This is a genomic window from Geodermatophilus sp. SYSU D00697 (genome assembly GCF_054050175.1).
The window spans coordinates 1-49,731 of record NZ_JBJGYV010000035.1 but is presented as its reverse complement, the minus strand read 5'-3'; the positions used below and the strand labels follow the sequence as shown (position 1 = coordinate 49,731).

Annotated in this window: 46 protein-coding genes and 1 tRNA gene; 14 read left to right on the top strand and 33 right to left on the bottom strand. The window is 75.6% G+C overall.

The genetic code is table 11. From position 1 onward, the window contains the following. Window positions 1-91 precede the first annotated feature (91 nt). From ACI79C_RS21965 to ACI79C_RS21940, 6 genes are all read right to left on the bottom strand, one after another. Window positions 92-1,024, bottom strand: coding sequence for an ABC transporter permease (locus ACI79C_RS21965; RefSeq protein ID WP_456947812.1), 933 nt, complete (start codon window positions 1,022-1,024; stop codon window positions 92-94). Next, window positions 1,021-3,954, bottom strand: coding sequence for an alpha/beta fold hydrolase (locus tag ACI79C_RS21960; protein WP_456947811.1), 2,934 nt, complete (start codon window positions 3,952-3,954; stop codon window positions 1,021-1,023). The genes ACI79C_RS21965 and ACI79C_RS21960 overlap by 4 nt, the downstream gene beginning before the upstream one ends. 92 nt (window positions 3,955-4,046) lie before the next feature. After that, on the bottom strand, window positions 4,047-5,162 hold the full coding sequence (locus ACI79C_RS21955; protein ID WP_456947810.1) for a LytR C-terminal domain-containing protein: 1,116 nt from the start codon (window positions 5,160-5,162) through the stop codon (window positions 4,047-4,049). 725 nt (window positions 5,163-5,887) lie between these two features. Beyond that, window positions 5,888-6,250 (bottom strand): DUF3263 domain-containing protein, encoded by a 363-nt coding sequence (locus tag ACI79C_RS21950; RefSeq protein ID WP_456947809.1) that lies wholly within the window; start codon window positions 6,248-6,250, stop codon window positions 5,888-5,890. 89 nt (window positions 6,251-6,339) lie between these two features. Continuing rightward, entirely contained in the window at window positions 6,340-7,257 is a 918-nt protein-coding gene (gene rarD, locus ACI79C_RS21945; protein ID WP_456947808.1) for an EamA family transporter RarD, read from the bottom strand. 66 nt (window positions 7,258-7,323) lie between these two features. Then, a complete protein-coding gene (locus tag ACI79C_RS21940) occupies window positions 7,324-7,755 on the bottom strand; it encodes a CBS domain-containing protein (protein ID WP_456947807.1) in 432 nt (143 codons plus the stop codon). Between the two features lie 85 nt (window positions 7,756-7,840). Between ACI79C_RS21940 and ACI79C_RS21935 the strand changes: the two genes are divergently transcribed. Beyond that, window positions 7,841-8,251, top strand: coding sequence for a DUF5313 family protein (locus ACI79C_RS21935; protein ID WP_456947806.1), 411 nt, complete (start codon window positions 7,841-7,843; stop codon window positions 8,249-8,251). Window positions 8,252-8,257: 6 nt separating this feature from the next. On the opposite strand, the gene ACI79C_RS21930 is transcribed toward ACI79C_RS21935, so the two are convergent. Beyond that, window positions 8,258-8,473: a dodecin gene (locus tag ACI79C_RS21930; RefSeq protein ID WP_456947805.1), complete on the bottom strand. Its 216-nt coding sequence runs from the start codon at window positions 8,471-8,473 to the stop codon at window positions 8,258-8,260. Between the two features lie 200 nt (window positions 8,474-8,673). Here ACI79C_RS21930 and ACI79C_RS21925 point away from each other — a divergent pair, with 200 nt between their 5' ends. Next, on the top strand, window positions 8,674-10,218 hold the full coding sequence (locus tag ACI79C_RS21925) for a M20/M25/M40 family metallo-hydrolase (RefSeq protein ID WP_456947804.1): 1,545 nt from the start codon (window positions 8,674-8,676) through the stop codon (window positions 10,216-10,218). A gap of 48 nt (window positions 10,219-10,266) precedes the next feature. Here the strand turns inward: ACI79C_RS21925 and ACI79C_RS21920 are convergent. Together ACI79C_RS21920 and ACI79C_RS21915 are read right to left on the bottom strand one after the other, a co-directional pair. After that, window positions 10,267-10,339: transfer RNA gene (locus ACI79C_RS21920), tRNA-Thr, on the bottom strand. 145 nt (window positions 10,340-10,484) lie between these two features. Next, window positions 10,485-11,672 (bottom strand): MFS transporter, encoded by a 1,188-nt coding sequence (locus ACI79C_RS21915; RefSeq protein ID WP_456947803.1) that lies wholly within the window; start codon window positions 11,670-11,672, stop codon window positions 10,485-10,487. An 883-nt stretch (window positions 11,673-12,555) separates the two neighbouring features. Here ACI79C_RS21915 and ACI79C_RS21910 point away from each other — a divergent pair. Then, window positions 12,556-14,355: a hypothetical protein gene (locus ACI79C_RS21910; RefSeq protein WP_456947802.1), complete on the top strand. Its 1,800-nt coding sequence runs from the start codon at window positions 12,556-12,558 to the stop codon at window positions 14,353-14,355. 33 nt (window positions 14,356-14,388) lie between these two features. Here ACI79C_RS21910 and ACI79C_RS21905 read toward each other — a convergent pair whose 3' ends face one another. Further along, a complete protein-coding gene (locus tag ACI79C_RS21905; RefSeq protein ID WP_456947801.1) occupies window positions 14,389-15,054 on the bottom strand; it encodes a hypothetical protein in 666 nt (221 codons plus the stop codon). Window positions 15,055-15,230: 176 nt separating this feature from the next. Between ACI79C_RS21905 and ACI79C_RS21900 the strand changes: the two genes are divergently transcribed. From ACI79C_RS21900 to ACI79C_RS21885, 4 genes are all read left to right on the top strand, one after another. Further along, a complete protein-coding gene (locus tag ACI79C_RS21900) occupies window positions 15,231-16,136 on the top strand; it encodes a universal stress protein (RefSeq protein ID WP_456947800.1) in 906 nt (301 codons plus the stop codon). A 37-nt stretch (window positions 16,137-16,173) separates the two neighbouring features. Next, a complete protein-coding gene (locus ACI79C_RS21895) occupies window positions 16,174-16,950 on the top strand; it encodes an ABC transporter permease (protein WP_456947799.1) in 777 nt (258 codons plus the stop codon). A 108-nt stretch (window positions 16,951-17,058) separates the two neighbouring features. Beyond that, window positions 17,059-18,291, top strand: a complete 1,233-nt coding sequence (locus ACI79C_RS21890; protein ID WP_456947798.1) for a S1C family serine protease — start codon at window positions 17,059-17,061, stop codon at window positions 18,289-18,291. Between the two features lie 41 nt (window positions 18,292-18,332). Continuing rightward, window positions 18,333-19,613: a DUF445 domain-containing protein gene (locus ACI79C_RS21885; RefSeq protein ID WP_456947797.1), complete on the top strand. Its 1,281-nt coding sequence runs from the start codon at window positions 18,333-18,335 to the stop codon at window positions 19,611-19,613. A 118-nt stretch (window positions 19,614-19,731) separates the two neighbouring features. Here the strand turns inward: ACI79C_RS21885 and rlmB are convergent, their stop codons facing one another. The 5 genes from rlmB to ACI79C_RS21860 are packed head-to-tail and all read right to left on the bottom strand — an operon-like array spanning window position 19,732 to window position 23,855. Then, window positions 19,732-20,718 carry a 23S rRNA (guanosine(2251)-2'-O)-methyltransferase RlmB gene (rlmB, locus tag ACI79C_RS21880; protein WP_456947796.1) on the bottom strand — a complete coding sequence of 329 codons (987 nt, stop codon included), beginning with the start codon at window positions 20,716-20,718 and terminating at the stop codon, window positions 19,732-19,734. Then, window positions 20,700-22,130 (bottom strand): cysteine--tRNA ligase, encoded by a 1,431-nt coding sequence (gene cysS / locus ACI79C_RS21875; protein WP_456947795.1) that lies wholly within the window; start codon window positions 22,128-22,130, stop codon window positions 20,700-20,702. The genes rlmB and cysS overlap by 19 nt, the downstream gene beginning before the upstream one ends. 25 nt (window positions 22,131-22,155) lie before the next feature. Further along, window positions 22,156-22,665: a 2-C-methyl-D-erythritol 2,4-cyclodiphosphate synthase gene (gene ispF / locus ACI79C_RS21870; RefSeq protein WP_456947794.1), complete on the bottom strand. Its 510-nt coding sequence runs from the start codon at window positions 22,663-22,665 to the stop codon at window positions 22,156-22,158. Continuing rightward, complete coding sequence (ispD, locus tag ACI79C_RS21865) at window positions 22,662-23,324, bottom strand: 2-C-methyl-D-erythritol 4-phosphate cytidylyltransferase (protein ID WP_456947793.1); 663 nt, start codon at window positions 23,322-23,324, stop codon at window positions 22,662-22,664. The genes ispF and ispD overlap by 4 nt, the downstream gene beginning before the upstream one ends. A 48-nt stretch (window positions 23,325-23,372) precedes the next feature. Beyond that, entirely contained in the window at window positions 23,373-23,855 is a 483-nt protein-coding gene (locus tag ACI79C_RS21860; RefSeq protein ID WP_097206868.1) for a CarD family transcriptional regulator, read from the bottom strand. 122 nt (window positions 23,856-23,977) lie between these two features. On the opposite strand from ACI79C_RS21860, the gene ACI79C_RS21855 reads away from it, so the two are divergent. Beyond that, window positions 23,978-24,835: a UbiA family prenyltransferase gene (locus tag ACI79C_RS21855; RefSeq protein ID WP_456947792.1), complete on the top strand. Its 858-nt coding sequence runs from the start codon at window positions 23,978-23,980 to the stop codon at window positions 24,833-24,835. A gap of 21 nt (window positions 24,836-24,856) precedes the next feature. Here the strand turns inward: ACI79C_RS21855 and ACI79C_RS21850 are convergent, their stop codons facing one another. Both ACI79C_RS21850 and ACI79C_RS21845 read right to left on the bottom strand, forming a co-directional pair. Next, the gene (locus ACI79C_RS21850; protein ID WP_456947791.1) at window positions 24,857-25,813 is read right to left on the bottom strand and encodes a hypothetical protein; all 957 of its coding nucleotides are present in this window, start codon (window positions 25,811-25,813) and stop codon (window positions 24,857-24,859) included. Between the two features lie 10 nt (window positions 25,814-25,823). Then, window positions 25,824-26,417, bottom strand: coding sequence for an RNA polymerase sigma factor (locus ACI79C_RS21845; protein ID WP_456947790.1), 594 nt, complete (start codon window positions 26,415-26,417; stop codon window positions 25,824-25,826). Between the two features lie 206 nt (window positions 26,418-26,623). Between ACI79C_RS21845 and ACI79C_RS21840 the strand changes: the two genes are divergently transcribed. From ACI79C_RS21840 to disA, 3 genes are all read left to right on the top strand, one after another. Continuing rightward, window positions 26,624-27,325, top strand: a complete 702-nt coding sequence (locus tag ACI79C_RS21840; protein ID WP_456947789.1) for a hypothetical protein — start codon at window positions 26,624-26,626, stop codon at window positions 27,323-27,325. 68 nt (window positions 27,326-27,393) lie between these two features. After that, window positions 27,394-28,758 carry a DNA repair protein RadA gene (gene radA / locus ACI79C_RS21835; RefSeq protein ID WP_456947788.1) on the top strand — a complete coding sequence of 455 codons (1,365 nt, stop codon included), beginning with the start codon at window positions 27,394-27,396 and terminating at the stop codon, window positions 28,756-28,758. A gap of 122 nt (window positions 28,759-28,880) precedes the next feature. Then, a complete protein-coding gene (disA, locus tag ACI79C_RS21830) occupies window positions 28,881-29,966 on the top strand; it encodes a DNA integrity scanning diadenylate cyclase DisA (protein WP_456947787.1) in 1,086 nt (361 codons plus the stop codon). An 84-nt stretch (window positions 29,967-30,050) separates the two neighbouring features. Here disA and ACI79C_RS21825 read toward each other — a convergent pair whose 3' ends face one another. Continuing rightward, complete coding sequence (locus ACI79C_RS21825) at window positions 30,051-30,737, bottom strand: MucR family transcriptional regulator (protein WP_456947786.1); 687 nt, start codon at window positions 30,735-30,737, stop codon at window positions 30,051-30,053. Between the two features lie 77 nt (window positions 30,738-30,814). Between ACI79C_RS21825 and ACI79C_RS21820 the strand changes: the two genes are divergently transcribed. Further along, window positions 30,815-31,714, top strand: coding sequence for an A/G-specific adenine glycosylase (locus ACI79C_RS21820; RefSeq protein WP_456947785.1), 900 nt, complete (start codon window positions 30,815-30,817; stop codon window positions 31,712-31,714). Between the two features lie 178 nt (window positions 31,715-31,892). On the opposite strand, the gene ACI79C_RS21815 is transcribed toward ACI79C_RS21820, so the two are convergent. The 11 genes from ACI79C_RS21815 to ACI79C_RS21765 form a co-directional block, all read right to left on the bottom strand. Then, window positions 31,893-34,424, bottom strand: a complete 2,532-nt coding sequence (locus ACI79C_RS21815) for an ATP-dependent Clp protease ATP-binding subunit (protein ID WP_456947784.1) — start codon at window positions 34,422-34,424, stop codon at window positions 31,893-31,895. A 233-nt stretch (window positions 34,425-34,657) separates the two neighbouring features. After that, entirely contained in the window at window positions 34,658-34,921 is a 264-nt protein-coding gene (locus ACI79C_RS21810) for a hypothetical protein (protein WP_456947783.1), read from the bottom strand. Further along, window positions 34,918-35,181 (bottom strand): hypothetical protein, encoded by a 264-nt coding sequence (locus tag ACI79C_RS21805; protein ID WP_456947782.1) that lies wholly within the window; start codon window positions 35,179-35,181, stop codon window positions 34,918-34,920. The genes ACI79C_RS21810 and ACI79C_RS21805 overlap by 4 nt, the downstream gene beginning before the upstream one ends. A gap of 285 nt (window positions 35,182-35,466) precedes the next feature. Continuing rightward, window positions 35,467-35,817 (bottom strand): histone-like nucleoid-structuring protein Lsr2, encoded by a 351-nt coding sequence (locus ACI79C_RS21800; protein WP_456947781.1) that lies wholly within the window; start codon window positions 35,815-35,817, stop codon window positions 35,467-35,469. Window positions 35,818-35,963: 146 nt separating this feature from the next. After that, on the bottom strand, window positions 35,964-37,472 hold the full coding sequence (gene lysS, locus ACI79C_RS21795; protein WP_456947780.1) for a lysine--tRNA ligase: 1,509 nt from the start codon (window positions 37,470-37,472) through the stop codon (window positions 35,964-35,966). Window positions 37,473-37,483: 11 nt separating this feature from the next. Continuing rightward, window positions 37,484-38,290, bottom strand: a complete 807-nt coding sequence (locus tag ACI79C_RS21790; protein ID WP_456947779.1) for a type III pantothenate kinase — start codon at window positions 38,288-38,290, stop codon at window positions 37,484-37,486. Between the two features lie 2 nt (window positions 38,291-38,292). Then, the gene (gene nadC / locus ACI79C_RS21785) at window positions 38,293-39,195 is read right to left on the bottom strand and encodes a carboxylating nicotinate-nucleotide diphosphorylase (RefSeq protein ID WP_456947778.1); all 903 of its coding nucleotides are present in this window, start codon (window positions 39,193-39,195) and stop codon (window positions 38,293-38,295) included. Then, window positions 39,192-40,883 carry an L-aspartate oxidase gene (locus ACI79C_RS21780; RefSeq protein WP_456947777.1) on the bottom strand — a complete coding sequence of 564 codons (1,692 nt, stop codon included), beginning with the start codon at window positions 40,881-40,883 and terminating at the stop codon, window positions 39,192-39,194. Before ACI79C_RS21780 ends, nadC begins: the two co-directional genes overlap by 4 nt. Further along, complete coding sequence (panD, locus tag ACI79C_RS21775) at window positions 40,880-41,287, bottom strand: aspartate 1-decarboxylase (RefSeq protein ID WP_456947776.1); 408 nt, start codon at window positions 41,285-41,287, stop codon at window positions 40,880-40,882. The genes ACI79C_RS21780 and panD overlap by 4 nt, the downstream gene beginning before the upstream one ends. Window positions 41,288-41,295: 8 nt before the next feature. Next, window positions 41,296-42,174 carry a pantoate--beta-alanine ligase gene (gene panC / locus ACI79C_RS21770; protein WP_456947775.1) on the bottom strand — a complete coding sequence of 293 codons (879 nt, stop codon included), beginning with the start codon at window positions 42,172-42,174 and terminating at the stop codon, window positions 41,296-41,298. Next, on the bottom strand, window positions 42,171-43,115 hold the full coding sequence (locus ACI79C_RS21765; protein WP_456947774.1) for a Rossmann-like and DUF2520 domain-containing protein: 945 nt from the start codon (window positions 43,113-43,115) through the stop codon (window positions 42,171-42,173). Before ACI79C_RS21765 ends, panC begins: the two co-directional genes overlap by 4 nt. Window positions 43,116-43,378: 263 nt before the next feature. Between ACI79C_RS21765 and ACI79C_RS21760 the strand changes: the two genes are divergently transcribed. Beyond that, the gene (locus ACI79C_RS21760) at window positions 43,379-44,131 is read left to right on the top strand and encodes an SDR family oxidoreductase (protein WP_456947773.1); all 753 of its coding nucleotides are present in this window, start codon (window positions 43,379-43,381) and stop codon (window positions 44,129-44,131) included. 15 nt (window positions 44,132-44,146) lie between these two features. Here ACI79C_RS21760 and ACI79C_RS21755 read toward each other — a convergent pair whose 3' ends face one another. From ACI79C_RS21755 to ACI79C_RS21740, 4 genes are all read right to left on the bottom strand, one after another. Then, a complete protein-coding gene (locus ACI79C_RS21755) occupies window positions 44,147-45,604 on the bottom strand; it encodes a DUF6779 domain-containing protein (RefSeq protein WP_456947772.1) in 1,458 nt (485 codons plus the stop codon). 87 nt (window positions 45,605-45,691) lie between these two features. Next, a complete protein-coding gene (locus tag ACI79C_RS21750) occupies window positions 45,692-46,714 on the bottom strand; it encodes a glycine betaine ABC transporter substrate-binding protein (RefSeq protein WP_456947771.1) in 1,023 nt (340 codons plus the stop codon). 145 nt (window positions 46,715-46,859) lie between these two features. Beyond that, window positions 46,860-47,591, bottom strand: coding sequence for an ABC transporter permease (locus ACI79C_RS21745; RefSeq protein WP_456947770.1), 732 nt, complete (start codon window positions 47,589-47,591; stop codon window positions 46,860-46,862). Continuing rightward, window positions 47,588-48,316, bottom strand: a complete 729-nt coding sequence (locus tag ACI79C_RS21740) for an ABC transporter permease (protein ID WP_456947769.1) — start codon at window positions 48,314-48,316, stop codon at window positions 47,588-47,590. Before ACI79C_RS21740 ends, ACI79C_RS21745 begins: the two co-directional genes overlap by 4 nt. A gap of 3 nt (window positions 48,317-48,319) precedes the next feature. Here ACI79C_RS21740 and ACI79C_RS21735 point away from each other — a divergent pair, with 3 nt between their 5' ends. Beyond that, window positions 48,320-49,498, top strand: coding sequence for an ABC transporter ATP-binding protein (locus ACI79C_RS21735; RefSeq protein WP_456947768.1), 1,179 nt, complete (start codon window positions 48,320-48,322; stop codon window positions 49,496-49,498). Window positions 49,499-49,731 lie beyond the last annotated feature (233 nt).

The window sequence follows — 49,731 nt, the reverse complement described above, 5'->3', positions numbered from 1 at the left end:
CCCCGCTGGGGGGTGGGGGGGCCCCGGCGGGGGCCGCGCGCGGGTGGGCGCGCGGGGGGGGCGGGCCGGGCACCCCCCCCCCACCCCTCCGTCAGGACGTGACGTCGCGGCGGGAGAAGTGGCGGAACGCCAGCGCCGTGAAGACCGCCGCGTAGACCAGCGACTGGACGATGCCGCGGAACAGGTCCCCGGAGTCGACCGGCGTCTGGAGCAGGTCGGTCCAGGCGAACTCCTCCGCCGTCGGGAACCAGTCCCGGATCGACCCGAGCTGCTCGACCTGGTCGAGGATCGCGAAGACGAACATCGTGAAGACCGCGCCGCCGACGGCGGCCAGCGGCGCGTCGGTGATCGTGGAGAACCAGAACGCCAGGGTGCCGACGACGAGCAGGTGGACGGCGAGGTAGCCGACCATCCCGGCCAGCCGGAGCAGGCCCTCACCCTGCGGCAGGGTCACCCCGATCGGCGTCTGGATGGCCTCGAAGCCGAACGCGATGCCTCCGGCGACGATCGCGGTGAGGGTCAGCACGAGCAGCGCACCGACCGAGAGCACCAGCGCGGCGTACCACTTCTGCCGGAGCAGTCGCATCCGCGGCACGGGCGTGGCCAGCGTGTATCGCAGCGACCCCCACTGCGCCTCGGCGGCCACGGTGTCGCCGAAGAACAGCGCGTAGACGACGACCAGGAAGAAGCTCGTCGTCGCGAAGAGCACGAACAGCGTGAAGTTCAGGCCGCTGGAGGTGGCGACGTCGACCAGGTTGAGCCGGCTGTTCTCCGCCGCCTCCTCGCTCGCGCCCAGCTGCAGCGCGGCGATCAGGATCAGCGGCAGGGCCACCATCAGGACGAGGACGCCGATGGTGCGGCGCCGCTTGAACTGCCGGCGCAGCTCGACCGACAGCTTCAGGGTGCGCTCGGGCCGGTAGCCGGCGACCGCCCCGGTCGGCTGCACGTGCGCCACGTCCATGGCTCGGTCCGCTCCCCGGCCGCTCGCGCTCCCCCGGCCGTCGTGCTCGCGGGTCGCGGTCATCGGGTCTCCTCCCCCACCAGCGCCAGGAACGCGTCCTCGAGCCGCCGGCGCGGGGTGAACGCGTCCACCTCGATGCCGGCCTCCACCAGCGCCTGCAGCGCCCGCACACGGGTCGTGCCGTCGAGCTCGGCGACCAGGCCCTCGTCGGTGCGCTCCGCCGTCACGCCGGGCAGCGCCTCGAGGGCGGCGGCCGCCCGGTCGGTGTCGGCGGGGTCGGCCAGGCCGACGAGCACCGCGCCGCCGGTCCCGACGATCTCCTCGACCGTGCCCTGGGCGATCTTCTGCCCCTTGGCCATGACGACGACGTGGCTGCAGGTCTGCTCGATCTCGCTGAGCAGGTGGCTGGAGACGATCACCGTGCGGCCGGTGGCGGCGTAGGAGCGCAGCACCTCGCGCATGGCGTGGATCTGGGGCGGGTCCAGCCCGTTGGTCGGTTCGTCGAGGACCAGCAGGTCGGGCAGGCCGAGCATCGCCTGCGCGATGGCCACCCGCTGCCGCATGCCCTGGCTGTAGCGGCGGACGGGCCGGTCGATGGCGGCACCGAGGCCGGCGACCTCGATCGCCTCCTCCATGTGCGCGTCCTCGGCGGGCCGGCCGGTGGCCGCCCAGTACAGCCGCAGGTTGTCACGGCCGGACAGGTGCGGCTGGAGCCCGGTGCCCTCGACGAAGGAGCCCAGCCGGGACAGCACCGGAGCGCCGGGGCGGGCCTCGTGGCCGAACACGCTGATCCGTCCGGACGTCGGCCGGATCAGCCCCATGAGCATCCGCAGGGACGTCGTCTTACCCGCGCCGTTGGGGCCGAGCAGGCCCAGCACCTGGCCGCGGCGCACCTCGAAGGAGAGGTCCCGCACGGCGACGAAGCCGTCCTTGTACGCCTTGCTGATGCCGGTGAACCGCAGCGGCACGTCCTCGCCGTCGGGCTCCACGGCCGAGACCCGGCGCCGGCGCCGGCGGCCCCACAGGACCGCGACCAGCCAGCCGAGCAGGCCCAGGGCCACGACCACGCCGAGGAGCACCCACCAGCGGGAGGTGCCGTCGGCGGCCTGGGTCCGGCCGTCGACCTCGGGCACGCTGACCGCGGCGCCGTCCCCGTCGGCGAGGGCCACCGAGTAGACCGCTGCCTGTGCCGGCAGGGCGAAGGCCTGGTCGGTCGAGGAGACGACGACCCGCATCGTGTGCCCGGCCTCGAACCGGTGCACGATCCCCGGCAGGGTCACCGACACCTCGGTCGGCGCGGTCGGGTCGGCCGACAGCCCGCTCAGCGCCAGCGGCGCCACCTGGCCGGCGGGCAGGGTCATCGAGCCGTCGGGGCCGACGTCGTAGAGCTTGGCGAACAGCGTCGCCGTTCCGCTGCGCGAGGCGACCGCGAGGTCGACGGTCGAGGCGCCGACGACCTCGACCGCACTGTCGAGCGGTGCGCTGTCGAAGGCCGCGAACTGGCCGGGGATCTCGAGCGTGCCGCCGGACAGCGCCGCCGACAGCGCGCCCACCCCGGGGACGACGGTGATCGCCGCGGGGGTGCCGCCGGCCGGCGTGACGACCGGCTGCACCGACCCGCTGACCGGGATCGACGCCCGGGTCGCCGGCCCGGCGCCGTCCAGGCCGGGGTAGGCCGGCGCGACGACGGTCTGGTTGCCGCCCTGCACGCTGCCGACGCCGGCTCCGACGCCGCTGGGCACCGGGAACTCGAAACCGGTGCCCGGGTCCTCGCCGCGGGCGGGGTCGCCGGGGTCGCGCAGGTACCAGTCGAACCAGCCGGCCACCTGCTCGCGCAGCCGCTCGGTGGTCCGCTCCGAGGCCTGGCTGTCGTGGCCGCCGGTGAACCAGACGACCTTCACCGGGGTGCCGTTGGCGGCGATGCCGCGGGCGTTGGCGTCGGCGTGGCCGAGGCCGAACAGGGAGTCCTGGGTGCCCTGGACCAGCAGCGTGGGCGCCTGGATGCGGTCGAGGACGGTGGCCGGACTGCTGCGGTCGAGCACCGCGGCGACCTCCGGCGTGAGCGTGCCGGTCGCGGCGGCGGCCTGGTAGGCGGCGCAGATGTCGGCCCGGAAGCGGCCGCAGGTCAGGACCTGCTGCACCAGTTGCGGGTCGATCGTCGCCGGGTCGATCGCCGGCAGCCCGCGGCCGGAGCCGCCCCCGGCCGGGGCGGCGCCGTCGGCCCCGCCGTCCCCGTTGCCGCCGTCGCTGCCGTCACCGTCCTCGCCGGCTCCGCCCAGCGCGTCGAGCAGCCCGCCGGAGGGGACCGACCCGACGCCGAAGAACAACCCCGACCACAACCGCTCGTAGACGCCGCCGTCGCCCTGCGGCGTGGCCGCGACGGTGTCCGCGCCCGGGCGGCCGACCTGCGAGGGGAACAGCGCCGCGGTCAGCGAGTTCCAGGTGATCTGCGGGGCGATGGCGTCGACCCGGTCGTCGTACCCGGCGGCCAGCAGCGACAGCGCGCCGCCGTAGGAGCCACCGGCGACGCCCACCCGGGGGTCGCCCGCGCCGTCGAGCAGGACGTCGTCGCGCGCGGCGAGCCGGTCCAGCAGGGTGGAGAGGTCGGCGACCTCGAACCGCGGGTCGTTGAGCCCGATCTGTCCCGTGCTGCGGCCGAAGCCGCGCGCGGAGTACGTGAGGACGACGTAGCCCCGCCCGGCGAGGTCACGGGCGTCGTCGGCGACGGAGTCCTTGCTGCCGCCGAACCCGTGGGCCAGGACGACGGCGGGCGCGGGGTCCTCGGCCGACGCCGACGCGGGGACGAAGAGCGTGGTGTCCAGCTCGACGGCGTCGGCACCCGAACCCGAGGGGACCGTCGCCTCCTCGGTGGCGACGTCCTCGGCCGCGGCGGCCGGTGCGGCCGGTGCGGCGAGCACGAGGACGCCGGAGAGCAGGGGGGTGAGCAGGGCGGCGAGCGTCGCACGGGCGCCGGGGCGCGGGCGGGAACGCACGGGCCCGCGAACGGGACGCACGGAGCGGCCAACGGACGATCGTCCCCCGGTGTTCCGGGACGACGGCGGGTCGGGGGCGGCCCGCCCCGCGGTCAGGGCCGCCACTCCCCGGTCGTGACCACGACGAGCCCCGGGTCGGCCACGTCGGGGACGTCGAAGAAGCGCTCCGCCGGGCCGGTGATCTCCGGGAACTGCTCCATCAGCTGGAGGGCGGCCTGCCGCTGGGTCTCGTCACCCGCGGTGACGTAGACGGTCGTGACCGCGACGTCCCCGCCCTGGTACTGGCCCACGCCCTGCGACTCCCATCCCTGCTCGCCCAGCGCACCGGCGACCTCGGCGGCCAGACCGGTGACCCCGGTGGCGTTGAGCACCGTGACCGGGACCCGCACCGGGGTGCCGGGTGCCTCGTCGGCCGGCGGCAGCGGAGCGACCTCCAGCGGCGGCAGGGCCGAGCTCGGTGCGGCGACGGCGGTGGACGAGGGGCTGGCCGTGGCGGTCCGCGACGTCGCCGCCTCCTGCGCGTCCGACCCGGCGAAGGAGTAGACGCCCAGGACCACGAGGGCGACCACGGCGACGGCGAGCAGCCCCGTCGCGGCCCGGCGGACGGCCGAGGGACGGCGGCTCTCGTCGTCGTCCTCCAGGTAGGGCACCGGGGAGACGCCGTTGCGGCGGGCCTCCTTGCGCCGCTCGGCCTCGGCGGCCTGGCGCTCGGCGCGGAACGCGGCACGGCCGCCGACCACCTCCGTGGAGGGGCCGCTGCCCGGACCGCGCACCGGTTCGGGGACGTCGTCGTCGCGGTACGGGTCCTCGTCGCGGTACGGGTCCTCGTCGCGGTCGTCGGCCCGGCCCCGGACGGGGGTGCGGTCGGGGATCGCCTCGGTCGCCGGCGCGGGCGCCCGGCGGGAGCTCCCGCCGTCCCGGGCCGGGGTGCGGTCCGGGATGGCCTCGGTGGCCGGCGGCGGGGCGTCCTTGGTGCGCGAGGGACTGGTCCAGTCGCGGTAGCCCGGGGCGGCGCCGCCGTGGCCGGCGGAGGGGGCGACGTGGGGACCCCGTACGGGCTCGGCGGCCGGCGCCGGGTCCGCGGGGTAGCCGGTCGGCGCGGCAGCGGACGCGGCCGACCAGCGGTCGGGGCCGGCGTCAGGGGCCGGCTGGTCCGGCCAGCCGGCCGGGGAGGGAGGCTCGTCCGAGCCGGAGCCGGGGGTGGGCACCGCCTGGAAGGGCGCGACCGTCGTCCGCGGCCCCGCCTGCGGGGCGGGGGCCGGCGGGGCCGAGGCTGCGGGCGGGACCGGCAGCCGCAGCCGCGTCTCCGGGACCGGCTCCACGGGACGCGGTCGCGCCGGCGGCGTGGGCCGGCCGCGCAGCCTGGTCGGCACGGGAGGCGCAGGAGCCGAGGGCGAGGCACCCGCGGCGGGAGCCGAGGGCGAGGCACCCGCGGCGGGAGCCGAGGGCGAGGCACCCCCGGCCGGGGTCGCCCGTGACGCACCCCTGGCGGGGGTCGCCCGCGATGAACCCGGGACGGGCGTCACCCGCGGTGCACCGGCGGCGGGAGCCGAGCCCGGCGCACCCGCGGCGGGGGTCGTCCGCGACGCACCCCCGGCGGGCGTGGTGCGGGGCGCGGCGGGGGCGGCGGCACGCGGTGCCCCCGAGGCGGGAGCACGGACCGAGCCGGGCACCCCCGCCCTCGAGGTGGCCGGAGGCACCGGACGGGGCGGCGTGGGACGCCGGCGACCCGGGTCCTCCCCGGCGTCCAGCAGCCCGTCCCGGCGACGGTCGGCGCGGCTGCGGCCGGGCGTCGTCGGGTGGTCGCTCAGGTCCTGCTCGGCAGGGAGACCCGACCGGGGGCCGTCCGTCCGGCGACGACCGTGCGGGACCGGGGTCCCCCGGTCCGATACGTCACTGCCTGACGCGGCATGCCTGCCCACGGTCACCAAATCTAAACGGATCGGCCCCCGTTGCCCAGGATGTGAGACGAGCGACGCGATCCTCGCGCGGCTCGCAGCCGCCGCAGCCTCCTGACCAGCAACGGGTCGGCCTCGAGTGCGGCCGGGCGGTCGAGGAGGGCGTTGAGCACCTGGTAGTAGCGGGTCGGCGCGAGGCCGAAGCGCTCGCGGATCGCCGTCTCCTTCGCGCCGGGCCGCCGCCACCACTGGCGTTCGAAGGAGAGCATCTCGTGCTCGCGGCGGGTGAGCGTGCCGACCGCGGAGCCGGCGTCGGTCGAGGCGGTCGTGTCGGGCGGGGGTGGCGGGGAGACCTCGCCCCCCGGCGGGGAGACCGCGGGAGCAGGTTCGGTAGACATCGACGGTCCTTCTGTGGTGGGAAGGACTCGACCGTAGCCCCGCCCACCGACATCTCGCCCGGTGCGCCTCGCGCCCGTCCGGCGGGAGGTCAGACCGGCGCCGGCGCGGTCTCCTCCGCCCGCCGACGGGCACCGGCGCGGGCCTGGCGGAGGCTGTCGACGGTGAACACGGCGAGCGCGATCCACACGATCACGAACCCGGCCAGCCTCGCCGGCGGCATGGGCTCGTCGTAGACGAACACCCCGATGGCCAGCTGCATGAGCGGGGTGACGTACTGCAGCAGCCCGACCGTGGACAGCGGCACACGCCGGGTGGCGGCGGCGAACAGCAGCAGGGGGATCGCGGTGGCGATGCCCGAGCTCACCAGCAGCAGCAGGTGGCCGACCCCCGCGGCTCCGGCGGTCCCCTCCCCGCGCCCGTGCAGCACGACGAGCACGACGAGCGCGGGCACCACGACCAGCGCCGTCTCCACGAACAGCCCGGGCGCCGCCTCGACCCGCACCAGCTTCTTCATCAGCCCGTACAGGCCGAAGGTGGCCGCCAGCGTGAGCGCGATCCACGGCGGCCGGCCGTAGTCGACGGTGAGCACCCCCACGGCCACCGCCGCGATGCCGACGGCCACCCACTGCAGGACCCGCAGCCGCTCGGCGAACACGACCACCCCGAGCAGCACGCTGACCAGCGGGTTGATGAAGTACCCGAGCGAGGTCTCCACGACGTGCCCGGAGTTGACGGCGAGGACGAAGACCAGCCAGTTGGCGGCGATGAGCACCGCCGCACCGAGGAGCACCAGCACCGTGCGGCGGTCGGTGAACGCGGCCCGCACCAGTGACCAGCGGCGCACCACGGTCAGCAGGACGGCGACGAAGACCAGCGACCAGACCACCCGGTGCGCCACGATCTCGACGCCGCCGGCCGGCTCCAGCAGGGGGAAGTACAGGGGGAACAGGCCCCACACACCGTAGGCGGCCAGCCCGGAGGCGACCCCCGAACGCCGCTCGTCCACGACCCGCACGCTACGCCCGCGGCGCCCGCGCACGGCAGCCGGATCCTGAGCCGTGCTCAGGATCGGTCAGGGGGTCTGGATGTAGTCGACGAGCTTGGCGCGCTCCTCCTCGAGCTCGTCCAGGCGCGCCTTGACGACGTCCCCGATCGAGACGATGCCGACCAGCACGCCACCCTCGACGACCGGTACGTGGCGCACCCGGTGGTCGGTCATCGTGCGCGCGAGCTCCTCGACCCCCGCGGACGGCGGGCAGGTGTGCACCCGGGCGGTCATCACGCTGGACACCGGGTCGGTGAGCAGCCCGGCGCCGCGCTGGTGCAGCGCGCGGACGACGTCCCGCTCGGAGACGATGCCGTCGACCCGGCGGCCGTCGGCGGAGACCACGAGGGCACCGACGCCGCGCTCGGTCAGCATCGCCAGGGCGTCCCGCACGCTGGTCGAGGCCTCCACGGTGGCCACGTCGGACCCCTTGCGGCGGAGCAGCTGCTTGATGTGCACCCAGACCTCCCTCGGGACGACCGGCTCGGGAAGTGTGCTCTCCCTCCCACCCCTCCGGCAACGTCCGGAGGCCTACCGTCGGGGTGTGCAGACCTCCTCCACCGCGCGCCGGCCCACGCCGCTGCAGTGGCTGCGCTACGCCTACGGCGGCGGGCTCCCCCAGGAGCTCGCCCCGTGGGTCCTGGCCGACACGACCGGGCCGGGTTGGGTCCGCCGGCACCTCACCCGGGCCACCGTCCAGCTGCTGCCCCTGATCGTGCTGTGCGTGGCCGTGGTCCCCGTGCCACTGAGCTACCGGCTCTCCGCGGCAGCCGGCGGGCTGCTCCTGGGGCTGTTCTTCTCCCTGGCGTTCATGACCGAGACGACCGAGCACCGGGTGGCCAAGGCCGGGTACCCGGCCGGGACGGCGGCCCGGCTGCGCGAGCAGCGGGCCGAGCGCGCGCGGCTGGAACGCCGCTCCGCGTACCGCCGCGACGGGGCCGGCAGCTTCGACTGAGGGCGTTCAGTCCTCGACCCGGAAGCCGATCGACAGCCGGACCTGGAAGTAGCCCACGTCGCCGTCGACGACCTGGCCGCGGATCTCCTTGGTCTCGAACCACTCGATGTGCCGGACGGTCGCCGCCGCCTTCCGGATCGCCGTGCGGATCGCGTCGTCGATGCTCGTGCTGCTGCTGCCGACGATCTCGCTGAGCCGGTAGACGTGGTCGTTGTCGCTCAAGGCCGCCTCCTGACCTGGGCTGTTCCTGGACGCCGGACCGACGACGGCCGGCGCGACCGAACGCTAGCGGCGTCCGGGGACGGCGACCACGCGAGCGCCGGACCCCGCTTCCGGCGCGCGAGAGCGACGTGGCAGCCGTCACACTGGGTCCCGGTGTCGACACGTCGACGTGCCGACGCGTCCCGGACGGAGGAGCTCCCGTGCACCGACCACTCCGACGCCGCTGGGCGGCACCGGCCCTGCTCGCCCTCGTCTCCTCGGCGCTGGTCGCTCCCCCCGCCGCCGCGGCCGGCACCGACACCGCGGCGCTGCGCGAGGCGGTCACCGTCGACGGGATCAGCGAGCACCTCGCGGCACTGCAGGCGATCGCGGAGGCCCACGGCGGCAACCGGGCGAGTGGCACGCCGGGGTACGACGCGTCCGGGGCCTACGTCGCCGAGCAGCTGGAGGAGGCCGGCTACCAGGTCACGACGCAGGAGTTCACCTTCCCGTACTTCGAGCAGACCGCACCGGCCGCGTTCCGGCGGACGGCGCCGACCGAGCGCGCGTACACCGCCGAGGACTTCGCCGTCGCCGCGTTCTCGGGATCGGGGTCGGTGAGCGCTCCCGTCCAGGCCGTCGCCGACAACGTCGTCCCCCCGACCGGGCCGGCCAACTCCTCGACCGCCGGGTGCCAGCCGGAGGACTACGCGGGCTTCCAGGCCGGGAACGTCGCCCTGGTGCAGCGCGGCACCTGCACGTTCGGGGAGAAGGCGGCCGCCGCGGTGGCCGCCGGCGCGTCCGCCCTGGTGATCTTCAACGAGGGCCAGGAGGGGCGGACCGAGGTCCTGCAGGGGACCCTGGGCGGCCCGATGCCGGAGGACGCGGCCATCCCGGTGCTGGGCACGAGCTACGCCGTGGGCGAGGAGCTGACCGCGCTGCTGGCCGCCGGCGAGGTCCGGGTGGACATCACCACCGCGACGCTCTCGGAGGAACGGACGACGTCCAACGTCCTCGCCGACACCCCGCAGGGCAGCCAGGACCAGGTGGTCGTGGTCGGCGCCCACCTGGACTCGGTGCCCGAGGGCCCGGGCATCAACGACAACGGCAGCGGCTCGGCGACGATCCTGGAGATCGCCGAGCAGCTCGCCGAGCTCGACGTGGCACCGCGCAACGCCGTCCGGTTCGCCTTCTGGGGCGCGGAGGAGTTCGGGCTGCTCGGCGCAACGCACTACGTGGCCACGCTGAGCGGGGCCGACCGGGAGCGGATCGCCCTGAACCTCAACTTCGACATGCTCGGCAGCCCCAACTTCGGCCGGTTCGTCTACGACGGCGACGGCTCGTCGACCCCGCCCGCCGGCCCCGCGGGCAGCGGGGCCATCGAGCAGGTCTTCCTCGACCACTTCGCCGCCCAGGGCCTGGCCGCCGAGGCCACCGCCTTCACCGGCCGGTCGGACTACGGCCCGTTCATCGCCCAGGGCATCCCCGCCGGGGGGCTGTTCTCCGGGGCCGAGGGCGTCAAGACCGAGGCGCAGGTGGCGCTCTACGGCGGCACGGCCGGGGTCGCCTACGACCCCTGCTACCACCAGGCGTGCGACGGGTTCGACAATGTGTCCGCGCAGGCCCTCGACGAGCTCGGGGACGCCGCGGCGCACGCGACGCTGGTCTTCGCCCAGGCCGAGGCGCTGCCCGGGGCCGCGGAGACCGGCACCGGCACCGGAGCCGCCGAGCCCGGTGGCGGGGCGGCCGGGCTCCCCGCGCGCTGAGCGGAGGGGCGGGCGGGGCGGACGCCGTCCCGCCCGCCCACGGCGCCGAGCCGACGGGGGGACTCGAACCCCCAACCGCCCGATTACAAGTCGGGTGCGCTACCAGTTGCGCCACGCCGGCGGGACACGGGACCACGTCCCGGGACGAGTCTAGGGACAACGCAGGGAAGAACTCCGCGGCCACGGCAACGCGGCGTCGGCGTCACGTCCCGGGACGGACCGTCCACCGTGCGATCGGGCGTGGTCGCCGTGCGCCGCGACCGGGCTCACGGCGTCGCCCTGGTCCGGGGACCGTCAGGCAGCCGGCCGAACCGAGGCCGCAGCAGCAGCACAGGGATGACCAGCACCGCGTTGACCGCGAACATGAGGGGCAGCCCGCGAGCCTCGGCGGAGCCGCCGAGCAGGGGGAGCCCGGCGATCGCGCCGAGGGCCAGGGCGCACAGCGCGGCGCTGAAACCGGTGGCTGGCCGTTCCGGGAACACCTCGCCGGACCAGATCACCAGCAGGGCGGAGAGCACCATGAAGCTCGCGCCGAAGAGCACCGCGGAGGTCGCCACCAGCGGCCACGACGGCGGCAGGACCAGCAGAGCGGAGGCCAGACCGAGAGCGATCGAGGCGGCGGCCAGCGTCCTCCGCAGCCCGCCGGCAGCCACCAGGGAGCCGGTGGCGGTGCCCACGATCCCGCTGCCGCCGACGAGCACCCAGAACACCGGTGCCGCGACGTCCGGCAGGTCCGGTGCTCCCGCGACGCGGTCGACGCCATAGGTCCAGTACACGGTGCTGGTGAGACCGAACCCGGCGCTGCCGAGGAGGAGGGGCGTGCTGCCGGCGCGCCGCAGCCAGCGCCACGGTGATGTGCCCGCCGGGGTGTCCGTGCGCTGCGGGTCGGGTCCGCCGGGCAGCAGCAGCGCGTTCCAGACCGTCGAGCCCAGGGCGAGGACGGCGAAGCCGGCCCACGCCAGGCGCCAGGTCGAGCCCTCGCCGGTCAGCCAGGCCGCTGGGGCGGAGACCAGCACGCCGAAGGTGGTCCCGGACGTGATGACCGACAGGGTGCGGTGTCGTCGGTCCGGAGGCACCCGCCTGGCGACGGCGTCGGAGAAGGGCGCCCAGCACCAACCCGGGCTCGTCGCGGCGACGCAGACCCCGATCGCCAGCACCAGCGCGCTCGGCGCCGCGGCGATCATGGCCGTGCCCACGGTCGCCGCCGACGTGCCGATCAGGACGGGCAGGCGCGGCCCTGTCCGGGCGACCAGCACCCCGGTGGCCAGCAACGCCAGCAGATAGCCGGCATACCCGCCGGCGGCGAGCAGTCCCGCGGCCTCGGTGGACAAGCCGAAGGACTCCCGGAACTGCGGCAGGAAGAGCCCGTACCCGTACCGGGCGAAGGCGAAGGACACCGCGATCGCCGTGAGGCCCGCCGCCGCCAGATGACCCGGGGATGCTGCGAACCGCACGTCCGGATGTCCGCTCACCATGCGGTGGCAGTGTCCTCTGCTGGTCCACGGTTCGACGCGTCGCCTGGAGGACCCAGTCCCTCCGACGATCCGGCACGTCCACGGCAAGCGCCCACCCCACCGGAGGCAGTGGACGGTCCTGCCTGACCAGCAGATCACGTGCGGCGTCCGAGAGACCCGGACTCGTATCCCACGATCGGCTGCTGCGCGTCCCCGTACCGAGCACGGCGATCAGCAGTGAGCGCCGAGGAGACGCAGGTCACCGGAGCTGTTCCCACACCCCACGTCGGCGGGACATCGGCCAGGTGGAGGGACAACGGAGGGACGACTCGGCGACGTGTCCGAAGCGGCCGTCGAGCAGCCCCGCGACGCGCGCGATCACGGCCGTGGCCACCCTCGCTGGGGTCCACCTGCGAGCCTCGGTCGGCTCGACGAGCTGCTGAGCCCTCAGCACGGCGGCTCGGCGCAGTCGCTCGTCGTCCATCCGGCGGCCCCCCGTCACCGCCGACTCCACCCGCGCCGCCTCCTGCGGTGTCAGGCCGAACCGATGCATGGCATCGCCCTCGGATCCGGCTCCGCCCCGGGGACGCAGGGGTGGCCGATGCCACCGGTCCCCGACCCCGGCGGGCAGTGGCGGGCCCGGGAGCACCGCCCCACGGCGACGACCGCGCTGGTCATGGACGCGATGTGGGCGTCGCAGCGCTCGCGTCCTGCCCGTGGCACCACATCGCGACGGCGGGGCCCGTGCCCAGCGCCCCGACGGGTGTTGCGCCACGGGGGCCGGTGGGTCCAGCCTTCGTCTGACAGAGGGCCGGGAGACCGGCCCGGAGCCGGACGTGCGACGACGGCCGCAAGCCGTGGTGGTGCTGTGGGCAGGTGAGGCGTGCCTGCGTTCGAGGTCGACGACGCGACGGCGCTGCTGCGGCGGTACGAACCAGTGCTGCGGCTGACCCGCGGGGAGCTGTTCCACCCCAGCTCCGTGGAGGGGTACCTCGCCCGTGCATCGCTGCTCAGCGGGTCCGGCGGTTCGGCACGCGTCCTCGCCGGCCCCGCGACGCTGACCCCCGCCGCGTTGGCCGCGCTGTGTACCGAGCACCGGGGAGAGGCGCTGTCACTGCGCTACGTCCGGCAGCCGATGGATCGTGGGGAGCACCGCCGATGGCGGCGCAGCGCGGCACCGCAGCCGTCGGGCCGGGCCAGCGGCGCGGCCGCCGTCGGGCTGCTGGCCCGGGTGGTCCCTGCGCTGATGCGGCTCTCGCTGCACCTGCGCGGCAAGGTGCCGGGCGGGTGGACCGCGGCGGCCCACGTGCAGACGCGGTCGACCGACGACGCCGACGCCTGCCACTACTACGGGCACGTCCTCCGCGACGGCGGGTACGTCGTGCTGCAGTACTGGTTCTTCTACCCCATGAACGACTGGCGCTCGTCCTTCCGTGGTGTCAACGACCACGAGGCGGACTGGGAGCAGGTCAGCGTCGTGCTCACCGAGGAGGCGTCCGCCCTCACCCCGGCGTGGGTCCTGTTCGCCAGTCACGACGAGACCGGCGCGGACCTGCGACGCCGGTGGGACGACCCGGACCTCGGGTTCGTCGGGGACCACCCGGTCGTCTACGTCGGTGCCGGCTCGCACTCGGCGGCCTGCCTGCCCGGCGACTACCTGGTGACCGTCGCCCCGGAGCTGCCGGCCTGGCTCGATCGGCTGCGCCGCAGGATCGCCCGCGTGCTGCCGTGGTGGGACCCGACGGCAGCGGGGATCGGCCTCCCGTTCATCGACCTCCGCCGCGGCGACGGGGTCTCCGTCGGCCCCGGACAGGACCGCGGATGGCACCGCCACGTGATCGACGACGACACCGGCTGGGTGCGGGACTACCGCGGGCTGTGGGGGCTGGACACCGGGGATCCCTGGGGCGGGGAGCGCGCACCGGCCGGGCCGCGTTACGAGCGCAGCGGGGCCGTGCGGCGGTCCTGGGCGGAACCGCTGGCCTGGGCCGACCTCGACGGAGAGCCGGTGTCGCGCCGGGATGCGGATGCGCGGTGGCAGGCCCGGCGCGGTCAGCTGGTGGCGTCCCTGTCCGGCGTCCGCGCAGAGCTGGAGACGGTGCGCGACGAGCTGCGCAGCGCCACGGTCGCCGACCGCGTCGCCGGCCGGTCGGCGCAGCGTCCGAGCCCGCCACGTGCGGCCCTGCAGGACAGGGTGACCGGACTGCGGGCACGCCAGGCGCAGCTGGCCGCCGAGCTGGACGCCCACGACCAGGTGCGGGACGCCTCGCCTCCCGTGCCGCACCCGCACGACCACCTGAGGCACCGGGCCCTCCCCCTGCACCGGGACACCGGCGCCCGTGCCCGGGCGATGCTGGTCTGGGCGTCGGCCTCCAGCACGATGCTGTTCGCGGCCCTGGGGCTGCTGCTCGTGTTCGGCCAGGCGGGGTTGCTGGTCCCGGCCGCGGCCATCGTGATGGGCGTGGCCGTGGTCGAGGCGACCCTGCGTGGGCACCTGGTCGGCTTCGTGGTCAACGTCGCGCTGGCCGCCGTCATCGCGGTTGCCGCCTGGGCCATCGTCCGGCTGCTCCTCGACAACCTCCGTCTCGGCGTCGGGGTGCTGCTGCTGCTCGCGGCCGCCTACATGGCCGGGCAGACCGTCAGCGACGCCGTCCTCCACCGCCGGCCGGGGCGACGGGACTGACGTCGGGTTCGGGCGGAGGCCCAGCGCGCAGCCTCAGGCGGCCGGGTCGCCGTGCCGGAGGTGACCGGCCGGGTCGCTGCCCGGGAAGGGCCCGGCGGCCAGCCAACGGGCGAAGCCGGCCGGGTCGCGCCGCTCCAACTCGTCGAGCGTCTCCTGCCGGCGGGTGACCAGGGCCTGCCGGGTGCGGGGGTCCAGCCGGCCGCCCAGCGCGGCGGTCGTCCGGACCCACTCCCGACCCAGCTCACCGGTCGACAGGTCCGCCACCGGCCGGACCGGGACGTCGGCCGGACGGGCCGGGACGTCGGCCGGACGGAACGGGTCCGCCATCGGGACGCCCGGACCCGCCAGGGCGGACCGGCCACCCCGCACGGCCCACACCCCCAGCGCGACGGCCCCTCCGCCCGCCGCGACCAGCAGCGTGAGTTGCGCACCGCCGAGGGTCGCGGCACCGGAGAGCACGATCAGCACGGTCACCGTGGCCGCGGCCGTCCGCCAGGCGGCCTCGACGGTCGCGCGGCTGTCCCGCCCGCTGGACTCGCGGGAGACGCCCCAGGCCAGGCCACCGGCGACGACGCCGGCGAGGGCGACGGCGACCAGGCCGCTGGGCGGCAGGGCGAGGCCTCCGACGACCGCGAACGCGGCGCCGGCGACCAGCCCGAGGCCGAGGAGGAGACGGGTGAGGGGGCCGCGGGTGGGCACGGGGCAGCCTCCAGGACGGGGCCGGACGGGACAGGGGCCGCGCGGAGCGGTCCCGCCCGCCCCCTACCCAGACAGCAGGCTCTTGCACTCACCGTGTCGGTCGGGTCTTCCCTGTCGGCGCCCGGGCGAGGACGCTTCGGTCACGCACGGGGGCGTTCACGTCGACGGAGGTGCCCGTGTCCACGACGACCCCCACGCCCGCCGGGACCCTGCCCGAGCCCCGGCCGGAGGACGGCGACCCGCCGCCGCTGCCCGTGGTGGCCGGCGCCGACGGCACCGAGTGCGGGCTGCGCGCCGTCCGGTGGGCCGCCGAGGAGGCCGCGCGCCGCGGGGCGCCGCTGCGGATCGTGTACGCCTCACGCCGTCTCGGGCGCTCGGGGGTCGCCGGCGCGGCACCACCCGAGCTGCCCCGGGCCCGCGGGGTGACCGCCCAGGCCTACACCGTCGCCCGGCACACCGCGCCGTCGGTCTCCACCTCGACCGAGGTCGTCCCGGGCGACGCCGTGACCGCGCTGCTCCGGGCCGCCGAGGACGCCGCACTCGTGGTGCTCGGCATCTCCACCACCGGCGCGGCCGACGAGATGGTGCTCGCCTCGGTCGCCCAGCGCGTGGCGGCCCGCAGCCCGCAGCCGGTCGTCGTCGTGCCCCGGCGCCGCGGCCCGACCGGCGGGACGCGCCCGCACGTGGCGGTGCTCGGCCTCGGTGAACGCGAGGACGACGAGCCGGTCGCCGTCTTCGCCGCCGAGGAGGCGCGGCGGTCGGCGGTGCCGCTGACCGTCCTGCACACGCGTCCGGACGACGCCGACTGGGCCGGGGACGCCGACGCGTGGTTCGAGCGGTTCCCCGGCCTGCGGGTGTCCCACCAGCGGCTCCCCCACCCCACCGGCGGCCGGGTGCTCGCCGCCGCCTGCCCGACCCCGTTGCTCGCGCTCAGCGCCGGCCACGGCGGGTTGCTGCACCGCCCCCTGGACTCGCTGCACCGCTGGTTGCTGCGGCACTGCACCTCCCCGATGGCCTTCGTGCCGCCGGTGCACCGAGTGACCGGCGCGGAGCCGCGCGAGGAGATCATCGCCGTGGGTTGACCCGGCCCCGCCGGGCCGCCCGGCAGGATCGGCGCCCGTGGGTTCCTCCGTCGTCGACCTCGGCCCGCGGCTGGCCGTGGTGCTGGCCGTGCTCACCGCCCTGGCCGCGACCGTCGGCCGCGTCTCGGGCCTGGGCCAGGACCGCCCGGTCGCCGTCGCCGCGCTGCGGGCCACCGTCCAGCTGGGCGTGGTCTCCGCCGTCCTGCTGGCCGTGGTCCGCTCGCTGGCCCTGTCGGCCGCCTTCGTGCTGCTGATGGTCAGCGTCGCGGCGGTCACCGCGGCCGGCCGGGCCACCGGGCTGCCGGTGCGCGCCGCGGGCACGCTGCGCCGGGTGGGCGCCGCGGCGCTGCCGATCGTCGGCGGGGCGGCGCCGGTGGTGGCGCTGGTGCTGGCCAGCGGCACCGTGCCGCTGCGCGGGGAGGCGGTCATCCCGGTGGCGGGGATCCTCGTCGGCGGGGCGATGACGGCCACCTCGCTGGCCGGCCGCCGCCTGCGGGAGGAGCTGGCCGGGCGGCGCGGCGAGGTGGAGGCCGCCCTCGCCCTGGGCTTCCAACGGCGGGACGCCGTCCTCGAGATCGGCCGCTCCGCCGCGGCGACCGCCCTGGTGCCCGGGCTGGACCAGACCCGCACGGTCGGGCTGGTGACGCTCCCCGGCGCCTTCGTCGGCGTGCTGCTGGGCGGGGGCAGCCCCCTGGAGGCCGGTGCGGCGCAACTGCTCGTGCTGATCGGCCTGATGGCCACCCAGGTGGTCGCGGTGTGGGTGGCGACCGAGCTGGTGGCCCGCGGCCGGCTGCTGTCCGGCGTCCCCCACTGACGCGTCCAGGGACCTCACAGCCGACCTCCAGCCCCGCGGCAGCCGGGGAGCCGATCGTGGAGTCCGCGAGGGCGGCGGACCGCCGCCCGATAGGAGGACTCAGGAACCGTGAACCACTACGGCACCCCCAGCGCCGCCCCGTGGACGCCCCCGGCCTGGCAGCAGCCGGCCGCCGTTCCTCCCCCGCCGCCCGGTTCCCAGCCCCCCACCCCGCCGGAGCCCCCGGAGCCGCGCCGGCGGTCGGGGCGGCTGCGGATGGGCGTCGCCGGCCTGCTCGCCGGCGCGCTCATCGGCGGCGGCGCCGGAGCGGGGGTTGTGGCGCTCACCGACGACGGCGGGACGGCCGGCACCGCGACCGCGGCCGCGCAGAACGTCACCATCACCAACCCCGAGACGGCGACCGCCGTGACCGCGGCCGCGGCGAAGGCGGCGCCGAGCGTGGTGACCGTCTACGTCACCGCGCAGTCCGGCTCGGGCAGCGGCTCGGGCGTCGTCCTCACCGACGACGGCTACGTGCTGACCAACAACCACGTGGTGAGCCTGGACGGCAGCGCGGGCTCGGCCACCGTCTCGGTGCGCACCTCCGACGGCACGCTGTACGACGCGACCGTCGTGGGCACCGAGCCGACCTACGACCTCGCCGTGCTGAAGCTGGACGGCGCCACCGACCTGACACCGGCCACCTTCGCCGACTCCGACCAGGTGCAGGTCGGGGACCTCGCGGTCGCCATCGGCGCCCCGCTCGGGCTGTCGGACACCGTGACCGACGGGATCATCAGCGCCACCGGCCGCGCCGTCGCCACCGGCTCCACGCAGGACGACGCGACGGTCATCGACGCGCTGCAGACCGACGCCGCGATCAACCCGGGCAACTCCGGCGGCGCGCTGGTCGACGGCGCCGGCGAGGTCGTCGGGATCAACACCGCCATCGCCACCGTCGCCGCCGGCGCCCCCGGCCAGCAGGCGGAGAGCGGCAACATCGGCGTCGGCTTCGCCATCCCGGGCAACACCGCCCAGCGGATCGCGAAGGAGATCATCGCCTCGGGCTCGGCGCGGACGACGTTCCTCGGCGTCAGCGCCCAGACCGCGGCCGACGACGGCAACCCCGAGATCGGCACCGGCGCGCAGATCGTGCAGGTGCAGCCGAACAGCCCGGCGGCCGACGCCGGACTGCAGGCCGGGGACGTCGTCACCGCCGTCGGCGACCGGGTGGTCACCACCTCCACCGAGCTGACCGCCGCCGTGCGCAGCGCGACCCCGGGCGACGCGGTGACCCTGACCGTCCAGCGCGGCACGGGCACCTCCTCGGTGGAGGTCACCCTCGGCAGCACCTCCGACTGACGCCCAGCGCGGTCCGCGGCGGGGTGCCTAGGCTCGGTCAGGTGCCGGCACCCCGCCCGACCGCTGCCCTGGCCCGCTCCCTCGACGACCCGGAGCGGGCCCGTGACCTCGCCCGCATGAAGCGGCTGGCGACCGGGCTGTTCCTGGCCGCCGCCGCCGTCTTCCTCGTCTGCGTCCTGCTCGGCCCGGAGGCCGGGGCCTGGGTGGGCTACGTGCGGGCGACCGCCGAGGCCTCGATGGTGGGCGCCCTGGCCGACTGGTTCGCCGTCACCGCGCTCTTCCGGCACCCGATGCGGCTGCCGATCCCGCACACCGCGATCATCCCGCGCAAGAAGGACCAGATCGGCGCCAGCCTGGGCACCTTCGTCCAGCAGAACTTCCTCACCCGCGCCGTGGTCGAGGAGAAGCTGACCACGATCGACGTCCCCGGCCGGCTCGGCGCGTTCCTGGCCGCCCAGGGACGGGCCGAGCGGCTCTCCGGTGACGCCGCGGCGGTCCTGCACTCGGTGGCCGACCTGCTCCGGGACGACGACCTCCAGCCGGCCGTCGCCGCGCTCGTCGACCGCAAGCTGCACGCCACGCCCGCCGCCCCGGTGGTCGCTCGTGCGCTGGAGCTGGTCGTGGGCGGTGACCGCCACCAGGAGGTGCTGTCCGCGGCGCTGCGCGGGCTGGCCCGGTTCCTCGAGGACAACCGGGTGGTGTTCCGCGCCCAGCTGGGCGACGCCTCCCCCGCGTGGGTGCCCGACTGGGTCGACGACCGGGTGTTCGACCGGGTCTTCGCCGCCCTGCAGGGGTTCCTGGAGGAGGTCGGCGAGGACCCCAGGCACGAGCTGCGCCGGGTGTACGACGCCCGGCTGCGCGCCTACGTGCACGCGCTGCGCACCGACCCGGCCACCGCGGGGCGGGTCGAGGAGCTGAAGAAGGAGCTCCTCGAGCACCCCGCCGTCCGGACGTGGTCGGGGTCGCTGTGGACCACCGTGAAGAACTCCGTCCTGACCGCCGCCGCGGACCCGGAGTCCGAGCTGCGGGCACGGATGACCGCGATGATCCGCACGCTGGCGGACAAGCTGGAGAACGACCCCACCCTCCGCGAGCTGGTGCAGCGGCACGCGCACACGGCCGCCGGCTACCTCGTGGAGCGGTTCGCCGGCGACGTGGCCGACCTGGTGGGCAGCACCGTCGCCCGATGGGACACCGAGGAGACCAGCCGCCGGATCGAGCTCCAGGTCGGCCGGGACCTGCAGTTCATCCGCATCAACGGCACCGTCGTCGGCGGACTGGCCGGCCTGGTGATCTACACGGTCGCCCAGCTCCTCGGCTGAAGCCGTCGAGGAGGCCCCGCAGGGGTCCGAGACCAGGCGGCACCGGCGCTCGACGCATCAGGGGGACCGCACCTGGCCGCGGTGCGGCCCGGAGGACCGCGACGTCATCGCGCCCCTGCTACTCCGCTCGGCGCCGGGTCATCGCGGCCTGGTACAGCGCGATCCCGGCGGCGACGCTGACGTTGAGCGACTCGGTGTCCCGGGCGATCGGGATGCTGACGACGACGTCGCAGCGCTCCCGCACCAGCCGGGACAGCCCCGCGCCCTCGGCGCCGACGACCAGCGCCACCGGGTCGGTGAAGCCGTCGAAGTCCGACACGTCGACGTCGCCGTCGGCGGCCAGGCCCACCGTCATCAGCCCGGCGTCCTGGTAGGAGGCGAGCGCGCGGGCCAGGTTCACCGCACGCGCGACGGGCAGCCGGGCGGCGGCGCCGGCGCTGGTCCGCCACGCCGAGGCGGTCATGCCCACCGCCCGCCGCTGCGGGACCACGACACCGTGCGCGTCGAAGGCCGCCGCCGAGCGGACGACAGCGCCGAGGTTGCGCGGGTCGGTGACCCCGTCCATCGCGACCACCAGCGGCGGCCGGCCCGAGTCGCGGGCGTGGTCGAGCAGGTCGTCGGGGTGCGCGTACTGGTACGGCGGCACCTGCAGGCCGATGCCCTGGTGCAGGGCGCCCCCGGACATCCGGTCGAACTCGGCCCTGCCGACCTCCAGCAGCGGCAACCCCCGGTCGTTGGCCAGGTGCAGCGCCTCGGTGATCCGCTCGTCGGTCGCCGCCCGGCTGTCCCCGGTGACGACGTACAGCGCGGTCGCTGGGATCTGCGCCCGCAGCGCCTCGACCACCGGGTTGCGCCCCAGGAGCAGCTCGGGGGCCTCCTCGGCGCGCTGCCGGCTGCGGTCGCGGTCGGCCCGGCGCCGGGCATCGGCCTGTGCCCGTCGCTGCGCCGGGTGGCCGGGACGCATCTCGGCCGGTGGCGTCGCTCCGCGGCCGGCCAGTGCCCTGCGGCCCTTGCCGCCGGTGCCGGCGGTGGCGCCCTTCTTGCCGGCGCCGCTGGTGCGGCCCCGGCGCTGGCTGTTGCCGGCCATCAGCGGCTCAGCTCCCATCGGGGTCCCTGCGCGGTGTCCTCGACCTGGACACCGAGCGCGGCCAGCGAGTCGCGGATCGCGTCGGCCGCGGCGTAGTCCTTGCGCGCGCGGGCGGACTGGCGCTGCTCCAGCGCCAGCGACACCAGCCCGTCGGTGACCGCGGTCAGCCGGCCGTCGCCGCCGCCCTCAGCCGCCCAGTGCGGGTCCAGCGGGTCCAGCCCGAGGACGGCGAGCATCGCCCGCACCGACCCCAGCGCCGCCGCGGTGCCCTCGTCGTCCCCGGCGGCCAGCGCGGTGTTGCCCTGCCGCACCGCCTCGTGGACGGCGGCGACCGCGGCCGGGGTGCCGAGGTCGTCATCGAGGGCGGCGACGAACTCCGGCGGCAGGTCGGGCTTCGCCGGGCAATCGCTCACCCGCCCCGCCGCCCCGGACCCCACCCGCTCCGAAGCCCGCTTCACGAACGACTCCAGCCGCCGGTAGGCCGCGGCCGCCTCGGCCAGTGCGGCGTCGGTGAACTCGATCGTCGACCGGTAGTGCGGGGCGATCAGGTAGTAGCGCAGCTCCACCGGCCGCACCCGCTCGACGACCTCGTCGACCAGCGCGGTGTTGCCCAGCGACTTGCTCATCTTCTCGCCGCCGAGGGTGACCCAGCCGTTGTGCAGCCAGTAGCGGGCGAACCCGTCCCCCGCCGCGCGTGACTGGGCCTGCTCGTTCTCGTGGTGCGGGAAGCGCAGGTCCAGCCCGCCGCCGTGGACGTCGAACTCGGGCCCGAGGTAGCGCTCGGCCATCGCCGAGCACTCCAGGTGCCAGCCCGGCCGGCCGCGGCCCCACGGTGTGGCCCAGGACGCGGTCTCCGGCTCACCCTCCTTGGCGGCCTTCCAGAGCGCGAAGTCGCGGGGGTCCCGCTTGCGCTCGTCGGTCTCGGTGTCGGCGGCCGGCTGCAGGTCCTCGAGCCGTTGCCCGGTCAGGGCGCCGTACTCGGGGAAGCTACGGACGTCGAAGTAGACGTCGCCGTCGACGGCGTAGGCGTGGCCGCGCTCGATCAGCCGCTCCATCAGGGCGACCATGTCGGGGATGTGGCCGGTGGCACGCGGCTCGTAGGTCGGCGGCAGCACCCCCAGCACGTCGTAGGCCCGGGTGCAGGCCAGTTCGTTGGCGTACGCCCACGCCCACCACGGCACGCCGTGCTCGCCGGCCTTGGCGAGGATCTTGTCGTCGATGTCGGTGACGTTGCGGACGTAGGTCACCTCGAGCCCGCCGGCGTCCAGCCACCGGCGGAGCACGTCGAAGACGAGTGCGGCCCGCACGTGTCCGACGTGGGGCGGGCCCTGCACGGTGAGCCCGCAGACGTAGACGGAGGCCTGTCCCGCACGCAGGGGCGTGAAGTCGCGGACCGCGCGCGCGGCCGTGTCGTACAGGCGGAGGCTCACCGTGCGGAGTCTACGGAGCGCGGCATCAGCTCTGCTCGGAGTCTCCGGACGCCGACCCGTCGTCGGTCCGGACCACCAGCGCCGTCGCCATCGCCGCCCGTCCCTCGCCCCGGCCGGTCAGGCCGAGGCCGTCGGTCGTGGTGGCGGTGACGCTGACCGGCGCGCCCAGGGCCGCGGAGAGCGTCGCCTCCGCCTCGGCCCTCCGCGGACCGACCTTCGGGGTGTTGCCGACCAACTGGACGGCGGCGTTGCCGACCCGCCAGCCGGCCGCGGCGAGCACCTCCCGGACGTGTCCGAGCACCGCCGCGCCGCGGGCACCGTCCCACCGCGGGTCGTCGGTGCCGAGCAGCCCGCCGATGTCGCCGAGCCCGGCGGCCGACAGCACCGCGTCGGTGAGGGCGTGTGCGACGACGTCCCCGTCGGAGTGCCCCGCGCAGCCGTCGGCGTCGGGCCACCGCAGGCCGGCGAGCCAGCACTCCCGGCCGGCCTCGACAGGATGGACGTCGACCCCGATCCCGACCCTCGGCAGGGTCACCCGTGCACCTGCAGTTCGGCGAGCGCGAGGTCGTGGGCCACGGTCACCTTGGCGGCCCGCTCGTCGCCCGGCACGGTGGCGACGGGGATCCCGGCCGCGCGCACCACGGCGGCGTCGTCGGTGAGGTCGGCGTCGTCGGGCAGCCGCCCGTAGGCGGCGACGAGCGCGTCCCGGGCGAAGCCCTGCGGGGTCTGCACCCGGCGCAGCTCCGTGCGCGGCAGCGTGCCGGTGAGCAGCCCGTCGGGGTCGACGGTGACGGTGGTGTCGACCACCGGCAGCACGGGGACGACGGCGGGGGCGCCGGCGGCCACCGCGGCCAGCACCCGGGCCACGACCTCGGGCGGGGTCAGCGGGCGGGCGGCGTCGTGGACGAGGACGGCGTCGGCCGGGCCTCCGGCGGCCTCGAGCGCGGCCCGGACCGAGGCGGTGCGGGTGTGGCCGCCGGCGACGAGCCGGACGTCCATCGGCAGCACGGTCGCGAACGCGGAGAACTCGGCGGCCGGGATCGCCACCACGACCTCGGCCACCCCGCCGTCACGCAGCGCGTCGACGGCCCAGCAGACCAGCGCCCGGCCGCCGAGCGGCACCAGCGCCTTCGGCCGGTCCGCCCCCAGACGCAGACCACTCCCGGCCGCTGCGACGATGCCGACAGCGTGCACGGGAGTGGTCTGGACGTGCGTGAGTGCGACGAGCCGGGCGGACCGAGCTCAGCTGGCGAGGACCTCGTCGAGGAGCACCTCGGCCTTGTCCTCGTTGGTGCCCTCGGCCAGCGCGAGCTCGCTCACCAGGATCTGGCGGGCCTTGGAGAGCATGCGCTTCTCGCCGGCCGAGAGGCCACGGTCCTTGTCGCGGCGCCACAGGTCGCGGACGACCTCGGCGACCTTGTTGACGTCACCGGAGGCAAGCTTCTCCAGGTTGGCCTTGTAGCGGCGCGACCAGTTGGTCGGCTCCTCGGTGTGGGGGGCGCGCAGGACCTCGAAGACCCGGTTCAGCCCCTCCTGACCGACGACGTCACGGACGCCGACGATCTCTGCGTTGTCGGCCGGCACGCGCACGGTGAGGTCGCCCTGGGCGACCTTCAGCACGAGGTAGGCCTTCTCTTCACCCTTGATGACCCGCTTCTCGATCGCCTCGATGAGCGCGGCACCGTGGTGCGGGTAGACAACGGTCTCGCCGACAGTGAAGCCCATGTGTGTGTGACCCCTTTCGCTGTCCACAGATTACCACGCGAAACTGACGAACGGGACGACCCAGATTCGTAAACCCGCAGGTCAGCGGCGGGATCAACTTGGTGAGAGGGGTTGACAGCGGCGTGGTGGATGTGCCTGCGCACCCCTCCCGGCCGGCCGCGACGGCCCGGGCACTGGCGCTGGCCACCCACCCGGGTCCGGCGGTCGCCGTGACGGTCGTGGCGACCCTCCTGGCGGTGGCCGCGGGGGTGCCGGTCGGGCGGGTGGTCCTGGTCGGGCTCGCCGTCCTCGCAGGTCAGGCATCCATCGGGTGGAGCAACGACTGGCTCGACGCCGACCGGGACCGCGCCGTGGCGCGGCCCGACAAGCCGGTCGTGCAGGGGACCGTCGCCCCCACACTGCTGCGCTCGCTGGCGCTCGCGTCGGCTGCCGCGGCCGTCGTCCTGTCCCTGCTCCTCGGCGTCGTGCCGGGACTGCTGCTGCTGGCCCTCGTCGCCAGCGGCTGGGCCTACAACGCCGGGCTCAAGCGCACCGCCGCCTCGCTGCTGCCCTACGTCACCGGGTTCGGCGCGCTCCCCGCCGGGGTGGTGGCGGCGGCTCCCGGAGCGCCGGTCGCGCCCTGGTGGCTGGTGGCGGCCGGGGGCGCGCTGGGCGCGGCGGCCCACCTGGCCAACGTCGCGCCGGACCTCGAGGACGACCTGGCGACCGGCGTCCGCGGGCTGCCGCACCGGCTGGGGGCCCGGACCTCGGCGGTCTCCGGCGCGGCGTTGCTGGGAGGCGCCTCGCTGGTGCTGGTGCTGGGACCGGAGGGCCCCCCGACGGCGGCCGGGTGGACCGGTCTCGCGCTGGCCGTGCCCGCCGTCGCCGTCGCCGCCCTGGCCGGCACCGCGCGCTTCCGCCGGCTGGCCTTCCCGGCGGTCATGCTCCTGACCGTCCTGGACGTCGTGCTGATGCTGGCGGGTGGGGCCGCGGTCACCTGACTGCGGCCCCACCCGGCGGTGTCAGTTCTTGCCGTTGCCGTTGCCGTGGCCGCGCCCGTTGCCCGACTGCCCGGCGTTGCCGCGGGGCTCCGCCGCAGGCGCGGGGACCGCCTCGGCCGTCTCCTCCTCGGCCTCCTCGACCTCCGGGGCCTCGTCCTCGACCTCGGGCGCCTCGTTCCGAGCGGCCTCCCGGGCCTTCTTGCGCGCCTCGTTCCGGGCGTGCGCCTCCGCGCTGATCTGCGAGCCGTCGACGCCACCGTCGCGCGCGTCGGCGCTCACCCGCGCGCCGAAGTTCTCCGGGTGCGCGGGCTCGGTGTCCTCCTGCACCGGCTGGGGCTGCTCGTCGGCCGGGGCGTCGTCACCCGCGCCGTCGTCCCCGGCGGCGTCGTCCCCGGCGGCGTCGTCCCCGGTCGTGTCGTCCCCGGTCGTGTCGTCCCCGGTCGTGTCGTCCCCGGTCGTGTCGTCCCCGGTGTCCGGAGTGTCCTCGGACGGGGCGTTCTCAACGGCGTCGTCGGCCGGGACGTCGGGGTCCTCCCCGACGGCCTCGTCGGTCCCGGCGGTCCCGGCGGGCACGGCCGTCTCGACGACGGGGCTGGGCCCCTCCGGCGAGGTGAGCGCACCGGCGGTGGTGGCGCCGGCGAGCGCGACCACGACGGCGCCGGTCCCGGCGGCGGCCTTGGCGACCGCGCCGGCGGAGGCGATCTTGGCGATCAGAGCGGTGAACAGCATGCGGGGCCTCTTCCGTGAGGTCCGGGCGGGGTGCCCGGCCGTCCCGGGGGACGGTTCCTGGTGGGTGGTGAGCAGACCGGTCGCCAACAGCTCGGCCAGGGCCGCGGTGGGCCTCCCGGGCGCCGCGGCGTCCGCCCGGACCGCGTCGGTGAACGCGACCAGGGAGCACGCGCCGTCGGGCACGGGGCGGCCGGTGAGGGCGGCCTCGAAGGCCTCCTCGACGGCGCGGTCGTCAGCTGGCGTGGTCATCTCGTCCTCGTCATCGCCGCAGGGCCGCAGAAGGGTGCGCGCCGGTCCCCACCCCTTCGGGGGACCTCGTCTCGAGGGCGCTGCGCAGGGTGCGCAGCCCGCGCCGCTGGAGCGCCTTGACCGAGGCGGTGGACCGCCCGAGCACGCGGGCCACCTGCTCGACGGTGAGGTCACCGAGGATCCGCAGCAGGAGCACCGCCCGCTGGTCGGTGGGCAGCGTCGCGCAGAGCCGGTGCACGTCCGCGGCGCCGATCCGCACCAGCGCGTCGTCCTCGGCGTCGCCACCGCCGAGCTCGCCCAGCAGCGCGTCGTCGTCGGTCACCTGCGGACGGCGCCCCCGGCGACGCCAGTCGTCGACCAGCCGCCGGTGGGCGATGGTGAACACCCAGGCGCGCAGGGCGTCCTCGTCCCCGTGGAAGCCGGCCAGCCCGGTGAGGACGCCGATGAACGTCTCGCTGGCCAGGTCGTCGGGCTCGGCGGCGCCGTGCAGTCGCAGGTAGCCGGTCACGGCCGGCGAGAGGTCCCGGTAGAGGACCTCGAACGCCCAGGCGGCCCCGGCCTGCGCCGCGGCCAGGACGTCGTCGAACGGCAGTCCCGTGCGCATCCTGCCCCCCGTCGCCGATCCCGCCGTCCTCCCGTGCATCGGCAGGTGGCCGCGCCGACTGCACCGGCGTCACCCGGACGGGTGCCGGCGGACGCGGCGCGGCGGACCCCGTCCCTCCGGGCGGGCCGCCGGGGGCGGGCGTTAGGCTCGGCGCGACCCAGGCCATCGACGTGCGGTGGCCTGCACGTCCCTGGAGGTCGACGGCTGTGAACCGCGCACTGCGCGCCGCCACGATGGGTGTGCTGCTCCTCAGCCCGGTCGCGCTGAGCGCGTGCAGCGCCGGGCAGGTCTCGCAGACCGCGACCCAGAACCGGGACAAGGTCGGCCCCGAGGCCCAGTCCGGCGACATCACCCTGCGCCAGGTCCTCCTCGGCTACCCCACCGAGGGCCGCTACTCGGCCGGCGACGACGCACCGCTGTCCCTGGCGATCGTCAACGGCAGCAACGAGGCCGACACCCTCGTCGGCATCGAGGGCGACGCGTTCAGCGGGGTGGTCGTGAGCGGGCAGACGACGCCCTCCCCGGCCGTCCCGGGCTCCCCGTCGGCCGCGCCGACCACCGGTGGCACCCCGGCCGCCCCGTCGGACCCGGCGGCCGCCCCGACGTCGGCCGCCCCCACGTCGGCCGCTCCGTCGGCCAGCACGCGGGTGGACATCCCGATCCCCGCCCGCTCCACCGTCTTCGTGGGCGAGGACGGCGGGCTCACCGTCGACCTCGCCGACCTGTCGGAGGAGCTGACGGCCGGCCAGAGCATCGAGCTCACGCTGACCTTCCAGAACGCCGGGGAGATCCCCGTCCAGGCGTCGGTCGCCACCCCCGACCGGGCGCTGCCCCGCGAGGAGGGCTTCGACTTCCACGACGGGGCGGCGGAGGGCCGCGACGCGGAGCAGGACACCGAGTCCGAGTGATCGAGGGCCCCCGCACGGGGGCCGCGTTCTTCCCTGGAACTGTCGTACCCGGCGGTTAGCGTCGCCGGGTGCCCACCGCAGGAGTGAAGTCCCGCCCCGCCCACCGCTGCACCGAGTGCGGGTACGGCGCGGCCAAGTGGGTCGGCCGCTGTCCGGAGTGCCAGGCCTGGGGCACGCTGCAGGAGGTCGGCGCCCCCGCGTCGCCCCTGCGGTCGGTCGCCGCCGGGCCGGTCACCGCCCCCGCGGTCCCCATCGCCCAGGTGGAGCTGGCCTCCGCCCGCGCCGTCCCCACCGGCATCGACGAGCTCGACCGGGTCCTCGGCGGCGGCCTGGTGCCCGGCGCGGTGCTGCTGGTCGCCGGCGAGCCCGGGGTCGGCAAGTCCACCCTGCTGCTCGAGGTCGCCCACCGGGTGGCCGCGGCGAACGGCCCGGCCCTCGTGGTGTCGGGCGAGGAGTCGGCGGCCCAGGTGCGGCTGCGGGCCGAGCGGATCGGCGCCCTGCACGAGGACCTCTACCTCGCCGCGGAGACCGAGCTGTCCGCCGTCCTCGCCCACGTCGAGCAGGTCAACCCCTCGCTCCTGGTCCTCGACAGCGTCCAGACCGTGCGCTCCCCCGCCGTCGAGGGCACCGACGGCGGATCCACCCAGGTGCGGGCGGTCGCCAGCGCGCTGACCGGTGTCGCCAAGAGCCGCGGGATGACGGCGATCCTCGTCGGCCACGTCACCAAGGACGGCGCCATCGCCGGTCCCCGCACCCTGGAGCACCTGGTCGACGTCGTCGTCTCCTTCGACGGGGAGCGGCACTCCACCCTGCGGCTGATCCGGGCCACCAAGAACCGGTTCGGGCCGGCCGACGAGATCGGGTGCTTCGAGATCGGCGACCGCGGGGTCGTGGGTGTCCCCGACGCCTCGCACCTGTTCGTCTCCCGGCGCACCGCCCCGGTCCCCGGCAGTTGCGTCACAGTGACGCTGGAGGGCAGCCGCCCGCTGCTGGCCGAGGTCCAGGCGCTGGTGGCGGCCAACAGCGGCGGCGGGTCGCCGCGGCGCGCGGTCAGCGGGCTGGACTCCCAGCGGGTGGCGATGGTCAACGCCGTCGTCGAGCGGCGCGGCAGGGTGCGGCTGGCCGACGCCGACGTCTTCGCCGCGTCCGTGGGCGGCGTCCGCATCACCGAGCCCGCGGCCGACCTGGCGCTGGCCCTGGCGATCGCCTCCGCGGCCAAGGACGTCCCGCTCCCCCAGGGCCTGGTCGCCCTCGGCGAGGTCGGGCTCTCCGGGGAGATCCGCCGCGTGGGGGGCACCGGTCGCCGGCTGGCCGAGGCGGCCCGCCAGGGCTACCGGGTCGCCCTGGTCCCCGAGGACGCCGGCAGCGCGCCGAAGGGCATGCGGCTGATCGAGGTCCCCGACCTCGGCGCCGCGTTCGCCCGTCTCTTCTGACGCTGCGTCACCGCCCGCGCCGGGCCCCTCGCCGGATCCGGTGAGGTGGCTCACGGGGGCCGACCAGTAGCGTCGGGGCGACGTAGACTCAGCCGCCAACACACCGAACGTCAGGAGCGCTCGTGCCGCCCGCTGTGGATCCCGAGGTCGCGCTCCGCGAACTGCTCGGCCGCATCGCACCGGGGACCGCACTGCGCGACGGCCTGGAGCGGATCCTCGCCGGCCGCACCGGTGCGTTGATCGTCCTCGGCTACGACCGCGTGGTGGAGTCCATCTGCACCGGCGGTTTCGCCCTCGACGTCGCCCTGTCGGCCACCCGGCTGCGCGAGCTGGCCAAGATGGACGGCGCGGTGATCGTCTCCTACGACGGCGCCCGCATCGTCCGGGCCGGCGTCCACCTGATGCCCGACCCGACGGTCCCGACCGAGGAGTCCGGCACCCGGCACCGCACCGCTGAGCGGGTCGCCATCCAGACCGGCTTCCCGGTGATCTCGGTCAGCCAGTCGATGCACATCATCAGCGTGTACGTCGCGGGCCGGCGGTACACCCTCGAGCACCCGACGACGATCCTGGCCCGGGCGAACCAGGCCCTGGCCGCCCTCGAGCGGTACAAGCTGCGGCTCGACGAGGTGGCCAGCACCCTGTCGGCGCTGGAGATCGAGGACCTCGTCACCGTCCGCGACGCGATGAGCGTCAGCCAGCGGCTGGAGATGGTCCGGCGGATCGCCGACGAGATCGAGGGGTTCGTCGTCGAGCTCGGCACCGACGGCCGGCTGCTGGCCCTCCAGCTCGACGAGATGCTCGCCGGCGTGGAGGAGGATCGCGGCCTCCTGGTGCGCGACTACCTCCCCGGCGGCGCCCGGCGGCCGAGGACCATCGAGCAGGTGCTGACCGACCTGCGGGCGCTGTCGGCCACGGAGCTGCTCGACCTGTCGGCGGTGGCCCGCTGCTACGGCCTGCCGACGTCGGCCGACGCGCTGGACTCCCCGGTGAGCCCGCGCGGGTACCGCCTGCTGGCGAGGGTCCCGCGGCTGCCCGCCGGCATCATCGACCGACTGGTCGACCACTTCGGCGGGCTGCAGAAGCTGCTGGCCGCCACCATCGAGGACCTGCTCTCCGTCGAGGGCGTCGGCGAGGCGCGGGCCCGCGGCATCCGCGAGGGCCTGTCGCGGCTGGCCGAGACCTCGATCCTCGACCGCTACAGCTGACGGCCCCGTCCCGAGGCGCGTCCCGAGCGTGCGAGGGATGAGGAGGACGGGGTCCTCGCACGCTCGCGGGACCCCGCAGGGGCCTCAGCCGATCGAGAAGGGCGCGTCCGGGCTGGTCTTGGTGTCCAGCCGCCCGCGCAGCAGGTACTGACCCGGCCCGAGCGCCGTACGCTGCGCGCCGCACCCCGGCTGGCTGGTGAGGCCGCTCCAGACCAGCGGGAAGGACACCGCCTCCCCCGGCGCGAGCGTGCGGGTGTCGCTGCTGGCCTCCGGGACGCAGTCGTTGCTGCCCCACAGCCGGTTGCCCGACGCGTCGAGCAGGACGATCTCCTGCAGCCCCTTGTCCAGGGTCCGCACGCAGGGCACGGACGAGGCGTTGGTGACGACCAGCTCGAAGGTCGGCTTGCCCCCGGCCGGCGCGCTGCCCGGCGTGCGCACCTCCAGGCCGATCATGTCGTCGCTGCACGGGCCACCGGGCTGCGGGGTGGGCTCCGGAGCCGGCTCCGGGGCCTCGGTCGTCTCGGGCGCGGGGGTCGGGGTCTGCACGCTGGCCAGCGAGGGCACGACCCGCTCCAGGGCGGGCGGCTCGCCCGGCTCGCTCGTGGCGGTGGTGGTGGCCGCCGCCGCGGCCGACGTGCTGCCGCCGCCGTCCCCCAGGGTGGCGGCCAGCAGCCAGCCCCCGCCGCCGAGCAGCGCCACGAGCAGGACCAGGACCAGCAGGCGTCGCCGCCAGTAGAGCGCCGCGGGGAGGGGGCCGACCGGGTGCAGCACGCCGAGAACCGTAGTGCGCCACGCTGGGCGTTCCCGCCTCGGCACGCCGTCCCCCGTGGGCGGCAGACTGGACCCCCGTGGACAGCACCGCCCGCCCCCTCCCCGTGACCGGCCCGGAGCTCGGCGAGGCCCTGGTCGACTGGTACGAGACCGCCGCCCGCGACCTCCCCTGGCGGCGCCCGGACGTCGACCCGTGGGCGGTGCTGGTCAGCGAGGTGATGCTGCAGCAGACCCCGGTCGCCCGCGTGGAGCCGGTGTGGCGGGAGTGGATGGCCCGCTGGCCCACCCCGGCGGCGCTGGCCGCGGCCTCCCCGGCCGAGGTGATCCGGGCCTGGGGCAAGCTCGGCTACCCGCGGCGGGCGCTGCGCCTGCGGGAGACCGCCGTCGCCCTCACCGAGCGGCACGGCGGCGCCGTCCCCGCCGACGTGGCGGCCCTGGAGGCGCTGCCCGGCATCGGCACCTACACCGCCCGGGCCGTCGCCTGCTTCGGCCACGGGCAGCCACAGCCGGTCGTGGACACCAACGTGCGGCGGGTGGTGGCCCGGCTCGTGCACGGCCGGGCGGAGGCGGGCACCGCTCGGGCGGCCGACCTCGCCGACGTCGCCGGACTGGCTCCCGCCCACCCGGCGCGAGCGGTGCGCTTCTCCGTGGCGGCCATGGAGCTCGGCGCCCTCGTCTGCGTGGCGCGGACGCCGCGGTGCGGGGCGTGCCCGGTCCGGGACAGCTGCGCCTGGCGGCGGGCGGGGTGCCCGACCTCCGACGGGCCGGCCCGCAGGGTGCAGCGGTTCGCCGGGACCGATCGCCAGGTCCGGGGGCGGCTGCTGGACGTCCTGCGGGCCGCCGAGGGGCCCGTGCCGGCGGTCCTGCTCGACGGTGCGTGGGACGACGCCGTCCAGCGCTCGCGGTGCCTGGACTCGCTGCTCGTCGACGGGCTGGTCGAGCAGACGCCGGACGGCCGGTTCCGCCTCCCCGCCTGACCGCGCACCCTCGTTGGGCCGCAGCGACGATCAGGGGCCCTGGTCATGGAGCGTCCTCCCTCACGTTCCGCGGTGAGGGAGGACGCCCGATGACCAGGTCACCTGATCATCGCCCGCACACGACGCAGGGGCCGCCTCCCTGATCGGGAGACGGCCCCTGCATGGACCTACCGGAGGATCACTCGGTCGCGGCCGCGGGACCCTCCTCGTCGCCGCCGGCGGACAGCGCCACCGGCGGGGTGTCGGGGAGGTCGACCGGCTTGGCCTCGCCGCGGAAGACGAACTTCTGCTCGGCGCCCTCGCCCTCGACGTCCACCACGACGATCTGACCAGCGGTCAGCTCCCCGTAGAGGATCTTCTCCGACAGCGTGTCCTCGATCTCCCGCTGGATCGTCCGGCGCAGCGGCCGGGCGCCCAGCACCGGGTCGAACCCGCGGTGGGCCAGGAGCTTCTTGGCCTCCTGGGTGATCTCCAGCGACATGTCCTTGTTCGCGAGCTGGCCCTCCACGCGGGCGACCATGAGGTCGACGATCTGGATGATCTCGTCCTCGGTCAGCTGGTGGAACACCACGATGTCGTCGATGCGGTTGAGGAACTCAGGCCGGAAGTGCTGCTTGAGCTCGTCGTGCACCCGCGACTTCATGCGCTCGTAGTTGGACTGGGTGTCGTTCCCGGCCTGGAAGCCGAGTCCGACCGCCTTGGAGATGTCCCGCGTCCCGAGGTTGGTCGTGAGGATCAGGATCGTGTTCTTGAAGTCCACGATCCGGCCCTGACCGTCGGTGAGCCGGCCGTCCTCGAGCACCTGCAGGAGCGTGTTGAACACGTCCGCGTGCGCCTTCTCGATCTCGTCGAAGAGGACCACCGAGAACGGCTTGCGCCGCACCTTCTCGGTCAGCTGGCCGCCCTCGTCGTAGCCGACGTAGCCGGGAGGGGCACCGACGAGACGGGACACCGTGAAGCGGTCGTGGAACTCGCCCATGTCGATCTGGATGAGCGCGTCGTCCTCACCGAAGAGGAAGTTGGCCAGCGCCTTGGCCAGCTCGGTCTTACCGACACCCGAGGGGCCGGCGAAGATGAACGAGCCACCGGGACGGCGCGGGTCCTTGAGGCCCGCCCGCGTCCGCCGGATCGCCTGGCTGACGCTCTTGATGGCCTCTTCCTGGCCGATGATCCGCTTGTGGAGCTCGTCCTCCATGCGCAGGAGCCGGGTGGTCTCCTCCTCCGTCAGCTTGAAGACGGGGATACCGGTCCAGTTGGCCAGCACCTCGGCGATCTGCTCGTCGTCGACCTCGGCGACGACGTCCATGTCACCGGCCTTCCACTGCTTCTCGCGCTCGGCCTTCTCGCCCAGGAGCTGCTTCTCCTTGTCGCGCAGCGACGCGGCCTTCTCGAAGTCCTGCGCGTCGATGGCCGACTCCTTCTCGCGGCGGATGCCGGCGATCCGGTCGTCGAACTCGCGCAGGTCCGGCGGGGCGGTCATCCGCTTGATCCGCATCCGGGCACCGGCCTCGTCGATCAGGTCGATCGCCTTGTCGGGCAGGAAGCGGTCGGAGATGTACCGGTCGGCCAGCGTCGCGGCGGCGACGAGCGCGCCGTCGGTGATGCTGATCCGGTGGTGCGCCTCGTACCGGTCGCGCAGCCCCTTGAGGATCTCGATCGTGTGGGTGAGCGTCGGCTCGCCCACCTGGATCGGCTGGAAGCGGCGCTCGAGGGCGGCGTCCTTCTCCAGGTGCTTGCGGTACTCGTCGAGCGTGGTGGCGCCGATGGTCTGCAGCTCGCCACGGGCCAGCATCGGCTTGAGGATGCTGGCGGCGTCGATCGCGCCCTCCGCGGCACCGGCCCCGACGAGGGTGTGGATCTCGTCGATGAACAGGATGATGTCGCCGCGGGTGCGGATCTCCTTGAGGACCTTCTTCAGCCGCTCCTCGAAGTCACCGCGGTAGCGGGAACCGGCGACGAGCGCGCCGAGGTCCAGCGTGTAGAGCTGCTTGTCCTTCAGGGTCTCGGGGACCTCGCCCTTGACGATCGCCTGGGCCAGGCCCTCGACGACGGCGGTCTTGCCGACGCCGGGCTCGCCGATGAGGACGGGGTTGTTCTTGGTCCGCCGCGAGAGGACCTGCATGACCCGCTCGATCTCCTTGGCCCGCCCGATGACCGGGTCGAGCTTGGAGTCGCGCGCGGCCTGGGTCAGGTTGCGGCCGAACTGGTCCAGGACCAGCGAGGTCGACGGCGTGCCCTCCGACGGGCCGCCGGCCGCGGCCGGCTCCTTGCCCTGGTAGCCGGACAGCAGCTGGATGACCTGCTGGCGGACGCGGTTGAGGTCGGCGCCCAGCTTCACGAGGACCTGGGCGGCGACGCCCTCACCCTCGCGGATCAGGCCGAGCAGGATGTGCTCGGTGCCGATGTAGTTGTGGCCGAGCTGCAGCGCCTCACGCAGGGACAGCTCGAGGACCTTCTTGGCGCGCGGGGTGAAGGGGATGTGCCCGGAGGGGGCCTGCTGGCCCTGCCCGATGATCTCCTCCACCTGCTGCCGGACACCCTCCAGCGAGATGCCCAGGGACTCGAGCGCCTTGGCAGCGACGCCCTCACCCTCGTGGATCAGGCCCAGGAGGATGTGCTCGGTGCCGATGTAGTTGTGGTTGAGCATCCGGGCCTCTTCCTGGGCCAGGACGACCACGCGGCGGGCTCGGTCGGTGAACCGTTCGAACATCTGCTGCTTCTCCTCTGACCGGCTGGTCCGGCACTGCCCTCCCCGTGATGGAGAGGAGCACCCGACGTCCGTCGGCGCGCGGGGCACCGGTCTTTCCACTGTAGTCGCGGACTCCGCCCCTCCGTCGGCACGCGTGGCCGGGCGGAGGACAGGAGCTGTCCGGTCCAACCGATGGTGGCCGAGCGGTGTTCCGGGCGGGTTACGCCGTCAGCGGACGGCGCGACCCGGCGCGGTCAGCAGGTGAGGGCGAGGCAGACCCAGCACAGCGGCCACTCCTCGTCCCCGTCGTCCGGCCAGGTCCACAGGGCCGGGTCGAGGAGGGTGACCGGCGCCAGGCAGAGCGCGCGGCCGGTGACCAGCCCGTCGGCGCCGACGGCGTGCAGTCGGGTGACCGGCTCCTCGTCCGAGGCCTGGCGGCGGGGGACGGCGTCCGCCCCGACCGTCCAGCCCCCGCCGTGCTCGAGGGACCCGCGCCCCTGACTCGTGCCGGCGGTCACTGCACCACCACCTGGACGCCGACCCTCGCGAGCCGGCAGGCCAGGTCGTCGAACAGCTCGCGCGCGCCGTCCTCCACGGTGGCCTCCAGCCGGACGGTGATCCGGCGGTGCCCGTGCCGCTGCAGGGCCACCACGGTCCCGCAGAGCAGGTCCGCCCCGACCTCGTCGAGGTGGCCCCGGGCGCGGACGACGCCGCGGGCCTGGTCGATGGTGGCGGTGAACGAGGGAGCCAGGGGACGGGTGTCCGTGACCGCCCGCACGGGGCCGGGTTCGGGGACACCTGCCGGGGTCGCCTCAGCCGTGTCTTGGCTCATGACACATACCGTTACCGATCCGTCCGCATCGGTGACAGGGCCCTAGTGCCCTGACCTGCGACGGAACGTGAACAGTCGGTGTCCGGACGGCGACGGCCCGGCCCTCCGAGGGGGGCCGGGTCGTCACCAGGCCCCGTCCCGAGTCTCACCCCGAGCGCGCCAGGGGTGAGGAGGGTGGGGTCCTCCCGGTACTGGGAGGACCCCCTCGCCGGGGGGCGAGGGGGTCCTCTCTCAGTGCGCGGCCTCGTAGGCCTCGACGACGCTGGCCGGGATGCGCCCGCGGTCGCTCACCTGGTGGCCGTTCTTGCGGGCCCAGTCACGGATCGCGCCGGCCTGCTCCCGGTCCATGCGGCCACCGCCGGTCGGGCGGGACCGCCCGCCACCGGAGGCGCGGCCCGAGCCGCGGCCCACCTTCCGGGCGGCCTGCACGTAGCGGGAGAGGGCGTTGCGCATCTCCTCGGCGTTCTTCTCGGACAGGTCGATCTCGTAGTTCGTCCCGTCGAGGGAGAAACTCACGGTCTCGTCGGCCGGAAGATCCTCGTCGAGGTCGTCACTGAGGATCACCTGGACCTTGCGAGCCATTCCACTTCCCCACTTCTCGATGCGGCCCCCTTCGGGGCGGTTCGCCACCCGAGGCAGGGCGGCTGCATTGACACCCCGGACCATAGACCATTCGGCTCGGAGTTCGGAATGAAATACCGGATGGGGTGAGAAACGGACGGGACCGTTCAGGGTGAAAGCGGCCGGACGAGCGGGAAGAGGATGGTCTCGCGGATTCCCAGACCGGTGAGGGTCATCATCAGCCGGTCCATGCCCATCCCCATGCCGCCGGTCGGGGGCATCCCGTACTCGAGCGCCTCGAGGAAGTCCTCGTCCAGCGCCATGGCCTCGGGGTCGCCGGCCGCCGCCAGGGCCGCCTGCGCGGTGAACCGCTCGCGCTGCACCACGGGGTCGACCAGCTCGGAGTAGGCGGTCGCGCGCTCGACACCGGCGATGTAGAGGTCCCACTTCTCGGCCAGGCCCGGCGTCGACCGGTGCGCGCGGGTCAGCGGCGAGGTGTCCAGCGGGTAGTCGACGACGAAGGTCGGCGACTGCAGCGTGTCCTGGACCAGTGCCTCGAACAGTTCCTCGACGACCTTCCCGGCGACCCACTTCGGGTCCACGCCGACACCGACCCGCTCGGCGATCGACCGCAACTGCGCGAGCGGTGTCTCGGGGCCGATCTCCTCCCCCACCGCCTCCGAGACCGCCGCGTGCAGCGGGATCTGGGGCCAATCCCCCGACAGGTCGATCTCGGTGCCGTCGTGGTGCCGGGCGACGTGGTCACCGAACAGCGCCGCGCAGCATTCCTGGGTCAGTTCCCGGGTGAGCGTGGCCATCACCTGGTAGTCGGCATAGGCCTGATAGGCCTCCAGCATCGCGAACTCCGGCGAGTGCGTGCTGTCGGCACCCTCGTTGCGGAAGTTGCGGTTGATCTCGAAGACCCGGTCGAGTCCGCCGACGATGCACCGCTTCAGGAACAGTTCCGGCGCGATGCGCAGGTACAGGTCGAGGTCGAAGGCGTTCATGTGGGTGCGGAACGGACGCGCCGCGGCGCCGCCGTGCACCGTCTGGAGCATCGGCGTCTCGACCTCGAGGTAGCCGCGCGACCCCAGCCCGGCGCGCAGCGTCGACATCACCGTGGCCCGCTGGCGCACCGTGCGCCGGGCCTCGTCGCGCACGATCAGGTCCACGTACCGGCGGCGGACCCGCAGCTCCTCGCTCATCGGCTTGTGCGCCACCGGCAGCGGGCGCAGGGCCTTGGCGGTCAGCTGCCAGGCGTCGGCGAACACCGAGAGCTCCCCGCGGCGCGACGTCCCGACCTCGCCGCGGACGAAGACGTGGTCACCGAGGTCGACGTCGGCCTTCCAGGCGTCCAGCGCCTCCGCGCCGACCCGGTCGCGGGAGAGCATGACCTGCAGCTCGGCGTCCCCCTCGCGCAGCGTCGCGAAGCACAGCTTCCCGGTGTTCCGGCTGAAGATGACCCGGCCGGTGACCCCCACCTCCTCGCCGGTCATGGTGTCCGGCGGCAGGTCGGGGTGAGCGGCGCGGACGCCGGCCAGCGTCGTGGTGCGGGCGACGGCGACCGGGTACGGGTCGACGCCGGCCTCGCGCAGCCTGTCGAGCTTCGCCCGGCGGACCCGGAGCTGTTCGGGGAGTTCGTCGACGTCGTCGGCCACGGGAGGTGCCTCGCTCACGGGCGCCGAGCCTACGGGGACGCCGGACGGCGCCCCGCGCCCTGCTGCCGTTCGAAGGCCAGCCGCAGCCCGTGGACGGTGAGGTCGGGCTCGTGCGCGCCGATGGAGCGGCAGCTGTCGGAGACGAGCGGGGCCAGCCCGCCGGTGGCCACGACGACCGGCGGCACCCCGAACGCGTCGACCAGCTCGGCGGCGATCCGGGCCACCAGCCCGTCCACCAGCCCGGCGAAGCCGAGCACCAGACCCGACTGCAGCGCCGCCACGGTGTTCTTGCCGATCGCGTGCGGCGGCACGGTGAGCTCCACCGAGCGCAGCTGCGCGGCGCGGCTGGCCAGCGCCTCGAGGCTGACCTCCACCCCGGGGGCCAGCGCCCCGCCGAGGAACTGCCCCGCCGGGCCGACGGCGTCGACGTTGGTCGAGGTGCCGAAGTCGACGACCACCACGGGCCGGGCGCCGCCGTGGGGCCCGCGGCCGTACAGCTCGTGCGCGGCCAGCGCGGTCACCACCCGGTCCGCGCCGACCTCCCGCGGGTTGTCCACGTGCAGCGGGACGCCGGTCCGGACGCCGGGGCCGATGAGGACGACCGGCACGTCGAGGGAGTCCAAGAGCTGGCGCAGCGCCGGCAGCAGCGCCGGGACCGTGGAGCAGGCGCTGACGCCGGTGACCACCGTGTCGCGCAGCAGCCCGCGCCAGAGCAGCCGCAGCTCGTCGGCGGTGGCCCGGGGCGCGGTCGTCACCCGCCAGCAGCCCACCCGGCGCACGCCGTCGAAGGTGGCCAGCACGGTCTGGCTGTTGCCGACGTCGACGGTGAGCAGCACGGTCAGGCCCGCAGGTCCAGGGCGAGGTCCAGGATCGGCGCGGAGTGCGTGAGCGCCCCCACCGAGAGGTAGTCGACGCCGGTCTCGGCCACCTCCCGGGCGAGGTCCAGGGTGAGCCCGCCGGTGGCCTCCAGCTCGGCCTTCCCCGCCACCAGGGCCACGACCTCGCGGAGCGCGGCCGGCGCCATGTTGTCGCAGAGCAGGAAGTCCGCACCGGCCGCCAGGGCCTCGACGGCCTGGGCGGGCTCGTCCACCTCGACCTGCACGGTCACCCCCGGCGCGCGCTCGCGGACGGCGGCCACGGCGGCGGCCACCGACCCGGCGGCGGCGACGTGGTTGTCCTTGACCATCGCCACGTCGTAGAGGCCCATCCGCTTGTTCGCCCCACCGCCGCAGCGGACGGCGTACTTCTCCAGCGGCCGCAGCCCCGGCGTGGTCTTGCGGGTGTCCAGGACGACGGCGCCGGTGCCCTCCACGGCGTCGACCCACCGGCGGGTGAGCGTGGCGATGCCGCTGGCCCGGCTGGCGATGTTGAGCGCGCTGCGCTCGGCGGCCAGCAGGGCTCGCACCGGCCCGCGGACGGTGAGCAGCACGTCGCCGCGCGCCACGCGATCGCCGTCGGCGGCGCCCGCGGTGAGGGTCGCGCCGGGGGCCAGCCGGGTGAAGACCCGCGCGGCGACCGGCAGGCCGGCGACCACACCGTCGGCCCGGGCCACCAGGTCGGCGGTCCCCAGCTGGCCGGCGGGGACGGTCGCGGCGCTGGTCACGTCGTGGGTCACCGCCAGGTCCGGGGCGGCCGGCAGCGGCGCGCCGCCGGTGAGGTCCTCGGCGAGGGTGCGCTCCACCAGCTCGGTGACCCACGCCCCGGTCAGCCCGGTGCCGGTGAGGTCCCGCGGGTCGCTCACCACGGCCGCACCACCGGGGTGCCGACCGGGCGGCGGGTCACCGCCAACCGGCCCCCCTCGTCGAGACGGACGTCCAGGTGCACGCGCCACTCCTCCTCCGTGTCGGGGTGGTCCTCCCGCCAGTGACACCCGCGGGTCTCCTCGCGGGTCGCGGCCGCGGCGGTGAGGGCGCTGGCGACGGTCAGCAGGTCGGTCGCCTCCCAGCTGTCCACGTGTGTCCTCACCCGGCCCACCCCGTGCGCCCCGCCCAGCCCGGCGGCCAGGGCGGCGAGCCGGTCGGTGGCCTCGGCCAGGCCCGCACCCGTGCGCAGCGCGCCGACGCGGGCCGACATCGTGTCGGTCAGTGCCCGCCGCCCGGCCGGGTCCAGCAGCCCGGACGGCGCGGCGCCGGGCGGGCGGACCGGCGCGGGCGGAGGCAGCCGCTCGGCGAGCTCGGCGCCGATCCGGGCGGCGAAGACCAGGCCCTCCAGCAGCGAGTTCGACGCCAGCCGGTTCGCGCCGTGCACGCCGGTGCAGGCCGCCTCACCGCAGGCGTAGAGGCCGGGGACCGTCGTCCGGCCCGCGAGGTCGGTGACCAGGCCGCCGGAGGCGTAGTGCGCCGCGGGGGTCACCGGGACGAGGTCGGTGACCGGGTCGACGCCCGCGGCCCGGCAGCTGGCGGTGATGGTCGGGAAGCGCGTGGCGACGTCGGGGACCTGGCGGGCATCCAGCCACACGTGCGGGACGCCGTCGCGCAGCTGGACCCCGGTGATCGCCTTGGCGACGACGTCCCGCGGCGCGAGCTCGGCCAGCGGGTGGACGCCGAGCATGAACCGCTCCCCCGCCTGGTCGCGCAGGACCGCTCCCTCGCCGCGCAGCGCCTCGCTGACCAGCGGCTGCTGGCCGCGGGCGCCGGGCCCCAGGTAGAGCGAGGTCGGGTGGAACTGGACGAACTCCAGGTCGGTCGCGACCGCGCCGGCCCGCAGGCCCAGGGCCACGCCGTCGCCGGTGGACACCGACGGGTTGGTCGTCGCGGCGTAGACCTGCCCCATCCCGCCGGTGGCCAGCACGACCGCGCGGGCGCGGACCGCGCCGACGCCGTCCGCGCTGCCCTCGCCGAGCACGTGCAGGGTGACCCCGGCCGCCCGCCCCCGGGCGTCGGTCAGCAGGTCGAGCACCATGGCGTGCTCGACCAGCGTGACACCGGGATCTGCCCGGACGGCGTCCTGGAGCGCGCGCTGCACCTCGGAGCCGGTCGCGTCGCCGCCGGCGTGCACGATCCGGTTGGCCGAGTGCCCACCCTCGCGGGTCAGCAGCAGCCGGCCCTCGGGGTCGCGGTCGAAGGCAGCGCCCCAGGCCATCAGCTGGCGCAGCCGCTCCGGGCCCTCGTGGACCAGGGCCGAGACCGCGTCGGGCTCGCACAGCCCGACCCCGGCCACCTCCGTGTCGCGGGCGTGCGCCTCGGGGGTGTCGGCGGGGTCGAGCACGGCGGCGATGCCGCCCTGCGCCCAGCGCGTCGACCCGGCGTCCACCCGGACCTTGGTGACGACGGCGACCGACAGCCCCGCCGCGCGCGCGTGCAGCGCGACGCACAGGCCCGCCACCCCCGAGCCGACGACGCACACGTCGGCTGTCAGCTCCCAGCCGGGCGCCGGCGCCGACAGGCGCAGCGGGAGCCCGGTGACGCGGTCGGCCGCGACGACGCTCACCGAGCGATCGTGTCCCCGCGGACCTGGCCGAGCACCCCGGGGGCCGGCGCGGCCGGGTCGCCGCCGAGCTCGACGATGCGGTTGGCCGCGTCGACGTGGACGACCTTCGGGATGTGGGACTTCGCCTCGGTCTCGTCCATCACGCCGTAGCTGATCATGATGACGAGGTCGCCGGGGTGGACCAGGTGCGCGGCGGCGCCGTTGATCCCGATCACGCCGCTGCCCCGCTCGCCGGGGATCACGTAGGTCTCCAGGCGGGCACCGTTGGTGACGTCGACGATCGCCACCTGCTCGCCGGGCAGCAGGTCGGCCGCGTCGAGGAGGTCCTCGTCGATGGTCACCGAGCCCACGTAGTGCAGGTCGGCCTGGGTGACCGTCGCCCGGTGGATCTTGGACTTGAGCATCGTGCGCATCATCGGGAGGCTCCCGGGGGCTGGAGGGTGGGCGAGCTGAGGTGCACGGGGGTGTTGTCGATCAGGCGGGTGCTGCCGGCGCGGGCGGCGACCAGCAGCCGGGCGGGACCGGCGGCGGGCGCCGGGCCGAGGTCGGGGTCGGTGAGCTCGAGGTAGTCGAGGACCAGCTCGGGTGCGGTGGCGAGGACCTCCCGCGCGGCGGCGAGGACGGCCTCGGCGCCCCGAGGGCCGGCCGCGGCGCCGGTCCGGAGCGCCCGCGACAACGCCGCGGCGGTGGCCCGCTGTCCCGGGGACAGGTACCGGTTGCGGGAGGACAGCGCCATGCCGTCGTCCTCGCGGACGGTCGGGACGCCGACGACCTCGGGGCCGAGGGCGAGCTCGCGGGCCATGGCGCGGATGAGCACCAGCTGCTGGTAGTCCTTCTCACCGAAGAGGGCCACGTCGGGGCGGACCAGGCCGAACAGCTTGGCCACGACGGTGAGGACGCCTCCGAAGTGGCCGGGCCGGACGGCCCCCTCGAGCACGTCGCCCAGCGGCCCCGGCTGCACGGTCACCCCCAGCGAGCCGGGCGGGTAGACCTCCTCCACCGGCGGGTGGAAGACGAGGTCGGCCCCCTCCTCGGCCAGGGCGGCGAGGTCGTCGTCCCAGGTGCGCGGATAGCGGTCGAAGTCCTCGCCGGGGCCGAACTGGGTCGGGTTGACGAAGACGGAGACGACGACGCTGCCGGCGCGCTCACGGGCGGCGCGGACCAGGGTGCGGTGACCCTCGTGCAGCGCGCCCATCGTGGGGACGAGGGCGACCGGGCCGGGCAGGTGGGACCGGAGCCGGGTCAGGTCCGCAGTGGTCTCCGCGATGGCCGGGGTCGTGGGAGCGCTCACCGCGAGCCCGCCGTGTCGGCGGCCTCGTACAGCAGGTCGAGCAGCGGCGCGCCCTCGTGCCGCTTGAGCCGGCCCGCGGCCAGGGCCCGCTCGGTCGTGCGCTGCGCCATCGCGACGTAGGCCGCGACCGACTCCGGAGCGCGCTCGGTGAGCGTCTCGAGGTGGTCGCCGACGGTGCCCACGTCGCCACGGCTGACCGGGCCGGTGAGCCCCTTGTCGCCGCGTCGCAGTCCGTTGTCCAGCGCCGCGGTGAGCAGCGGGGCGAGCACCCGCGCCGGCTCGCCGACCCCGGCCGAGCGCAGCAGGTCCGCGGCCTCGGCCACCAGCGTGACCAGGTGGTTGGCCCCCGTCACGAGGGCGGCGTGGTAGAGCCGCCGGTCGGCCTCGGCGACGAAGAAGGGCTCGCCGCCCATCTCCAGCACCAGCGTCTCGGCCACCGGCCGGTGCTCCGGGGCGCTGGTCACCGCGAACGGGGCGCCGGCCAGCCGGTCGGCGTCCTCGGCCGCGCCGGTGAAGGTCATCGCCGGGTGCAGCGCCAGCGGCAGGACGCCGGCCCGCGCGGCCGGCGCGAGCACCGCGAGGCCGTGCGCCCCGGAGGTGTGGAAGGTCAGCTGGCCGGGGCGCCATCCCCCGGTCTCCGCCAGCCCGGACACCAGACCGGCCAGGGTGTCGTCGGGAACGGCGAGGACGACGAGGTCGGCGGCGGCCACCACCTCGTGGGTCGGGAGCAGCGGCGTGCCCGGCAGCAGGCGCTCGGCGCGCTCGGCGGAGGCGGTGGAGAGGCCGGCGGCGGCGACCACGTCGTGGCCGGCGGCGGCGAGGGCGGCGCCCAGGACGGCGCCGACGCGTCCGGCGCCGACGATGCCGACGCGGAGGCGGGCGGGCGCGGTGTCGGCCGGGAGCAGGCCGGCGGCGCGCGGGATCCTGCGGGCAGCAGGCATCGGTGCACCTCTCGTTCCAGTCCCTCGCGGGTACCGGACTCGGGTTTCGCGGACTCCGCCGTTGGAGCCCGTCGGGGACTGCGGTCCTGCGGTGGTGCCGGCTACGGCCCCGCTGCGACCGGAGGTGTCCCGCGGGTGTCGTGCCGAAGGCGAGTGTGTGACCGGTTCGGGGCGCGTGCAACGCCTCGCCCCTGTGGGGTGGGTCACGCCGCTGGGCCACCTACGGTGAGCGCCGGCAGGGGGACGACGGCAGGAGGACGCGGGTGGGCAACCTGGATGGACGGACGGCGCTGGTGACCGGCGCGAGCCGGGGCATCGGGCTGGCGATCGCGAGGAGCCTGGTCGCCCGGGGCGCCCGCGTCGTCGTGACCGCCCGCAAGGCCGGGGCGCTGGCCGAGGCGGTGACCGCGCTGGGCGGCCCCGAGGTCGCCGTCGCCGTCCCCGGCAACGCGGGCGACGCCGACCACCGGGCCGAGGCGGTGCGGACCGCCGTCGACACCTTCGGCAGCCTGGACATGCTGGTCGGCAACGTCGGGATCAACCCGCTGTACGGCCCGCTGGTCGACCTGCCGCTCGACGGCTTCCGGAAGATCCTCGACACCAACGTCGTCGCCACGCTCGGCCTGGTGCAGGAGGCCTGGCGGGCGTGGATGGCCGAGCACGGCGGCTCGGTGCTGGTCGTGGCGTCCGTGGCCGGCCTGAAGGCCTCCCCCATGATCGGCGGCTACGGCGTCAGCAAGGCCGCGCTGGTCAACCTGGTCACCCAGTTGGCCGTCGAGCTCGGTCCGAGGGTCCGGGTCAACGCGGTGGCGCCCGCGGTGGTCCGGACCCGCTTCGCCGGCGCCCTCTACGAGGGCCGGGAGGCGGAGGCGGCCGCGCAGTACCCGGTCGGCCGGCTCGGTGAGCCCGAGGACGTCGGGGAGGCCGCGGCCTACCTGCTCGGGGACGGCGCCGGCTGGGTCACCGGCCAGACGCTGGTGCTCGACGGCGGCGCGCTGTCCCGCGGCCCTGCGTGAAGCGGGCCGGCCGCCTCAGTGGTGGGGGCCGAGCACCCGGGACAGGACGTCGTCGGCCTCGTCGTCGTCCCGGTGGCGGCGCCGCCGGCGGCCGCCGGGCGAGGGGGTGACCCCGTTCTGGGCGAGGATCTCGGCCAGCCGCGAGGACCCCGGCTCGGCCTCGTCCGGCGCGGGGGCGGCCGGCGCGACCGCTGAGGCCGGCGCGACCGGTGTCGCCGGCCGGGCGGGGCCGGGCACGGACGGCCGCTCCCACCCGGCGACGGGACGCTGCTCGGTCGGCTGCTCGGCCGGCGCGGCCGGACGGTGCGCCTCGTCGGTGCGGCGGCGCCCCGGCTCGGTCTCGGCCGACGCGGCGGGCTCGGCCGACGCGGCGGGCCCGGCCGACGCGGCGGGCCCGGCCGACGCGGCGGGCCCGGCCGACGCGGCGGGCCCGGCCGACGCGGCGGGCCCGGCCGGCGGCCAGGTAGCGGGCCGCTCCCAGGCGGCCCCCGGCGGCTCCCCGGGCGCGCCGTGCCGCGAGCGACGCGCCGTGGCCGCCTCCTCGGGCTCGACCAGCGACCGATCGGCCAGCCAGTCCAGCGGCGGCGGCGGCGGGGTGACCGACGGCGCGGGAGCCGGGCGGTCGGGCGCCGTCGTCTCGACCCGCACGGCGGCGAACTGCCGCGTCGCGCCGCGGGTGAGGTCCTGGAGCCCGATCGCCGGCCGGGCGGCGGTCAGCTCGGGCGCCGGCTCGCCCCGGCCGGCGGCGTCGACGGTGCGGGGAACGGGTGTCTCGGCCGTCGCCGGAGCGGTCCGGACGGACTGGGTGCGCAGCAGGACGCGCTCGACGAGCATCTCGCCGGACAGCTGCTCGGTCAGCTCCGCGCGCAACCGGCCCACGTCGGCGCGCAGCTCGGCGAGGTGCCCCAGCTCCGGCCGCAGGTCGGCGAGCTGGGTCAGACCGGTCCGCAGCTCGGCGAGCTGGGCGATGTCGCGGCGCAGGTCGGCCACCCCGGCCACGTCGCGGCGCAGCTCCCCCAACCCGGCCAGCTCACCGCGGAGGGCCTCGAGCTCGGCGCGCACCGCCTGCTCGGTCTCGCGCCGCAGGTCGTTCTCGACGCGGAGCTCGTGCTCCCGCCGGGCCGCCGCCACCCGCTCCAGCTCGAGTTCGTAGGCCAGCCGCAGCTCGGCCTCGCGCTCGGCGGCCTGCCGCTCGACGGCCGCCAGCTCACCGCGGTCGCCGTCCGCCCCGCCGCCGCGGCGGGACCTGACCAGCGCCGCGAGCACGAACGCCCAGGCCGCGCCGACCACCGCCAGCCGCAGCACCTGCGGGTCGTCGGTGACGAACACGACCACCGTGGCGACGACGGCGAGGACGAAGCCCGCGGCCAGGCCGGCGGTCCGCAGGGCCGGGGACGGTGCGCCGGGACCGCGCCGGACGGGATGGGTGCTGCCCGGGTGCCCGGCGGTCACGTCGTCCCGGTCCGCCCGCATGGGCTCCAGGGTAACGGCGCGCAGGCCCCCGGCCACGGGATGAAGTCGTCCGCCGGCGCGAGCCGGGATCCCGGATCGGCCCCTCGCTCAGCCCTGGGCGAGCGCGCCGTCGGAGCTGAAGACCAGGCCGATGGAGACCTGGCCCTGCTGGATCGCTGCCTTGGTCAGCGGGCCGCCGCTGTCGAGCTCGCGGAACTCGGCGAACTGCAACCCGTAGGTCTCCTCCAGGCCCGGCTGGCAGTACGGCCGCTCCGGGCACTCGGTCGGGCCGCCGAGCACCAGGGACCCGTCGCCGCAGGCGTCGGCCAGCTCCGAGAGGGTCGTGACGCCCACCTGGTCGGCGAAGGCCTGGGTGACGGCGAAGGCGTTCTGGTCGGCCGCCTCCGACGGCTCGCCCAGGACCAGCCCGGCCTGTTCCACCAGCGGCTGGGCACCGGCCAGCGTCGCCTGCGGGTCACCGCTGGCCACCGGGGCGTCCTGCGTGGCGTCGGGCCCGTTGGCCTGCCGGTTGAGGGTCTCGGTGAGGGTGGCCAGGTACTCGGGGAAGACCTGGATCTCCGAGCCCGACATGAGCGCCGGCAGGTACAGCTCGCGGTTGCCGACCTCCCGGACCGAGGCGTCGAAGCCCGCAGCGCTCAGCACGTCGGCGTAGATGTTGCCCAGGATCGTCGACTCGGTGAAGTTCGCCCCGCCGACGACGACGGCGCCGCTGCCACGCTCCAGCGACGCGGGGTCGATGTTGTCCTCCACCCACGTCGAGGCGACGTCCTCGGCGCTCTGCCGGTCGACGTCCACGGCGGCGTTGAGCTCGATGAGCTCCTCGGTGGTCAGCGCCGCCGAGACCGCGTTCAGCGCGGGGAGCAGTGCCGGGTTCGCCTGGGCGGTGGCGACGTTGACCGCCGGGACGACGTTGTCGGCGTTCTGCAGCTGCTGGTCGTCCTCGAGCACGACCAGCTGCTCACCGGCCACGGGCGCGCAGGCGTCCCCGGCCGCGGCACCGGTCTCGCCGCCTCCGCCGGTGCCCGATGAGCCGGACTCGCCGCAGGCCGTCGCGGTGAGCAGCACCGCGGCCAGCGCGAGGGGAGGGAGGACCCGGGTACGGCTGCGCATCTCGTCCGCCTTCTGTGTCCCGTGCGACCCGCAGGCCGCGACGCGTGTCTGGCGGGAGGGGCCCCGCGCCGGTCATGCAACTCCCCGGCCGGACCGCAGGCCACGTCCCGGCCGGACCTGTTGCCCGGTTGTTACCGAGCGCCGCTCACAGGGGGACGCCGGACGCGGTCACCTCGGGGGTCCCGGACCGGCCCGGCCCCGACGCGAGGACGGGCAGCCGGCGGGGCCCCGGGGTGAGCGCCCAGGACAGCAGCACGAGCAGCAGCTCGGTGAGCAGGGCCAGCGCGGCGACCAGGAAGGCGCCCGCGAGGATGACGCCGAGGTCCTGCTGGCCGAAACCGAGGTTGATGATCCGGCCCAGCGTCCCGCCGCCCACGAGCGCCGCCAGCGTCGCGGTGGCGACGACCTGCACGGCCGCCGTCCGCACCCCGGTCATGACCAGCGGCAGCGCGAGCGGGGACTCGACCCGCACCAGCATCTGTCCGCGGCTCATCCCCATCGCGCGGGCGGCCTCGCGCACGTCGCGGTCGACCTCGCGGAAGCCGACGAAGGTGTTGGTGAGCATCGGCGGGACGGCGAACACCGCCAGGGCGAGGACGGTGGCGGTGTCGGTGAACCCGATCGGGGTGACCGCGAAGACGGTGAGCAGGGCCAGGGTCGGCACGGCCCGGCTGACGTTGGAGAGGACGACGATGGCGCCGGCGCCGCGGCCGCTGCGGCCGAGCAGGACGCCGGTGGGGATGGCGAGGACGGCGGCGAGCAGCACCGCCGCGGCGGAGATCGTCAGGTGCTGGGCGAGCAGGTCGAGGATGCCGCCCCGCCGTGTCCAGTTGAACGGGTCGTTGAGGTAGACGACGGCGTCCCCGAGGGCGTTCACGTCCGCACCGCCCGCGTCCAGGGGGTGAGCAGCCGCTCGAGGCCCGCGAGCAGGACGTCGGCGACCAGCGCCAGGAGCACGCAGCCGACGGCGCCGGTGACGATCTCGGCCCGGTAGAAGTTGCTGTTGAACCCGCCGACGATCAGCTGCCCCAGTCCTCCGTTGCCGGTGATGACCCCGACGGTGACCAGGGCGACGGTCGACACGGTGGCGATCCGCAGGCCGGCCATGAAGGTCGGCAGGGCCAGCGGCAGGTCCACCTGCAGGAACAGCCGCGCCGGGCCGTAGCCCATCCCCCGCGCGGCCTCGCGGACGTCGCCGGGGACGCCCTGGAGGCCGACCAGGAAGTTCCGCACCAGGATGACCAGGGTGTAGAGGGTGAGCCCGACGAGCACGGTGGTCGCCGACAGCGGCCCGGTGATCGGCGCGAGGAACGAGAACATCGCCAGCGACGGGATCGTGTAGACCACCGACGACAGACCCAGCACCGGTCCCGACAGCAGCCGGGTGCGCCGGGCCAGGAGCGCCAGCGGCAGGGCGATCAGCGCACCGAGCACCACCGCACCGACGGTGAGCCGGACGTGCTGGCCGAGGTACCCCACAATGGTGTCCCAGTTGTCGGTCACGTACGACGGGCTGAACCACGGGTTCGGCGCCTCGTCCGCCGCGAGCACCACCGGGTCGCTCGCCGCACCCAGCAGCGGGTGCGCACCCAGGAAGGCCACGTCGTGGACGCTACTGCCGCCACCTCCGCGCCGACCACGGCGGCGCCGGCGGGGTCCGGCGCCGCCCAGGAGATCCGGCTGGAGGGGGTCAGCAAGGTCTTCCCGGACGGCACCGTCGGCGTCGCCGAGCTGGACCTGACCTTCGCCGCGGGGGAGCTGTCGGTCCTGGTGGGGCCGTCGGGCTGCGGCAAGACGACGACGATGAAGATGATCAACCGGATCATCGAGCCGACCACCGGCCGCATCCTGCTCGGCGGCGAGGACGTCACCCGCGTGGACGCCGACCGGCTGCGCCGCCGCATCGGCTACGTCATCCAGAGTGTCGGGCTCTTCCCGCACCAGACGGTCCGCACCAACGTGGCGACCGTGCCCCGCCTGCTCGGCTGGGACCGCGGCCGGATCCGTGCGCGGGTGGACGAGCTGCTCACCACGGTCGGGCTCGACCCCGCCGTCCACGGCGACCGCTACCCCGCCCAGCTGTCGGGCGGCCAGCGGCAGCGGGCCGGCGTGGCCCGGGCGTTGGCCGCCGACCCCGCCGTCCTGCTCATGGACGAGCCGTTCTCCGCCGTCGACCCCGTGGTCCGGGAACGGCTGCAGACGGAGTTCCTGCGCCTCCAGGAGACGGTGCGCAAGACGATCGTGTTCGTCACGCACGACATCGAGGAGGCCGTGCGGCTCGGCGACCGCATCGCGGTGATGAGCACCGGCGGGCACGTGGAGCAGTTCGCTCCCCCGGCCGAGGTGCTCGGGCGACCGGCCAACGACGTGGTGGCCGACTTCGTCGGCGCGGACCGGGCCCTCACCCGGCTGGCGGTCACCCCCATCGACCCGGCCGGCCTGGAGCAGCCCCCGACGGTGGGCCTCGGCGACGGCCTGGCCGACGCGGGCGCGGTGCTGGACCGAGCAGGTGCCGGCTGGGCGGTGGTGCTCGACGGGTCCGGCCGGCCGGTGGGCTCGCTGCCGACCACGCGGGCGGCCGGCGCCGGGACGGTCGCCTCCGCCCTCGTCGGCAGTGACACCTCCGTGCCGGTGGACGCCTCGCTCCGGACGGCGCTGGCCACGATGCTGCAGTCCGACGCCGGCTGGGTGGCCGTGGTGGACGGCGGCCGCTACCTCGGCGTGCTGACCCCCGGTTCGCTGCACGCGGCGCTGCGTCGTTCGGTCGCCGGTGCCGCCGGCTGAGGCGAGTCGCCGGGGCCACGATCAGGGTCCCTGATCGGGAGGAGTCCTCCCTGGCCGCAGACCGTGCGGGGGGACGCTCCACGATCAGGGTCCCTGATCCCGGCGGGCCTAGACGAGTAAGTCCTATCGACCCGGAGGGTCGAAGGGCGCTGTAGACGCGGACGGAGGGTGTTCAGGCTCGGGTTGTGACGACCGACCTCAACACCCTCCTGACCGCACTCTACGTCCGCATC

Bases quoted from the DNA above. Each gene is read 5' to 3' on its own strand.
- ACI79C_RS21815 (WP_456947784.1), bottom strand. From the start codon at position 34,424: ATGTTCGAACGGTTCACCGACCGAGCCCGCCGCGTGGTCGTCCTGGCC.
- ACI79C_RS21765 (WP_456947774.1), bottom strand. From the start codon at position 43,115: ATGCCTGCTGCCCGCAGGATCCCGCGCGCCGCCGGCCTGCTCCCGGCC.
- ACI79C_RS21755 (WP_456947772.1), bottom strand. From the start codon at position 45,604: ATGCGGGCGGACCGGGACGACGTGACCGCCGGGCACCCGGGCAGCACC.
- ACI79C_RS21965 (WP_456947812.1), bottom strand. From the start codon at position 1,024: ATGACCGCGACCCGCGAGCACGACGGCCGGGGGAGCGCGAGCGGCCGG.
- ACI79C_RS21850 (WP_456947791.1), bottom strand. From the start codon at position 25,813: ATGACCACGCCAGCTGACGACCGCGCCGTCGAGGAGGCCTTCGAGGCC.
- ACI79C_RS21845 (WP_456947790.1), bottom strand. From the start codon at position 26,417: ATGCGCACGGGACTGCCGTTCGACGACGTCCTGGCCGCGGCGCAGGCC.
- ACI79C_RS21860 (WP_097206868.1), bottom strand. From the start codon at position 23,855: ATGGGCTTCACTGTCGGCGAGACCGTTGTCTACCCGCACCACGGTGCC.
- ACI79C_RS21750 (WP_456947771.1), bottom strand. From the start codon at position 46,714: ATGCGCAGCCGTACCCGGGTCCTCCCTCCCCTCGCGCTGGCCGCGGTG.
- panD (WP_456947776.1), bottom strand. From the start codon at position 41,287: ATGCTCAAGTCCAAGATCCACCGGGCGACGGTCACCCAGGCCGACCTG.
- rlmB (WP_456947796.1), bottom strand. From the start codon at position 20,718: ATGGGAGCTGAGCCGCTGATGGCCGGCAACAGCCAGCGCCGGGGCCGC.
- ACI79C_RS21950 (WP_456947809.1), bottom strand. From the start codon at position 6,250: ATGTCTACCGAACCTGCTCCCGCGGTCTCCCCGCCGGGGGGCGAGGTC.
- ACI79C_RS21800 (WP_456947781.1), bottom strand. From the start codon at position 35,817: ATGGCTCGCAAGGTCCAGGTGATCCTCAGTGACGACCTCGACGAGGAT.